This window comes from Vibrio sinaloensis (assembly GCF_000808535.1).
Classification (GTDB): Bacteria; Pseudomonadota; Gammaproteobacteria; order Enterobacterales; family Vibrionaceae; genus Vibrio; species Vibrio sinaloensis_D.
This window is the reverse complement of the sequence record NZ_JWLV01000002.1, coordinates 1-57,671: the sequence shown is the minus strand read 5'-3', so window position 1 is coordinate 57,671 and position 57,671 is coordinate 1. Positions and strand designations below refer to the sequence as shown.

At 46.7% G+C, this 57,671-nt stretch carries 55 protein-coding genes, 1 tRNA gene, 1 rRNA gene, 1 pseudogene and 1 riboswitch; of the genes and pseudogenes, 18 read left to right on the top strand and 40 right to left on the bottom strand.

The features are described from left to right. Positions 1-35 precede the first annotated feature (35 nt). On the top strand, positions 36-485 hold the full coding sequence (locus RJ47_RS04220) for an RNA recognition motif domain-containing protein (RefSeq protein ID WP_038193553.1): 450 nt from the start codon (positions 36-38) through the stop codon (positions 483-485). Here the strand turns inward: RJ47_RS04220 and murI are convergent. From murI to RJ47_RS04205, 3 genes and pseudogenes are all read right to left on the bottom strand, one after another. Continuing rightward, positions 451-1,239 carry a glutamate racemase gene (murI, locus tag RJ47_RS04215; RefSeq protein WP_039474614.1) on the bottom strand — a complete coding sequence of 263 codons (789 nt, stop codon included), beginning with the start codon at positions 1,237-1,239 and terminating at the stop codon, positions 451-453. The two genes, RJ47_RS04220 and murI, sit on opposite strands and share 35 nt — an antisense overlap. A 36-nt stretch (positions 1,240-1,275) precedes the next feature. Further along, a pseudogene (locus RJ47_RS04210) lies at positions 1,276-1,956 on the bottom strand (ATPase). 47 nt (positions 1,957-2,003) lie between these two features. Continuing rightward, positions 2,004-3,821, bottom strand: a complete 1,818-nt coding sequence (locus RJ47_RS04205; RefSeq protein ID WP_039481777.1) for a TonB-dependent receptor domain-containing protein — start codon at positions 3,819-3,821, stop codon at positions 2,004-2,006. 53 nt (positions 3,822-3,874) lie between these two features. Continuing rightward, positions 3,875-4,073: riboswitch (cobalamin riboswitch) on the bottom strand. 168 nt (positions 4,074-4,241) lie between these two features. Between RJ47_RS04205 and trmA the strand changes: the two genes are divergently transcribed. After that, on the top strand, positions 4,242-5,348 hold the full coding sequence (trmA, locus tag RJ47_RS04200) for a tRNA (uridine(54)-C5)-methyltransferase TrmA (RefSeq protein WP_038216085.1): 1,107 nt from the start codon (positions 4,242-4,244) through the stop codon (positions 5,346-5,348). A 63-nt stretch (positions 5,349-5,411) separates the two neighbouring features. Here the strand turns inward: trmA and RJ47_RS04195 are convergent, their stop codons facing one another. After that, the gene (locus RJ47_RS04195) at positions 5,412-5,798 is read right to left on the bottom strand and encodes a YijD family membrane protein (protein WP_005476634.1); all 387 of its coding nucleotides are present in this window, start codon (positions 5,796-5,798) and stop codon (positions 5,412-5,414) included. After that, complete coding sequence (gene fabR, locus RJ47_RS04190) at positions 5,798-6,439, bottom strand: HTH-type transcriptional repressor FabR (protein ID WP_005476630.1); 642 nt, start codon at positions 6,437-6,439, stop codon at positions 5,798-5,800. The genes RJ47_RS04195 and fabR overlap by 1 nt, the downstream gene beginning before the upstream one ends. Before the next feature lie 255 nt (positions 6,440-6,694). On the opposite strand from fabR, the gene sthA reads away from it, so the two are divergent. Then, positions 6,695-8,125 (top strand): Si-specific NAD(P)(+) transhydrogenase, encoded by a 1,431-nt coding sequence (gene sthA, locus RJ47_RS04185; protein WP_072016686.1) that lies wholly within the window; start codon positions 6,695-6,697, stop codon positions 8,123-8,125. A 77-nt stretch (positions 8,126-8,202) separates the two neighbouring features. Here the strand turns inward: sthA and fghA are convergent, their stop codons facing one another. The 5 genes from fghA to lexA form a co-directional block, all read right to left on the bottom strand. Next, the gene (gene fghA, locus RJ47_RS04180) at positions 8,203-9,042 is read right to left on the bottom strand and encodes an S-formylglutathione hydrolase (RefSeq protein WP_039481784.1); all 840 of its coding nucleotides are present in this window, start codon (positions 9,040-9,042) and stop codon (positions 8,203-8,205) included. A 71-nt stretch (positions 9,043-9,113) separates the two neighbouring features. Continuing rightward, positions 9,114-10,262 carry an S-(hydroxymethyl)glutathione dehydrogenase/class III alcohol dehydrogenase gene (locus RJ47_RS04175; protein ID WP_039481774.1) on the bottom strand — a complete coding sequence of 383 codons (1,149 nt, stop codon included), beginning with the start codon at positions 10,260-10,262 and terminating at the stop codon, positions 9,114-9,116. A 211-nt stretch (positions 10,263-10,473) separates the two neighbouring features. Beyond that, complete coding sequence (gene dinF / locus RJ47_RS04170; protein ID WP_039481781.1) at positions 10,474-11,811, bottom strand: MATE family efflux transporter DinF; 1,338 nt, start codon at positions 11,809-11,811, stop codon at positions 10,474-10,476. Positions 11,812-11,852: 41 nt separating this feature from the next. Beyond that, positions 11,853-12,665 (bottom strand): class I SAM-dependent methyltransferase, encoded by an 813-nt coding sequence (locus tag RJ47_RS04165; RefSeq protein ID WP_038193436.1) that lies wholly within the window; start codon positions 12,663-12,665, stop codon positions 11,853-11,855. A gap of 87 nt (positions 12,666-12,752) precedes the next feature. Next, the gene (gene lexA / locus RJ47_RS04160; protein WP_039481771.1) at positions 12,753-13,373 is read right to left on the bottom strand and encodes a transcriptional repressor LexA; all 621 of its coding nucleotides are present in this window, start codon (positions 13,371-13,373) and stop codon (positions 12,753-12,755) included. 439 nt (positions 13,374-13,812) lie between these two features. On the opposite strand from lexA, the gene plsB reads away from it, so the two are divergent. Next, positions 13,813-16,248 (top strand): glycerol-3-phosphate 1-O-acyltransferase PlsB, encoded by a 2,436-nt coding sequence (gene plsB / locus RJ47_RS04155; protein ID WP_039481768.1) that lies wholly within the window; start codon positions 13,813-13,815, stop codon positions 16,246-16,248. Between the two features lie 32 nt (positions 16,249-16,280). Here plsB and ubiA read toward each other — a convergent pair whose 3' ends face one another. Both ubiA and RJ47_RS04145 read right to left on the bottom strand, forming a co-directional pair. After that, on the bottom strand, positions 16,281-17,135 hold the full coding sequence (gene ubiA, locus RJ47_RS04150) for a 4-hydroxybenzoate octaprenyltransferase (RefSeq protein ID WP_038216093.1): 855 nt from the start codon (positions 17,133-17,135) through the stop codon (positions 16,281-16,283). Beyond that, a complete protein-coding gene (locus RJ47_RS04145; protein ID WP_039481766.1) occupies positions 17,122-17,673 on the bottom strand; it encodes a chorismate lyase in 552 nt (183 codons plus the stop codon). Before RJ47_RS04145 ends, ubiA begins: the two co-directional genes overlap by 14 nt. 165 nt (positions 17,674-17,838) lie before the next feature. Between RJ47_RS04145 and RJ47_RS04140 the strand changes: the two genes are divergently transcribed. Then, the gene (locus RJ47_RS04140; RefSeq protein ID WP_038140590.1) at positions 17,839-18,246 is read left to right on the top strand and encodes a flagellar basal body-associated protein FliL; all 408 of its coding nucleotides are present in this window, start codon (positions 17,839-17,841) and stop codon (positions 18,244-18,246) included. Positions 18,247-18,275: 29 nt separating this feature from the next. On the opposite strand, the gene glpG is transcribed toward RJ47_RS04140, so the two are convergent. The 6 genes from glpG to ftsY all read right to left on the bottom strand — a co-directional run bounded on the left by glpG (position 18,276) and on the right by ftsY (position 23,825). Further along, entirely contained in the window at positions 18,276-19,124 is an 849-nt protein-coding gene (gene glpG / locus RJ47_RS04135; RefSeq protein ID WP_039481763.1) for a rhomboid family intramembrane serine protease GlpG, read from the bottom strand. A 9-nt stretch (positions 19,125-19,133) separates the two neighbouring features. After that, on the bottom strand, positions 19,134-19,460 hold the full coding sequence (gene glpE / locus RJ47_RS04130; RefSeq protein ID WP_038140592.1) for a thiosulfate sulfurtransferase GlpE: 327 nt from the start codon (positions 19,458-19,460) through the stop codon (positions 19,134-19,136). A 413-nt stretch (positions 19,461-19,873) separates the two neighbouring features. Continuing rightward, entirely contained in the window at positions 19,874-20,731 is an 858-nt protein-coding gene (gene rpoH, locus RJ47_RS04125; protein ID WP_038140594.1) for an RNA polymerase sigma factor RpoH, read from the bottom strand. A 167-nt stretch (positions 20,732-20,898) separates the two neighbouring features. After that, positions 20,899-21,867 carry a permease-like cell division protein FtsX gene (ftsX, locus tag RJ47_RS04120; protein ID WP_005475599.1) on the bottom strand — a complete coding sequence of 323 codons (969 nt, stop codon included), beginning with the start codon at positions 21,865-21,867 and terminating at the stop codon, positions 20,899-20,901. Beyond that, positions 21,857-22,531, bottom strand: coding sequence for a cell division ATP-binding protein FtsE (gene ftsE, locus RJ47_RS04115; protein WP_005475644.1), 675 nt, complete (start codon positions 22,529-22,531; stop codon positions 21,857-21,859). The genes ftsX and ftsE overlap by 11 nt, the downstream gene beginning before the upstream one ends. A gap of 88 nt (positions 22,532-22,619) precedes the next feature. After that, entirely contained in the window at positions 22,620-23,825 is a 1,206-nt protein-coding gene (gene ftsY / locus RJ47_RS04110; RefSeq protein WP_039481760.1) for a signal recognition particle-docking protein FtsY, read from the bottom strand. A gap of 212 nt (positions 23,826-24,037) precedes the next feature. Here ftsY and rsmD point away from each other — a divergent pair, with 212 nt between their 5' ends. Next, a complete protein-coding gene (rsmD, locus tag RJ47_RS04105) occupies positions 24,038-24,640 on the top strand; it encodes a 16S rRNA (guanine(966)-N(2))-methyltransferase RsmD (protein ID WP_038140597.1) in 603 nt (200 codons plus the stop codon). A gap of 10 nt (positions 24,641-24,650) precedes the next feature. Continuing rightward, positions 24,651-24,917, top strand: a complete 267-nt coding sequence (locus RJ47_RS04100; RefSeq protein ID WP_005475595.1) for a DUF1145 domain-containing protein — start codon at positions 24,651-24,653, stop codon at positions 24,915-24,917. Between the two features lie 39 nt (positions 24,918-24,956). Here RJ47_RS04100 and RJ47_RS04095 read toward each other — a convergent pair whose 3' ends face one another. The 4 genes from RJ47_RS04095 to RJ47_RS04080 form a co-directional block, all read right to left on the bottom strand. Continuing rightward, complete coding sequence (locus tag RJ47_RS04095) at positions 24,957-25,541, bottom strand: YhgN family NAAT transporter (RefSeq protein ID WP_005475609.1); 585 nt, start codon at positions 25,539-25,541, stop codon at positions 24,957-24,959. Positions 25,542-25,675: 134 nt separating this feature from the next. Beyond that, positions 25,676-25,909, bottom strand: coding sequence for a YecH family metal-binding protein (locus RJ47_RS04090; RefSeq protein WP_039481757.1), 234 nt, complete (start codon positions 25,907-25,909; stop codon positions 25,676-25,678). A gap of 66 nt (positions 25,910-25,975) precedes the next feature. Next, a complete protein-coding gene (locus tag RJ47_RS04085; protein WP_005475639.1) occupies positions 25,976-26,599 on the bottom strand; it encodes a lysoplasmalogenase in 624 nt (207 codons plus the stop codon). A gap of 936 nt (positions 26,600-27,535) precedes the next feature. After that, positions 27,536-27,904: a hypothetical protein gene (locus tag RJ47_RS04080; RefSeq protein WP_005475608.1), complete on the bottom strand. Its 369-nt coding sequence runs from the start codon at positions 27,902-27,904 to the stop codon at positions 27,536-27,538. 327 nt (positions 27,905-28,231) lie between these two features. On the opposite strand from RJ47_RS04080, the gene RJ47_RS04075 reads away from it, so the two are divergent. Continuing rightward, positions 28,232-28,561: a DUF2500 domain-containing protein gene (locus RJ47_RS04075; RefSeq protein ID WP_039481753.1), complete on the top strand. Its 330-nt coding sequence runs from the start codon at positions 28,232-28,234 to the stop codon at positions 28,559-28,561. Here the strand turns inward: RJ47_RS04075 and RJ47_RS04070 are convergent, their stop codons facing one another. The 7 genes from RJ47_RS04070 to rhtB all read right to left on the bottom strand — a co-directional run bounded on the left by RJ47_RS04070 (position 28,562) and on the right by rhtB (position 34,855). Then, positions 28,562-29,575, bottom strand: a complete 1,014-nt coding sequence (locus RJ47_RS04070; RefSeq protein ID WP_039481751.1) for an acyltransferase — start codon at positions 29,573-29,575, stop codon at positions 28,562-28,564. Positions 29,576-29,677: 102 nt separating this feature from the next. Then, positions 29,678-30,898, bottom strand: coding sequence for an organoarsenical effux MFS transporter ArsJ (arsJ, locus tag RJ47_RS04065; RefSeq protein WP_039481748.1), 1,221 nt, complete (start codon positions 30,896-30,898; stop codon positions 29,678-29,680). A gap of 73 nt (positions 30,899-30,971) precedes the next feature. Next, positions 30,972-31,478, bottom strand: a complete 507-nt coding sequence (locus RJ47_RS04060; RefSeq protein ID WP_039481745.1) for a cyclin-dependent kinase inhibitor 3 family protein — start codon at positions 31,476-31,478, stop codon at positions 30,972-30,974. Between the two features lie 10 nt (positions 31,479-31,488). Continuing rightward, positions 31,489-32,490 carry an ArsJ-associated glyceraldehyde-3-phosphate dehydrogenase gene (locus RJ47_RS04055; RefSeq protein WP_039474656.1) on the bottom strand — a complete coding sequence of 334 codons (1,002 nt, stop codon included), beginning with the start codon at positions 32,488-32,490 and terminating at the stop codon, positions 31,489-31,491. 23 nt (positions 32,491-32,513) lie between these two features. Continuing rightward, a complete protein-coding gene (locus tag RJ47_RS04050) occupies positions 32,514-32,855 on the bottom strand; it encodes a metalloregulator ArsR/SmtB family transcription factor (protein WP_038140616.1) in 342 nt (113 codons plus the stop codon). 125 nt (positions 32,856-32,980) lie between these two features. Next, complete coding sequence (locus tag RJ47_RS04045) at positions 32,981-34,219, bottom strand: EAL and HDOD domain-containing protein (protein ID WP_038190195.1); 1,239 nt, start codon at positions 34,217-34,219, stop codon at positions 32,981-32,983. Between the two features lie 18 nt (positions 34,220-34,237). Further along, complete coding sequence (gene rhtB, locus RJ47_RS04040; RefSeq protein WP_038140619.1) at positions 34,238-34,855, bottom strand: homoserine/homoserine lactone efflux protein; 618 nt, start codon at positions 34,853-34,855, stop codon at positions 34,238-34,240. Between the two features lie 83 nt (positions 34,856-34,938). Between rhtB and RJ47_RS04035 the strand changes: the two genes are divergently transcribed. After that, positions 34,939-35,940, top strand: coding sequence for an alpha/beta fold hydrolase (locus RJ47_RS04035; RefSeq protein WP_039481741.1), 1,002 nt, complete (start codon positions 34,939-34,941; stop codon positions 35,938-35,940). 103 nt (positions 35,941-36,043) lie between these two features. After that, entirely contained in the window at positions 36,044-36,871 is an 828-nt protein-coding gene (locus tag RJ47_RS04030) for a Cof-type HAD-IIB family hydrolase (RefSeq protein ID WP_005475637.1), read from the top strand. Between the two features lie 52 nt (positions 36,872-36,923). Here the strand turns inward: RJ47_RS04030 and RJ47_RS04025 are convergent, their stop codons facing one another. Then, positions 36,924-37,403: an EVE domain-containing protein gene (locus tag RJ47_RS04025; protein ID WP_038216136.1), complete on the bottom strand. Its 480-nt coding sequence runs from the start codon at positions 37,401-37,403 to the stop codon at positions 36,924-36,926. 38 nt (positions 37,404-37,441) lie between these two features. Between RJ47_RS04025 and RJ47_RS04020 the strand changes: the two genes are divergently transcribed. Next, positions 37,442-38,974 (top strand): COG3650 family protein, encoded by a 1,533-nt coding sequence (locus RJ47_RS04020; protein ID WP_039481738.1) that lies wholly within the window; start codon positions 37,442-37,444, stop codon positions 38,972-38,974. A 1-nt stretch (position 38,975) separates the two neighbouring features. Further along, complete coding sequence (locus RJ47_RS04015; protein WP_039481736.1) at positions 38,976-39,581, top strand: tRNA-uridine aminocarboxypropyltransferase; 606 nt, start codon at positions 38,976-38,978, stop codon at positions 39,579-39,581. Here the strand turns inward: RJ47_RS04015 and RJ47_RS04010 are convergent. The 7 genes from RJ47_RS04010 to lptM all read right to left on the bottom strand — a co-directional run bounded on the left by RJ47_RS04010 (position 39,578) and on the right by lptM (position 46,752). Continuing rightward, positions 39,578-42,055 carry an EAL domain-containing protein gene (locus RJ47_RS04010; RefSeq protein ID WP_039481734.1) on the bottom strand — a complete coding sequence of 826 codons (2,478 nt, stop codon included), beginning with the start codon at positions 42,053-42,055 and terminating at the stop codon, positions 39,578-39,580. The two genes, RJ47_RS04015 and RJ47_RS04010, sit on opposite strands and share 4 nt — an antisense overlap. Positions 42,056-42,152: 97 nt before the next feature. Then, complete coding sequence (gene yigB, locus RJ47_RS04005) at positions 42,153-42,875, bottom strand: 5-amino-6-(5-phospho-D-ribitylamino)uracil phosphatase YigB (protein WP_039481732.1); 723 nt, start codon at positions 42,873-42,875, stop codon at positions 42,153-42,155. Next, a complete protein-coding gene (gene xerC, locus RJ47_RS04000) occupies positions 42,872-43,804 on the bottom strand; it encodes a tyrosine recombinase XerC (RefSeq protein WP_005475611.1) in 933 nt (310 codons plus the stop codon). The genes yigB and xerC overlap by 4 nt, the downstream gene beginning before the upstream one ends. Next, positions 43,776-44,480 (bottom strand): DUF484 family protein, encoded by a 705-nt coding sequence (locus RJ47_RS03995; protein ID WP_005475618.1) that lies wholly within the window; start codon positions 44,478-44,480, stop codon positions 43,776-43,778. The genes xerC and RJ47_RS03995 overlap by 29 nt, the downstream gene beginning before the upstream one ends. Positions 44,481-44,502: 22 nt before the next feature. Beyond that, positions 44,503-45,333 (bottom strand): diaminopimelate epimerase, encoded by an 831-nt coding sequence (dapF, locus tag RJ47_RS03990; RefSeq protein WP_038140637.1) that lies wholly within the window; start codon positions 45,331-45,333, stop codon positions 44,503-44,505. Positions 45,334-45,343: 10 nt separating this feature from the next. Beyond that, entirely contained in the window at positions 45,344-46,597 is a 1,254-nt protein-coding gene (gene lysA / locus RJ47_RS03985; protein WP_039481730.1) for a diaminopimelate decarboxylase, read from the bottom strand. A 38-nt stretch (positions 46,598-46,635) separates the two neighbouring features. Continuing rightward, the gene (lptM, locus tag RJ47_RS21625; protein ID WP_005475620.1) at positions 46,636-46,752 is read right to left on the bottom strand and encodes an LPS translocon maturation chaperone LptM; all 117 of its coding nucleotides are present in this window, start codon (positions 46,750-46,752) and stop codon (positions 46,636-46,638) included. Between the two features lie 75 nt (positions 46,753-46,827). Between lptM and cyaY the strand changes: the two genes are divergently transcribed. After that, positions 46,828-47,142, top strand: a complete 315-nt coding sequence (gene cyaY, locus RJ47_RS03975) for an iron donor protein CyaY (protein ID WP_005475593.1) — start codon at positions 46,828-46,830, stop codon at positions 47,140-47,142. Between the two features lie 44 nt (positions 47,143-47,186). On the opposite strand, the gene RJ47_RS03970 is transcribed toward cyaY, so the two are convergent. Beyond that, positions 47,187-49,715, bottom strand: coding sequence for a class I adenylate cyclase (locus RJ47_RS03970; RefSeq protein ID WP_005475629.1), 2,529 nt, complete (start codon positions 49,713-49,715; stop codon positions 47,187-47,189). A 336-nt stretch (positions 49,716-50,051) separates the two neighbouring features. Here RJ47_RS03970 and hemC point away from each other — a divergent pair, with 336 nt between their 5' ends. The 5 genes from hemC (at position 50,052) to RJ47_RS03945 (ending at position 56,878) form a co-directional block, all read left to right on the top strand. Further along, entirely contained in the window at positions 50,052-50,990 is a 939-nt protein-coding gene (gene hemC, locus RJ47_RS03965) for a hydroxymethylbilane synthase (protein WP_038140646.1), read from the top strand. A gap of 5 nt (positions 50,991-50,995) precedes the next feature. Further along, on the top strand, positions 50,996-51,739 hold the full coding sequence (locus RJ47_RS03960) for a uroporphyrinogen-III synthase (protein ID WP_039481728.1): 744 nt from the start codon (positions 50,996-50,998) through the stop codon (positions 51,737-51,739). Between the two features lie 3 nt (positions 51,740-51,742). Continuing rightward, positions 51,743-52,948 (top strand): uroporphyrinogen-III C-methyltransferase, encoded by a 1,206-nt coding sequence (locus RJ47_RS03955; RefSeq protein WP_038140649.1) that lies wholly within the window; start codon positions 51,743-51,745, stop codon positions 52,946-52,948. Further along, positions 52,948-54,126 carry a heme biosynthesis protein HemY gene (locus RJ47_RS03950; RefSeq protein WP_039481726.1) on the top strand — a complete coding sequence of 393 codons (1,179 nt, stop codon included), beginning with the start codon at positions 52,948-52,950 and terminating at the stop codon, positions 54,124-54,126. Before RJ47_RS03955 ends, RJ47_RS03950 begins: the two co-directional genes overlap by 1 nt. Positions 54,127-54,298: 172 nt before the next feature. Then, the gene (locus tag RJ47_RS03945) at positions 54,299-56,878 is read left to right on the top strand and encodes a DUF2339 domain-containing protein (protein WP_039481723.1); all 2,580 of its coding nucleotides are present in this window, start codon (positions 54,299-54,301) and stop codon (positions 56,876-56,878) included. Positions 56,879-57,327: 449 nt separating this feature from the next. Here the strand turns inward: RJ47_RS03945 and RJ47_RS03940 are convergent. Both RJ47_RS03940 and rrf read right to left on the bottom strand, forming a co-directional pair. Continuing rightward, a tRNA-Asp gene (locus RJ47_RS03940) sits at positions 57,328-57,404 on the bottom strand. A gap of 94 nt (positions 57,405-57,498) precedes the next feature. Further along, positions 57,499-57,614: ribosomal RNA gene (gene rrf / locus RJ47_RS03935) — 5S ribosomal RNA — on the bottom strand. Between the last annotated feature and the right edge of the window lie 57 nt (positions 57,615-57,671).

The following is a 57,671-nucleotide window of genomic DNA, read 5'->3' as shown; positions in this document are numbered from 1 at the left end:
CCGTTTTTTTAGTAAACCAATAGTTGTATTCCAATATGAATTCAAACAAATCGACCTTAATGATTGTCGCCGTCGCAATCATAGGTGCAATCCTCTTTTCGCAGGTCGCGTTATCACCTGCTATTAGTTTTGTGATTGGTGTTTTTGCTTGCGCTTTTGTTATCAAATTTTCGAACACCACTCCAATCGACGAGCCACATAACGACCCATCCACTAACACGCTCTACGTGGGCAACCTGCCATATAAAGCAAACGAATCTAACGTTAAGGAATTATTTTCTAAACATGGTGAGGTGTTCGCGGTCCGGTTAATGAAAGATAAACGAACAGGTAAAAGGCGAGGTTTTGGTTTCGTCGTGATGGCTGCAGCCGATGCACCGAAAGCGATTGAAGCGTTAAATGAAAATGAATACATGCAACGCACACTGAAAGTGCGCATTGCTAACGATCCTAAATCTTCAGCGGATAATGCTGAACAGAGCTAAACTGTAATTGGTTTAGTGCTCGATTCAATGCTCCCTCTTCCCAAGGGGGAGCGGTTGAAAAAATACTCCTTTCTCCACACTTCTCTTGTTTATTCACACCAAGAAGCGCTTCTACTCTTCTGGCAATAGCTTCACCTGAGTCCACCAGCAACACTGACTGCCCAAGCACACTCTGAATCTCCTCTTTAATAAGAGGGAAGTGAGTACACCCTAATACTGCCACATCAATATGATGACGAAGCGGCTCTAATATATTGGTGAGTTCATCCAAGCAGATAGCTTTGCCACGTAGTTTCTCTTCTGCCATATCAACCAGCCGTGTCGAGCCAAGCATTTCTACTGGCTTACTTTGAGAGAAACTACGGATAAGATCGTGAGTATATTCTCTTGTCACTGTCGCAGGGGTTGCGATTAAGCCGACGGCCTTATTCGCCATATTGGAAGCTGGCTTTATGGCCGGTACCACGCCAACGACAGGAATAGTTAATTGAGAGCGAAGCGTAGGAAGGACGATCGTACTTGCGGTATTACAAGCGATAACCACCAGATCAATGTCTTTTTCTTCAACGAGACGGCCAATCAGCTTTTCGACTCTCGCGATCAAAGTATCATGGGCTAGCTCACCATAAGGGTACGCTTCATTATCGAAGATATAGGTATAGTTAAGATGCGGAAGCTTATTGGCAATTTCTTGGAAAACCGACAGTCCGCCTACACCAGAGTCAAAGATAAGGATATTTGAATGATTCGACACTTGAGTAACCCACGATAAGAGATGTGGCAATCATACTCAGTTCGGCGTTTTTGGCAATCTCTTGGCCGTATAACGTTGATATGAGAAGCGTCCATCACTATCTATATGCGTAGGTGTTACCTCGATACAACCTTGATAACTTCGAGTCTGCGTCACTAAGGTATGGAATTCTCCATTTTCACCACAAGGATCGACGTTATCAGGAAGTGCTGTTAGAAACTCTGGGCTATACAACTGACCGCAAAACTGCTGACTCAGAGCGTTACCATCAGTGGTAACAACAAGGGTCTGTATTCCTCACTGAAGAATTTCTTGCGCCAGTTTTTCACTCTCCTCCCCCATTAAGGGGAACAAACACTGCCAGCCAGCAGGTTCGATATAGCTACGGCGATAATCAGCAATGCCATTGCAGAACATGTCACCAAACGCAACAGCATCTATTTCGATCCCACTCGCCTTCAAGCTTTCAACAATTCGTGCTTGGTATACTTCATTGGGAGGAAAGGTTTCGGGTAGTTCAACTTTAATCAAAGGTAATTGCAGTAATTGGGCCTGCATATCCAGCACATGAAGAGGCGTGGCTTGGAAAGGCACTTCATCTTTCACATAGGTAGTATAGAGGGCGACCACATTAAACTCTGGGTTATCTCGAAGCCTTTCTAGTACTAGGGTTGAATCTTTTCCGCTCGACCAACTGATGATGACGTTGTTTTTCATACTGTTTATCTATCGATAAAAAACCGCCCGAAGGCGGTTTTAAGTACTTAGAATTGGTAAGTTAGGTTAGCAAAGTAGCGACGCTCTGGTGCGTTGTAACTTAACGTTGTTTGATACTTCTCATTGGTTAAGTTGTCGACACGTGCTCGAACAACGAGATCTTGAGATACCCAATACCCAACAGAGGCATCCCACAAACTCACAGATGGCAGTTCATTTTTCGGGTCGCTCACTTCTTTAGGATTGCCCAACCGCTCTCCTGTATAGGTATAGGTCAGATTAAAATCGAAGTCTTCGTAAGATGCATCCAGTAACCATTTGTAGTTTTCATCCGCACGCTTAGCGAGCTTATTACCACCTGAATCTTGGTGGTCTTTGAACTCGGCAATAAGTGTATGGTGAATAAAGCCTGTATTGAACGTTCCGCTTATTTCAAGACCGCGCAATTCTGCGTCCACATTCTCTGGGTACCACCAAGGAGAACCTTCGTACCATATGATAAGGTTATCGACATCATTGTCGTAAGCGGTAACATCCAAAGTGAACAACTCAAACTCGCCCGTGTATCCGATTTCACGACTGATCGCTTCTTCTGGTTTCAAATCTGAGTTGTTGGTTAAGTCGGAGTAACTCGGCGCTTTAAAGGAAGTGCCTAGTGCAGCTCTTAAAGAGTGAGCTTGCGTTAGGTGATAGCGGGTTCCTAGCGACCAAGTAACATGGTAATCGTAAGTATCGTGCTTATCATTGCGAACACTACCCGTAAGTTGTAAGTCTCCAAACTGAACATCAGTAGAAAGATACACGCCCGTTGTATTACGAGACTCTCCCGCTAATTTATCTGGGTTTCCATAACTTAGCGCATCATCATCCAACTTTTCTCTGCGCCAATCGGCACCGGCGCCAACCGTAAAGTTTTCAGAAACCGAATATTGATTAAGAAATTGCAGGTTCGTCAGAGAAATCTTCTTCTCAGTACCTGCATTATCTTTACCTTGAGCCTGAGAGTAGTTTAGGTTTTCAATAGCTTGTTGGTTGGCTCGAAACGTCGAGCTGAGTTTGTCACCGTGATATTGAACATCCGCAGTAATACTCAAGTTTTCTGAATAACCGTAGTTTTTACCGCCTGAATCATATTCAGTTAAACTGTCATACCAACGAACCGATGCAGAGCCTGAGAACTGCTCGTTGAATGCCTGAGAATAGGAAGCAAACAAGTTTTGGCTTTCATACCCATAATCTAAGCCAGTTGCTGGATCTTTAATATCAAAACCATCGGTCTCTTCAAAACCACCAGCGAGTTTTACAATGCCGCCGTTAGCAAATGCGCGCGTCGTCGAGAAATTCGCTTCTTTTTGAGCATCGCTTCCTGCGCCCAAAGAGACGACTGTGCCTTCATTTGATTCACTTGAAGAGGTAATGACGTTAATCACACCAGCGATTGCATCAGACCCATAAAGGGCGCCACCAGGGCCTTTGATGACTTCTACACGCTCGATAATACCAACAGGGATATGGTTAAAACTAATCCCACCAGCCGCAGAATTGATACGTACGCCGTCAACCAAGAACAAAACTTGATTGCTATTAAAGCCACGAACAAATACAGAGGCAGAATGACCACGGCCGCCACTTTGGGAAACTTCAACGCCTGGTACTCGCTTTAATACATCAACCAAAGACTTAGCTTGAATCGCTTCAATTTCTTGCTTTGAAACAATCGTCGTTGAAGTGATAACTTCATTGAGAGGCTGCTCAAAACGATTCGCTGTGATCACCATTGTCTCATCAACAGAAACATCTTGGGCAATGGAATAGGTAGAGGGAAGCAGCGATGCCATAGCCATCGCTAAAATAGATCGGTTCATTATTCTGTCCTAAATCGCGTAAATCCTACCGAGCTTGAAGCGTTTGCTTCCAGTGATTGAGCTCAGCTGCTGGCAGGTATTCGGACTTAAGAGCTGTTAGCCTACTGCCTCGACTTCCCGCATATTCCTCTATGCAGTGTCTATTGAGGGGTCGTTCTCTTTTACCGCTGCGCGTCAGTTCTGGAATTCCACCAGATTCCCTTATTTCAGCCATCTATACATCCAGATAGCACCAGCTTGGGGCCGATGTTATTCAGCTATTGATATTTTGTCTAGTTAAGATTGGTATAAGCTATAGTTTTTACAGCAGGTTAGTGTCGTGATTACGAACCAACACTGGACATCAAGCGGGGATTGAATAAAATCTGCGCTCTCAAATAAAACGCACTAAGCACAGGCAATAACCCAAAGGTAATAATCATGGCTACTCTTGATGTAAACCCACAACGCTACCAAGAACAACTGGCAGAAAAAGTTGAGCGCCTTACCGAAATGTTCGCTCCTTACAACGTGCCAGAATTGGAAGTGTTTGAATCTCCAGAGCAGCACTACCGTATGCGAGCAGAGTTCCGCGTTTGGCATGAAGGTGAAGACCTTTACTACATCATGTTCAATCAAGAGACTCGAGAAAAGTACCGCGTCGATCAATTCCCTGCGGCGAGCCGTTTAATCAACGATCTCATGCCTTTACTCGTTGATGCAATGAAAGACAACGATTCACTGCGTCGTAAACTGTTCCAAGTGGACTTCCTCTCTACACTGAGCGGTGAAATCTTGGTGTCTCTTCTTTACCATCGCCAGCTCGATGATGAGTGGACTAAGAATGCTAAAGCGCTTAAGCAACGTTTAAATGACGAAGGCTTCAACCTCAATATTATCGGCCGTGCGCGTAAGATGAAGATAGTTCTCGATCGTGATTACGTGATCGAAAAACTGGATGTGAATGGCAAGCCTTACATCTACCAGCAAGTTGAAAACAGCTTTACTCAACCAAACGGTAAAGTCGCAGAGAAGATGTTGGAATGGGCCGTCGACTGTACTCAAGACAGCCAAGGTGATCTGCTGGAGCTATACTGTGGCAACGGCAACTTCTCTCTTGCGCTGGCGCAAAACTTTGAGCGCGTGTTGGCCACCGAGCTAGCTAAGCCTTCGGTTATCTCGGCGCAATACAATATTGCAGCCAACAAGATCGACAACGTGCAGATTCTGCGCCTTTCTGCTGAAGAATTTACCGAAGCGATTGAAGGCAAACGCGAATTCCGTCGCCTAAAAGATGCGGGCGTGGATCTTAAGAGTTACAACTGCAACACGATTTTTGTCGATCCACCACGTGCAGGTATGGACATTGACACGTGTAAGATGGTGCAAGGCTATGAGCGTATCTTATACATCTCATGTAACCCAGAAACCTTAAAAGAAAACTTAGACGTTTTGAGTGAAACCCACAACGTGACTCGCTTTGCTCTATTTGACCAGTTCCCATTTACCCACCACATGGAAGCGGGTGTGATGCTAGAGCGTAAATAGACGCTTTACTGAAACAAAAAACGAGCCATTTAGGCTCGTTTTTTAATATCTATTTTCGACTCTCTATGACTCAGCTTTTGCTGTTGTCGGAGTTAGAAAACCCAGTTTCTTTGCAACCCATAGCAGCAAGCCCAGCGTGATGAAGATCGCTAGCATGTTTGAACCCGCATCTGGGTACTGAGCCTTGATAAAGGCCGAGTGACCGAATGCACCCACAAAGAAACACGCTAGACCCACTAGCGGGATATCTTCTGATACAGGTTTACTTAGATACTCTTGGTACAGCGTCTGAACAGCTAGTACTAGAGCAATGAGTGGAAAAATTGAGAAAGAAACTTGGCTCATTGTTAGCCAAGACAGCATTGCGTCCCCACACATACCCGCAACAAGTGCCAGCACTAGGGTTTTCTTCTCAGAACCACGATTAACTTGGTTTGTTTCGTTCGACATTAATCTATCCCACCTTTTAATCGGTTACGTTCACGTTCTTTGCGATACCAATAAGCCCCTTTGGCCATCATTCGCAACTGCATAATTAGACGCTCGGCAAGCTCGTCGCGTTCACGTCCTTCTAAATCTAAAGCTTCTGCGCCAGAGTTAAAGACCAAGGTAACCGATGCTTCGGCTTGAGTGAAAGCTTCTTCACGGGTCATCCCTGTACCGATAAGGTACTCCGTTAACTCAGCTGAAAAATGTTGAATTTCTCTCGCGACTGCGGCACGAAACTCGGCAGAGGTGCCAGAGCGCTCACGCAGCAATAAACGAAAGACGTTGGGGCTACTCTCGATAAATTCCATAAAGGTTTCTACCGATGTGCGAATCACACTGCCCTCTTTAACAATGCGCTGGCGAGCCTGACGCATTAATTGACGAAGCAATAAACCGCCTTCGTCCACCATAGTTAACCCGAGCTCATCCATATCTTTGAAATGGCGATAGAATGAGGTGGGGGCGATTCCCGCTTCTCGTGCGACTTCTCGTAAACTGAGGTTAGAGAAACTTCGATCTGCACAGAGCTGACTAAAGGCGGCATCAATCAATGAACGACGCGTTTTCTCTTTCTGCTGTGCGCGGATTCCCATGGATTTCATAACTACGGATCTTTTTCTTATTTTGGTAGCCTTTAATATACAACGATTGACTTAGGGAGATAACCCAAAAATCTCGCTCTGTGACTACCGAGGGCAATTAAACCCAGTTCCACTCAATTTTCAATCTTTTCGAGTTCAATTAGAGATATACCGCATTCCTTTCTCAGATTTGAACGAATCTACGTGATCTCACCGACTCTCTAGTCGGCTGGTAGTGTACGCATTAACGGAATCAGTTAAAATCTCGCTACAGCAATGTTAAGACTATATAACAAGGAAAAAACTATGGCGGAGAGCAACCACTTTGATGTAATCGTGATTGGTAGTGGTCCCGGCGGTGAAGGGGCAGCGATGGGGTTAACCAAAGCGGGATTGAATGTTGCCATTGTCGAGAAAGAAAGCAGTGTGGGGGGCGGCTGTACCCACTGGGGCACCATTCCATCAAAAGCATTACGCCATGCCGTGAGCCGTATCATCGAGTTCAACAATAATCCGTTATTTTGTCATAACAACACCAGCCTACATTCGACCTTTTCAAACATTCTTGGTCACGCTAAATCAGTCATCGATAAACAGACTCGACTGCGCCAAGGGTTTTACGACCGAAACCAATGCTCTTTGATTTTTGGTACTGCGCGCTTTATTGATAAGTACACCATAGCGGTCATGCAAAGTGACGGTACTGAAGAGACTTACAGTGCCGATCGATTCGTAATTGCCACTGGCTCTCGCCCTTACCAGCCCGCTGATGTGGACTTCATGCACGAGCGCATTTATGACAGTGACTCCATCTTGAGCCTCAAGCACGACCCGCGACATATAATCATTTATGGCGCAGGCGTTATCGGTTGTGAGTATGCGTCTATTTTCCGCGGATTGGGGGTGAAAACGGATTTAATCAACACCCGCGATCGTCTCCTGGCTTTCCTAGATAACGAAGTCTCAGATGCCCTTTCTTATCACTTCTGGAACAGTGGTGTTGTCATTCGCAATGATGAAACTTACGAGAAAATCGAAGGCACCGAAGATGGCGTAATCGTCCATCTTGAATCGGGTAAAAAAATGCGTGCCGATTGCATCTTGTACGCCAACGGCCGAACCGGTAACACAGACAAACTCAATTTATCAGCGGTAGGCTTAGAAGCGGACTCTCGTGGCCAGCTAAAAGTCGATGGCAACTACCAAACTGAAGTCGAGCACGTCTATGCCGTGGGCGATGTGATTGGCTACCCTAGCTTAGCAAGTGCGGCGTATGATCAAGGTCGCTTCGTGGCACAAGCCATTACCAAAGGTAAGGCTGATGGGAATTTAATTGATGATATCCCTACAGGGATTTACACGATTCCAGAGATCAGTTCAGTGGGTAAAACCGAGCAAGAGCTCACTGCTGCTAAAGTGCCTTACGAAGTGGGCCGCTCATCGTTCAAACACCTTGCGCGCGCCCAGATCGCAGGCAAAGACATTGGCAGTTTGAAGATTCTTTTCCACCGCGAAACCAAGGAAATTTTGGGCATTCACTGCTTTGGCGAACGCGCTGCGGAAATCATTCACATCGGCCAAGCCATTATGGAGCAAAAGGGTGAAGCGAACACCATCGAGTACTTCGTCAACACGACCTTTAACTACCCAACCATGGCGGAAGCTTACCGTGTTGCGGCATTGAATGGATTAAATCGCCTGTTTTAAGGTTTTAAAGGCTCAAACCTAAACAAAGCCGCACTTCCATTGAAGTGCGGCTTTTCTATGTGTGCGACCCATGACGCTTACTGATTTAAGTAAGCCGCATGAAACTCCAAATGATCATCAATGAAGCTAGAGATAAAGTAATAGCTGTGGTCGTAGCCGGGCTGCATCCGCACTTGCACCTCAGAATCGTGCGCCTTTGCAGCCGCAATCAATGCTTCCGGCTTTAATTGCTCAACCAGAAAGCCGTCTGCCTCACCTTGATCGACCAAAATCGGTAGCCTCGCTTGAGCCTGTTTCAAAAGCTCGCTTGCGTCGTACTCCTTCCACGCCTCAAAATCACTCCCTAGGTAAGCGTTGAATGCTTTTTGTCCCCAAGGGCATTGCATTGGATTACTGATCGGACTGAACGCAGAGATAGAACGGTAAGCATTAGGATTTTTAAGCCCAATGGTAAGCGCTCCATGCCCCCCCATGCTGTGACCCGAGATAGATTTGACGGTCGATACGGGGAAATTTGATTCAATCAACGCGGGGAGCTCTTCGGTGACATAGTCGTACATATGATAATGACGAGACCAAGGCTCCTGTGTGGCATTCAAATAAAAGCCTGCACCTTGCCCCAAATCGTAGCCGTCATCATCCGCGACATCGCTACCACGCGGGCTAGTATCTGGGGCAACAATCGCAATCCCCAACTCCGCCGCCTTACGAAATGCGCCTGCTTTCTGCATGAAGTTTTCATCCGTGCAGGTCAATCCCGATAACCAGTATAGAACTGGAACAGGCTGTGCCTTAGATGCATTAGGCGGTAGAAAAATCGCAAAGCGCATATCGCAATTGAGACGAATTGATGTATGTGTGTATTGTTTATGCCAACCACCGAAGACTTTGGCTTGGCTAATGTTTTCTATGGTCATGTCCACCTCAAGGGTTCATTCGACAATAAAAAGAAACGCCCGTATTTAAGGGCGTTACCTTTAAAAAGTGATTACTTATCCATGTGAAGAACAGTACGGATAGATTCACCTTTGTGCATCAATTCGAATGCTTCATTTACGTCTTGTAGACCCATGGTGTGCGTGATGAATTCTTGCAGACCAAACTCACCCGCCATGTAACGGTTTACGATTTCAGGAAGCTCTGAACGGCCTTTAACACCACCGAAAGCAGAGCCACGCCATACGCGTCCTGTCACAAGCTGGAATGGACGAGTCGAGATCTCTTGACCTGCCCCGGCAACACCAATGATGACTGACTCACCCCAACCTTTATGGCAGCACTCCAACGCTTGACGCATCACGTTGACGTTACCGATACACTCAAACGAGTAATCAACGCCGCCGTCAGTCATCTCTACGATGACTTCTTGAATTGGCTTATCAAATTGCTGTGGATTAATCACATCAGTTGCGCCAAGTTGCTTCGCAAGATCGAACTTGCTCTCATTGATATCGATACCGATGATGCGGCTCGCTCCAGCCATACGTGCACCGATGATCGCCGACAAGCCAATACCGCCTAAGCCGAAAATGGCTACGGTATCACCTTGCTCAACTTTTGCCGTGTTAAGCACCGCCCCCATACCCGTCGTCACACCGCAACCTAGAAGACAAACTTCTTCCAGTGGCGCTTCTTTGTTTACTTTCGCTAGTGAGATTTCTGGTAGTACCGTGTACTCAGAGAAAGTAGAACACCCCATGTAGTGGAATATGGTCTCACCGTTGACAGAGAAACGGCTTGTGCCATCTGGCATCAGACCTTTACCTTGAGTTTCGCGCACGGCCTGGCAAAGATTCGTCTTACCCGACTTACAGAATTTACACTCGCCACATTCTGCGGTGTAAAGAGGAATAACATGATCACCGACTTCAACGCTTGTCACACCCTCACCCACCATTTCAACGATACCGCCACCTTCGTGACCAAGAATCGATGGGAAGATTCCTTCAGGATCCTCACCCGATAAGGTAAATGCGTCAGTATGACAAACGCCTGTCGCAACAATACGAACAAGCACTTCGCCAGCTTTCGGAAGTTGTACATCGACCTCTTCCATTTTTAGCGGCTCGCCAGCAGCCCATGCAACCATTGCTTTGGATTTGATATGAGTTTGACCCGGTTTAAGTTCAAGTGCCATTGGAGTTTCCTTCAAATAGGGAGTTAGGATGACGTAATAAGCGTAGTCGAGCTTTCGTCTTACTTCTGCGTCGTTGTATGGCGCTTATTTTAGGCACTTATTCAACAATGATAATCCGTGCAACCTGCAAATCATTATTACCTATTTGTAATAATCGTTACGATGGACAAAAAACCGAGTCCTAAGACTCGGCCATTGCGACGCCATAACGCTATACGAGGAACTGCTCTCTTCGCCACTGGCTAAATAATACCCCCCCTAAAGTGATGCCTCTCATCGCCATAAAACTCAGCATTGCCATCCATAAAGCGTGATTACCTAAGTCGCTCGCAAAATAAAAGATAGCGAAGAAACTGCAGGTCGATACAAACATACTATTGCGCATCTCTTTCCCTTTAGTGGCACCAATAAAAATGCCATCCAGCAAAAAGCACCACATCGCAACAAGCGGCATCGCCACCAGCCACGGTAGATACTCCAGCGCCATTGCATGCACTTGTTGAATATCCGTGATCACACTGATCAAGCGCGATCCAAACATAGCAAACACCACGGTGAGTAAGGTGCAAATCACCAAACTCCAAAAGAAGGTCCCGATCAATGAGTCACTCAGTTGCTGCCTGTCTTTAGCACCAATGGCTTTACCAACCATCGCCTCCATCGCATAGGCAAAACCGTCCATGCCATAAGAAATCATCATCAGAAAGCTCATCAATACCGCATTGGCAGCAACAATCTCATCGCCAAAACTTGCACCTTGAAAGGTCATAAAGGTGAACGTGGCTTGTAAGCATAAAGAGCGCAAAAAGATATCGCGATTGAGTTTAACAAAACGGGTTAAGCCGTTGGCACTGTCTTTCACCAACAGCAACAAGTTCGGTAATTGCTCGCGCTGCCACTTGTGCCAAACGCAGTAGAGTCCAAATGTCATCCCAGTATAATCTGCGATCACAGACGCCAGAGCTGCGCCCTCGACTTTCCAACCAAAGCCAATCACGAACAGCACATCTAGCGCTATGTTAGTCACGTTAGCAATGATCACCATCCACATTGGCGCTTTGGCATTTTGTGTTCCAAGCAGCCAACCAAGCAGAACAAAGTTAGCCAATGCCGCAGGAGCACTCCAAGCACGAATAGAAAAGTATTGCTGACCATAGTGCTTGACTTGGTCACTGGCGCTGCTGAAAGAAAACACCCAATCAGCAATCAATTGATGAAACAAGAGGAAAACAGTCGCAAAGCCGAGCGCCATCAACATGCCTTGGCTAAACACTAAACCAAGCTGATGCTTGCTACCCGCTCCGTATGATTGCGCCGCAAGCCCCGTAGTCGACATACGTAAAAAGCCGAGTAACCAAAAGGTCACACTGATCATAGTGCTTCCCAGTGCCACACCACCGAGATACCAAGCGTGGTCAAGGTGACCGATCACCGCAGCATCGACCAAGCCCAACAGCGGAACGGTAATGTTAGAGAGAACCATAGGAATCGCGAGCAGTAACACTTGCTTGTGTACATCGCGATTAGAGAGAGTCTGAAATAATTGCACGTTGCCACTCGAATAAAGATTGAATGGCAAGTGTAACGGGATCACCAGCGAAGCTGAACTAATACCGGTGTTAGGCGCTGCTTGAGTGGATGTAATTTTGTGAGCCATCGTTGCCATAACTTCCAACGGCCACAGTCTCGCTCTAGAGGAGAATAAGTTTTTACCCAGCGAGACCAAGGTAAGTAGTTAAGCATCGCTTGATTCGGGTTACTGTAGCCATGAGCATAGTGACCTGCCCCCATTTTTTGACCCAATTTTGATGCGCTTAAATCTCCCGCAAGCACCACGCAAGCTCTAGCACTATCAAAGTGACAGCCAAGCGCTTGGACGAACTTAGCCACTTCTCGCTCAGTGCAATCAAGTAACGCGTGTTCACAAACAATCATAACCGGGGTTTTATCTGGGATAGGTAAAGATTCGAGCCAAGTGAGATCGCTGACACTGCCACAGACATGATGGTAGCGCTCACTTTTATGAAACAGCTTTTGACGCCAGAGCAAGTTTTCTGTCACATCGAGTTCTAACCAATGGCAGCGACCGTTATCAACGCGGTAAAAACGAGTATCTAAACCCGCACCGACGTTAATAATCCAGCCATCTGGATTGCGCTTAATGAAGGCTGAGACTTGTTGGTCACACAGTTGCGTTAGGGTAACGTGGAGGAGCTGCTTTTGGTCAATATCACCAGAAAAGCATTCGGGAGCAAGATGACAGCGTTGGCAAGCACGTGCTGCAATAGGATCGTAAACCAATCCATTATCGACCAAACTTTCACGGCTGCGAAGCCACAAAGGCTGCAATAAATTTGCCGGGATTTGATAGCGATGCTGAGCTAAATTTTGATTCGCCGCCATTATCATCTTCCTTCCATAGCAAGAGAGAAGATGATAATGAATATCAATTACAAAATCAACAAGTGAGAATTAATCTCATCTTTTGAGTTACATCCAATCGGTATTTCGGATGATGCCTACAGCTAAACCTTCAATCGACAGGTGCTGAGAAGTTAAATCCACCTTGATCGGTTCAAACTCTTCGTTCTCAGCATGAAGCAAGACTGTAGAACCTTTGCGCTCAAGGCGCTTAACCGTCACATCTTCATCAACGCGAGCTACAACCACTTGACCATCACGCACATCTTGCGTTTTGTGCACGGCTAATAAGTCACCATCCATAATGCCGATATCTTTCATACTCTCGCCATTTACACGCAGCAGAAAGTCAGCTTGAGGCTTAAACATGCCTGGATCGACTTGATAGTGTGTTTCTACATGTTCTTGAGCCAAGATGGGTTCACCTGCAGCGACTTGACCGATTAGCGGCAAGCCTTGCTCATCATTGGCGGCATCTTCAAGTAGGATACGGATCCCGCGCGAAGCGCCAGGAATAATTTCTATCGCTTCTTTACGAGCAAGCGCTTTTAAATGTTCTTCAGCGGCATTTGCTGAGCGGAAACCAAGCTCACGTGCAATCTCAGCGCGTGTCGGTGGCATACCGGTGTCATCAATTTTACTTTTGATTAGATCAAATACTTGTTGCTGGCGTGGCGTTAACGGCTTCATAAGTCACCTGTCTTTTTATACAGTTAACTGTGAGTATATCCAGTAACCTTTGAAATGAAAAGCAAATTGATTGTTTTTTGAATAGCTTAACCATCACGGCGATTTTTCCACAGACCGAGACTCGCCTTCCCGCACACCAGTGCAACATGACTGAGTCTATCTCACGTTTAAACTCATTGACTCAACTCATATCGGATAAGAGGCTTAGCCAAGCAGGCTGTTTCACTTTTTACTTTACCGACATCAAAGTGAACAAATTCGTCGGATGAATGGATTTGGCGAAAATTGACGTTTTACTGGTCAATTTTAAGTAAAAGGTTCGACCAGTTTCTGATATCCTTGCTGGCTAAAAATATCCGCTTGGGCGCATCCCCACTTCTATACTTGAGAATTGGAAATGCGCTTATGCTATTTATCTATTTTGAGGCTCAGAAGCTTTATGTCTTCCGGACAATCATTTTCTCGTTCTTTACTGAAACTGCCACTGTCAGTTTTGGTAAAGGGGACAGCTATTCCTGCCAACCCGATTGATGATCTCAATATCGACATCAATAAACCGATCATCTATGCACTGCCGTACCGTTCAAACGTTGACTTAATCACACTGCAAAAAAAGGTGGTGGAGTTAGGACTCCCTGACCCGTTTGAATCCGTGGAAATCAACGGTAAATCATTCAAGCGCTTTGTGTTTACTTCATCTCGTGAAACCGTGATGAACAGTGACCAAGACGTACCTAACGAGTCGATCGCACAGTTTTCGGACTTACTCGAACAGCACAAACTCGATTCAGAGCTCGATGTGCAAGTGATTCCGACAACCGTTTTATGGGGTCGTAAACCAGGTAAAGAGTCGCAGCAGAAACCTTACTTGCAGTCACTCAACGGCCCTCAAAAAGCCAAAGCCGTTATTTTGTCAGGTCGCGACTGCCTAGTGCGTATCAGCCCTGTTGTATCACTTCGATATATGGCGGACTCTCACGGCACCGATACGTCTATCGCACACAAACTCGCACGCGTTGCACGCATACACTTTTCCCGTCAAAAGCTGGCGGCATCAGGGCCAAACCTGCCGAGTCGTCAGGCTCTGTTCAAACGCCTGATGAAATCAGAAGCGATCGAACAAGCCATTCTCGACGAAGCTAACTCGAAAGACATCCCGATCGAGAAAGCGCGTAGAGAAGCCCATGCCATCATGGATGAGATCGCCGCAGACTTCTCATACTCGCTGATTAAAAACGGTGAGCGCATCTTAGGTTGGTTATGGAATCGTATCTACCAAGGCTTGAACATCACCAATGCCGCTACGGTGCGTAAGCTCGCCCAAGATGGCCATGAGATTGTTTATGTTCCGTGTCATCGTAGCCACATGGATTACCTTCTTCTGTCCTACGTACTCTACCGTGAAGGGATGGTTCCTCCGCACATTGCTGCGGGCATCAACTTGAACTTCTTCCCAGCGGGGCCGATTTTCCGCCGTGGTGGTGCGTTCTTTATTCGTCGTAGCTTCAAAGGCAATAAACTTTACTCAACGATTTTCCGCGAATACCTTGCTGAGCTGTTTGCCAAAGGCTACTCGGTTGAGTACTTCAGTGAAGGAGGCCGCTCACGAACTGGTCGCCTACTGCAAGCCAAAACGGGCATGCTCGCGATGACCATTCAAGCCATGCTGCGCGGTTTAAACCGTCCTGTCACCTTGGTTCCTGTCTATATTGGCTACGAGCACGTGATGGAAGTGGGCACTTACGCTAAAGAGCTTCGCGGCAAACGCAAAGAGAAAGAGAATGCGGGGTTAGTCCTGCGCACAATTCGCAAGCTGCGCAATTTTGGCCAAGGTTACGTGAACTTTGGTGAGCCTATTCCGCTTAACCAATACCTTAATGAGAAAGCGCCAGAGTGGAGCAAAAACATCGACCCTATGGGTAGCACTAAGCCTCAGTGGCTTAACCCTGTGGTGAATGACTTAGCGACCAAGATGATGACTCATATTAACGATGCGGCGGCAGCCAACGCGCTGACCTTATGTGCAACAGCCTTGCTTGCCTCTCGTCAACGCGCATTGTCCCGCGACAGCTTGGTCAATCAAATTGATTGTTACTTATCGCTGCTGAAAAATGTGCCTTACTCGTCGACTTACACGCTACCGAGTGAAGATGCAGAAGCGCTGGTGAAACACGCAGAGTCACTGGATAAATTCCTGATTGAGTCAGACTCGATGGGCGATATTATTTCTCTCGATCGTAACCAATCGATCTTGATGACTTACTACCGCAACAACATCATCCACTTGTTAGCGTTACCATCGCTGATTGCTCAAATGCTCGTGCGCCAGCAACAACTGTCTCTTGAGCAGATCAAAACTAACGTGGCATTGGTTTACCCATTCCTCAAACAGGAGCTCTTCCTAAGTATTGAGGAAGAAAAACTGGGCGAGATGACAGAAGCCTACATCGAAGAATTGGCTCGCCAAGGCGTAGTGACAGTAGACGCAGAGCAAAATGTCGCGATTCGCCAAGCCAATACGCAAGTGCTGGTTCTGCTAGGTCGTACCATTACTGAAACTCTTCAGCGCTACTCTATTGCTCTGAACTTGTTGGTTGCCAACCCAGAATTGGGTAAATCGGATCTAGAGCAAAAGAGCCAAGATATCGCTCAGCGCTTGGGTCGCTTACACGGTATCAACGCACCTGAGTTCTTTGATAAAGGGGTGTTCTCATCAATGTTCAGCACCTTGAAGCAGCAAGCTTACCTCGATATCGATGGCAACTGTGACAAACAGCGATGCCAGACATTGGCCAAGCTGCTTTACTCTATGCTTTACCCAGAAGTGAAGTTGACCATCAAAGAGAGTATCTGTCAGACGACAGAACAGAAATAAACAAAAAGGGCATCTCGATGATGCCCTTTCTTTTAAATAAACGCGATTAGCAATCCAATCGCGATAACCATACCGACATAATTATTGTTGAGGAAAGCCCGAAAACACAGCTCTCTTTCGCGATGACGAATCAGGTGCTGTTGGAAAACAAACAAGGCACCCGCAATCAACAAGCTCCAATAGAAACTAGCCCCCAATTGATACCAAACGCCGAGGTAAATCAGCATGGCTAAGGTGATCAATTGCAAAACACCAATCACCATCTTGTCGAAACGACCAAATAGAATCGCAGTGGATTTAATCCCAATTTTCAAGTCGTCGTCGCGATCCACCATGGCATACTGCGTGTCGTAAGCGATGGTCCATAGCGCATTAATGGCAAAGACAAACCAAACCACCATTGGCAGCTCATTTGCTTGCGCCGCCCAAGCCATCGGAATCGACCAACTGAAAGCCAAACCCAAAAATAGCTGAGGCAGATGAGTAAAGCGCTTCATGAACGGATAGATAAATGCCAGCACTATCCCCGCAAAAGAGAGCGCAATGGTGAGCGGATTCATGGTTAGCACTAACAAGAATGAAGCAACACCCAAGATGATAAACAGCGTGATCGCTTCTTTGGAAGTAACCCGCCCTGAAGGTAATGGTCTTTGGCTAGTACGCTTAACATGACCATCTACTTTTCTGTCAGCAAAGTCATTAATTACGCACCCAGCGGCACGCATAAACACAACACCTAAAATAAACACCACCAGCACTTTAGGATCGGGCACCCCTTGCGCGGCGATGATCAATGCCCACAAAGTCGGCCAAAGCAGAAGCAAGGTGCCAATTGGCTTATCCATCCGCATCAATTGCCAATACGCCTGAGCCTTACTCGCCGTCATGCCATGTCTCCTTGGTGTACATTGGCGCTGTGGGTAAAAAGAGTTCCGCAACCAACATAGGTTTATGATTCATCCATAATCTTGAGCGACGCGCGAGCATGTCACCTTGTGGTGTGTTTGCCCACCCGACTTGTAACGCATCTCGTTTAACGTTATCTGCGCTGAACACCGTCAAACCCAAAGGGATTTCCCCTTGCTGTGTGAGGTCATGTTGTTGATCTTCCATTGAGGAAAGCGGAATTAAGGTCCGACCCAGCACCCAAGCCTCTCCGTCACCATTTAATACTACCTTACGTAGCAGACAGGGCTCTTGGTTCAACAAGTCAACTTCTTGATGATTCAGCTTCTCCGCTTTCACAATTTTGTTGTGGACAAGGTCAACCGTCAGACCGTCGCAATAGGAGCTGAGTAAACGTGACAATGAGCCCTGTTCCAGCAGCCACTGCTTGGAAATCGCGTCGGGAAAGTTAAACTCAGCCGGTTCTTGCCAGCTTACTTGGCGCAATGCAGATAAATAGAGCGCAATCAATTGATTCATACTAGTATTCAATAAGTAGCCTTATCGGCGTACAATAAAGCTTCGATCTGAAGTGTTAACCACCACATCGAGTACTTAACGCATTTTTATTACAAACAGATGCTCCATTGTAACAAGACTCTGGCGATTCGAGTATCGTGATTGGAAGAAAGAAAAGTTATAAATATGATTAAACGTTACCTAGCCCAAATATTTGTCGCATGGACACTGTTGATAAGTCTTCCTACATTCGCTGAGGAAGAAGGGGTTCCAAAGCTCGCGTACTTTACACTTGAACCGGATCTAACGACCAACTTTTACACCAAGGGCAAAAAGCTCGGCTACATTCAAGTGCGCATCGATATTATGGTTGCAGCGGAAACCGACTTGGCCATTATTGAGCTGCACCAGCCACTGATTCGAGATGCCGTCATTGAGCTATTGGGTCAACAGTCAGAAGACACCATCACTTCGCTCGCCGGTCGTGAGGACTTACGTAAATCGTTAGTCGAGCAGCTAAACTCCATCCTACTGCCTGAAACGGGGAAAACGGTCATCGCAGACCTTCTCTTTACCAAGTATCTCTATCAGTAGCGAGCGAGTCAAAAGACGATAAAAAGCGGCTAACTGCCGCTTTTTTGATGTTTGTTGTAACGCTCCGCATCCAGTAATCCGATTGCTACCCCCGCCAGTAATCCTGCCAGGTGTGCGGTATTGGCGATGGCCATAAATGGCTGAACAAAACCGAGTACGAGCCAGACCAACATAAACCCAATCACAGGCTTTGGCATGCTTAAACCCAATTGAGGGGCTTTGTACCCTATCATCCAAAGATAACCAACCAAGGCATAAACCACACCTGACAAGCCACCAAAGTTAGCGCCTTCTACCCAGTATTGACCCGCGCCAGATAATGCTGCTGACACCACAAACAATTGAAGAAGCTTGCCAGAACCTAAGCGCTGCTCAATATCGCCCCCCAACTGCCACCACCATAGTAAGTTGAAGGCGATGTGTATTACCGAAAAATGGAGTACTGCGTGACTCATCCAGCGCCACAGTTGCCACTCTTGTCCCGCAAACGCAGGAAAATGGAGCGCAGTAAAAACCGCATCCCCGGCCCCCAACTGCTGCATGGTAAAGATAACCACACAAATCAGCATGATGGCTAAAGTCATTGGCCCCGCTTTGGCTTTGATCATCGCCAGCATGCTCGGCGAGCGATAGGTAAACTGGTTGGTTCGTGATTCGGCCATATCCCATGACGCCGCTTGATATTTGGCATCATTAGGATTAGCCAAGAAGTGATTGAGCTCGGATTCTGCTTCAATTTGGTGCTCAGGATTACTCAACCATAAAGCAAACTGACCTCCTCCCTCGGGCATCATCTTAATATCGATCTGGCGAGAAGCCATATAATCGATAAAGGCTTGTGCCATTCTTGGGTTTGTTAATGAGATCAGTCTGACCATAACATCTTCCTAGTTCATGTTGGATTCAATCGGCAAGTTGGCACGCTGCCAAGCTTCAAAGCCGCCATCCACACTATACACCTGCTCAAAGCCTTGGTTAACCAAATACTGTGCTGCGCCTTGGCTACTGATACCGTGATAGCACATCACCAATACAGGCTGTTCGAACTCCACTTCATTCATAAACTGGACAATGCTGTCGTTGGTAAGGTGATAAGCAGACTGTGGATGCGCGACAGCAAAGGATTGCGGATCTCGAATATCCACCAAGCGCGCTTCTCCTTGCTCTAGTAGGGCTTGCGCGCCCGCCACATCGATATGTTTAAACTGGTCCATTGACTTTCTCTTTAGGGAATTATTATTTGCTGCCATTGTAACCTATCCAGTGCTCAACAAGTACACGAGGTTACTAAGGTTATCCACTGGCGTTTGTTTATTAACCATCTGTGGATAATTTTGTGGATTACGTTGATAAAGTATGATTCTTGAAATGGATCCACTATATGTAGTGATGATCCTTATTTAAATGTGTGTAAAAGTAAAAGTATCCCCACCAGGCAATTGCTCTCTGTGCCTTTATTCACCCTGCTTTCTGACATCTAGCAAAGAAATTTACCACAGAGTTACCCACAGGAAGGTCTGGCTATTTTCGATCCAAATCTTCCCTCAGTCGGTGCAATTTTCGATCGGCAATAAAAAAGCCGAGATCATTTGATCTCGGCTTTTTTTGAATATCGCGCTATGTGGGATTAAAAATCACCGACCGCCACTTTCAGCTTCTTCATCGCATTCTTTTCTAGTTGACGAATGCGCTCTGCAGATACGCTGTAGGTCTCAGCTAATTCTTGCAGCGTTGCTTTGTTGTCGTCCAACCAACGAGAACGGACAATGTGTTGGCTACGCTCATCCAAACTCGCCAAAGCTAAGCTCAAACGATTGTTAGTGTGCGCTTCCCAGTTTGCCGCTTCAACGTTGTCAGCCACATCTGACGCTTTATCTTCCAAATAAAGTACTGGAGCTGTGTACGACGTGCCAGTATCGTCATCGTCCGCTTGCATTTCAAATGTCGAGTCTTGCGCGGCTAAGCGAGACTCCATTTCGCGAACCTCTGAAGGCTCAACGCCAAGCTCTTTCGCAACAGTTTCAACTTCACCGTTGTTAAACCAACCTAGACGCTTTTTCGACTTACGCAGGTTGAAGAACAGTTTACGCTGAGCTTTTGTCGTGGCAATTTTCACGATACGCCAGTTACGCAAAACGTACTCATGAATTTCGGCTTTGATCCAATGAACAGCAAATGACACAAGACGAACACCTACCTCTGGATTAAAGCGTTTTACGGCTTTCATCAGGCCGATGTTACCCTCTTGTACTAAGTCTGCCATTGGCAAACCGTAACCAGAATAACCACGAGCAACGTGCACAACGAAACGCAAGTGCGAAAGGATAAGTCCTTTAGCCGCCTCGATTTCACCGTCGTAATGCAGTTTCTCTGCGAGTTCACGTTCCTCGTCAGCAGTCAGCATTGGGTAGCTGTTTACTTTGCGGATGTAGCTGTCCAAGCTATCTTGTGTAACTACAGCCATTGGGTACGCTTGGTTAGTCATTCAATTCCTCATCAATCTCTGATCTGGAGTCATTTTTAACCCGATAATCTTGAACCTAAAATGAACAGGTTTCAAGCAAGGGAAAGTAATTATGCATAAACAAATTGTTTACACAAGTAAAAGTACACGGTAGCGTCTACTTTTTCAAATAGTAGGACACGCTGAAATTAAACTGGTTCAATTTCTTTTAGATGACGTTGCGCAGACACTTTCGCAGCTAGGCATCCAATGAAAGTTCCCAGCATTAAAAGCAGTAAGCTCTCATCCCAGCTCAGCCCAATGAGTCTGAAGCGGCTATCATAAAGTAAAGCCAATTGCTCGACACTGCTGTTCAGTAAAACTGTGATAATCGCCGTTAAAATCCACGCAGACAGCGCACCTAACAAGCCAAACCACATACCTGAATATAAGTAAGGGCGCAAAATAAAGCCATTGGTTGCGCCAATCAGTTTCATGGTTTGAATCTCTTCTTTATTCGCTAATACGTTGAACCTTAGCGTATTGCCCACAATGAGAAATACCGAACCCAACATCAATAACGACAGCGTAATCACAATGCCACTGACTAAGTTTTTGATTGCGTCAAGGCGCGTTAGCCAATCTTCATCCATCCGAACATCAGTAATATCTTCTTCCGCGCGGATTAGGCTAGCGAGCTCTTTCACCTTGGCTTTCTCTTCCATGCTCGGAGTGATCACTAACACCCCTGGCAACGCGTAATCATCCAACAACGAGATTGCTTGCTCAAAGCCCGAATACTCACTCAAATCATTGAGACCTTGCTGCGGCGAAATATATTGCACGGCCGCGACTTCTTTCATGCTCTCAAGATTATCTTTCAAGATCATGATACGAGCTTCTGGTGTACTTTCCGCAATATAACCACTGATTTGAGAAGGGCTGGTGACATGTGACGAAGCCACTGACAGGTTTTTACCAAGCAAATAGAGCGCCGATGGCAACGCCAAAGCCATAGAGATCACAGCAAGCGTAAGAAGATTGCCCAATGGTCGCTCGGTGAACTCCAATAAAGAGGCTTTTGCTTGCTTGAAATGAATGGTCAGAAAACCATCGCGCTTGACTCGATTCACCGTTCGCGCTTTGGTTGCTTTGCGGTTACGGGTGTTACTGGCCATAATCTTCAACCTCGCTCAAAAAGCCTTGGTTCAGTTCAAGGTGACGATATTGTGGGCGAGTGTTCACTAACCCAATATCATGCGTGGCCAGGAGGATCGTCACACCGGCGCGGTTAAACTCTTCAAGTAATTTCAATACGCGACTCGACAGCTCGGGGTCTAAGTTACCCGTGGGCTCATCAGCCAATAGCAAGGTGGGGCGATTGACCACCGCACGAGCAATACCCACACGCTGCTGCTCACCACCAGATAACTGGCTAGGAAGACACTTAGCTTTGTCCAGCAGACCCGTCTTATCCAGAGCGGCATTCACTCTGCGCTTTATTTCGTGCTCGGAGATCGACTCAATGCGCATTGGCAGCGCGACGTTGTCATATACAGGGCGATCCATCAGCAAGCGGTGGTCTTGGAAAACAATACCGATGTTACGACGTAAAAAAGGAATATCTTTATTGGGGATACGTGTAATGTCGTGATCGTTGAAGTAAATCTTCCCATCCGTTGGGCGCTCAATCGCACAGATCAATTTAAGCAAGGTGCTTTTGCCCGCACCAGAATGACCACCTAAAAAGGCCATTTCTCCACGACGCAGATGAAAGTCGACTTTTTGCAGCGCTTGACGACCACCACGATACGCTTTACTGACTTGCTGAAACTTTATCACCCGTAATTCCTCTTACGAACTTTTCTACTTTCGTGATTCCCAATCCATAAAAGTGACCGTTCATTGGTCACTTTTATGGAGCAGACAGTTAGTCTTCGCGGCTAAACAAAGCGTCGATAAACTCTTGGGTTTCAAATGGGCGTAAATCGTCGATACCTTCACCGACCCCAATGTAGCGGATTGGGATCTGGAATTGGTCTGCCAACGCAAAAATAACGCCACCTTTCGCCGTACCGTCTAGCTTAGTCAGAGTGATACCGGTAAGCGGCGCAACGTCGCTAAACAGCTTCGCTTGGCTAATCGCGTTTTGCCCAGTACCCGCATCCAAGGTCAACATGATTTCATGTGGCGCTGAGCCGTCCACTTTCTGCATAACTCGAACAATCTTACGCAGCTCTTCCATCAAGTTCGATTTGTTTTGTAGGCGACCCGCGGTATCCGCAATCACCACATCCACGCCTTTTGCTTTTGCCGACTCAATCGCATCGTAAATTACCGACGCGCTATCCGCTCCAGTGTGCTGAGCAACAACCGGTACATTATTGCGTTCACCCCAAACTTGAAGCTGTTCAACAGCCGCAGCTCGGAAAGTATCACCTGCCGCAAGCATCACTTTCTTACCTTCAGCTTGGAACTGTTTTGCTAGCTTACCAATTGTCGTGGTCTTACCTACACCGTTCACACCGACCATCAAGATCACGTATGGCGTTTTTGACGTATCCACTTCAAGCGGCTTTTCTACTGTCGATAAGATTTCCGCCATCTCTTCTTTCAGTAGACCATACAAAGCTTCACCATCTTTCAATTCTTGGCGCGACGCTTTTTCTGTCAGGCTATCGATGATCTTAGTCGTGGTATCCATGCCAACATCAGCAATCAGTAGTTGCTCTTCCAACTCTTCAAATAAGTCATCATCAATCTGTTTACCTTTAAACAGACCAAAGAAACCCGCGCCAATATTCGCTTTGGTGCGCGCAAGACTGCGTTTTAGTCGTGCGAAGAAACTCTCAGTCGGCTTTTCCTGCTCTACGACACGAGGCTCTTGAGGCTCAACCACTACTGGCTGCTCCTCGGTCGGCTCTGCTTCTGCTTCTGCTTCTGCTTCTGCTTCTGCTTCTGCTTCTGCTTCTGCTAGTTTAGTGTTCTCTTCCTGAGGCGCGTCTTCAACAGGTTGCGTCTCTTCGGCAACAACGTCACTTTCTACTTGTTGTTTCTCATCAACCGGTTGTTTTGCCTGGTCATCATCACCAAAGCCAAGCCAAGAAAGTAATCCGCGCTTCTTTTTTTCCGTCATCTGGGGCTATCCTAGATTGTCTTATATTTACTCTGTGACTCTTTTCTCTTGGGATTATCCCAAACAAGAAAAGAAAAATGACAACAGAGTGAAAAGTTTCCAGCGTATTGGCGATGGGGTACACTCTGTCATCAATGAATTTTGGGCTGTACTCAGGGCTTAATTGCTGAGCGACTGGGTATAGTATCACTTTATTAGCGGTCAAAAAATCTATGGTAAGACGTCGCCAGCAAAACACATCACAAAAAAAGCCATCCACAGGCTTCGTTCGTATCATTAGTGGCTTATGGAGAGGTCGAAAGCTGCCTGTCCACGATGCAGAAGGGTTACGCCCAACGACCGATCGCGTTAAAGAAACCCTCTTTAACTGGATCGCGCAAGATGTACCCAGAGCCAAATGTTTGGATTTGTTTGCAGGTTCCGGTGGCCTGAGTTTTGAATCAGCGTCTCGTCAAGCTGAGCATGTGACCATGGTAGAGCTCAATACCGCGGCATTTAAACAGCTCAAGCAAAACATCGCCGCATTAAAAGCCACCAATATTAGCGCGCACAACACCGATGCCTTGAGCTTTCTAAAACAGCCAGGAACGCCGCATCACGTGGTTTTTATTGATCCTCCGTTTCGTAAAGGATTACTCGACGAAACCGTGACCTTGCTGGAGCAGAATAATTGGCTGGCGGAAGGCGCGATGATTTATATTGAAACAGAAAAAGAGTTGGCATTGGAGTCAATTCCGGCACACTGGCAACTGTATCGAGAAAAGACGGCTGGCCAAGTGTGCTACCGACTATTTGAGCGACAACAAGACTCGTAAGGACGTCGTCATGAAAGCATTACTATTACTCGCCAAAGCGGCTATTGGCTTTGTTTGGTTTATTTTGGTTCTCAACATTTTTATGCCCTTTCCAGGCAATGCCGCTATCGCGCTTTATATTATGGCGGCGTTCCTGTTGTTCATGCACGGACTGCAAATGCTGATATTCATCGGCGCGTTTGGAGATAAGATCGCCATGAGCAAATGGGAAAAATGGTCGATTCTTATTTTTGGTATCTTTGCCTTGCTCGATATCCGACGTAAATACATGTCCTAAAAACCAAAAATGCCGCGAAGTCGCGGCATTTTTTATCTCTTAACCTAAATAGCTTTTTACGCCATCGAGGAACATTTGAGTTGAAATCATAATCAGCAAAAGTCCCATCAAACGCTCAATGGCTTTGAGTCCGCGCTCACCCAAAATCCTATGGAAGAAGCCATAGAACATCAACACCACAAACGTCACCCCCCAAGCTAACAGTACGGCAGCCGACAACTCCAAAAGCTTGTCGGGGTGCTGACTAGAAAGCAGCAGTAGCGCAGCGATTACCGATGGCCCTGCAATCATTGGAATCGCCATCGGAACAAAGAAAGGCTCTTCACCTGCCGCTAAGCCAACAATACTGCCGCCCGTAGGGAAAATCATCTTGATTGCGATGATAAAGAGAATAATCCCGCCCGAGATACTCAGCGTTTCTGGTGCAACGTGAAGGAAGTTGAGGATGCTCTTTCCTGCAAAGAGGAACAACATCAAAATACCCAGCGCAAATAGAAGCTCTCGGATTAACACTTTGCGGCGACGTTTCGGATCTAAGTGCTTCAGTATAGACAGCACAATCGGCAAGTTGCCTAGCGGGTCCATGATGAGAAACAACATGGTCGCGGCAGAAATTATATCCATGGATTAGCCCCCAAAGCAGCACGGTTTGAATAGATGAACAAAAAGACGGCGAAGTATAGCAACGTCGCACGTTAATTTGGAGGCAAAACAGATTGATTCAGTGAATAGAGATTAAATAAGCGTACTTACAGTGATCAATGACCACACACACGATCCATATTGACAGACCATTTACCATCATGCTGGACGATTTTCTGTTTTTGAATAAAGAACGTCAGCAACGCGTCTAGGTCAAAGCCATTCAATTTACAGGTTCGAAACATCGCGTGTTCACCGAAGTCTTGATTCACTGCGTGACGCAGCTCCGCCTCACTCATTGGCTTTTCTCTAAGTAAGTTTAGAACGTTATGTGCATGAATTTCCGTCATGACTGCTTTCTCCGACAATGGCATTGCGGCAAAGCATAATCGTAACCAGAGAAAAGAACTTTGATTTTAGATAATCAAAGAAGCGGTAATCAAAGCGTGCGCCAGTAAGTAACTACCAGAGATGAGATAACGGCCAAAGGCTATCGGATGTCGATAATCATGAACCGCAAGCAAGCCTGCAGAAAGTGTCAGGATGATGGTACCAAGAAAACCAAGTGAGCCAGACACGGTGCCTGAAAACAACCAAACCTCTCCCGCAGCCCAATTCAACTGCAGCAACATCATCCCCATGATCACAACGGGGAAAATCAGTTTATCGATCTTAGGTAGCATTAGGAAAAACACCACAATACCGATGGCAAGCAGCATGGCTGGTAACCACCATACAATTTCCCCTGACAACTGCTGCCAAAAAGAAGTGCTGTAGCACAGCTGAGCGCCGATATACGCCGAAAAGCAGAGTCGCTTGTGCTTATTAAAGAGATAGAGACTGTCCGCGAGCGCAGAAATGATAAGCCCGAGCGTCACCCACCATGCAGCAAGCCCAACCAGGCTTTCTTGGCTCCATAGCATGACCACCAGCATGAACATTGTCAGCGTTTTAAACACCGCTGCTTGCATCTTCTGATTGCTTTCACTGGCAGAAATACTAATAAAACCTGATAGTGCGACTGAAAGCCAACTCCACATGCGACCACCTCTTTTAAACTGAGTCGCTAGTGTAGGGAGGGCGCTTCATATGTCCAGAGTGGGAAAGTAAAACTTGGATCTCGATTATGCTTCTACACGTTTGCATTTCTATCTGCAATGTCAGGTCAGGGCCAGCACCAACCGTTTAAAAACCCAAAAAAATCATCTTATACACCTAAAGGGATGAAAACATAGCGTAGTAACAAAATCTTCTTTGACCAACGAAAAAATAAACAAACAAAAAAGACAAATTAGCCTTAAAAACAAAATCTTAAACCAAAAACACAAAAGACATTAGCACCATTCCCTCTCGTTTTACTTCCAGTTTTATCACTCATACTCTAATGGAACAAACCAAATAATGACATCAATTCTCACCTAACAAGAAAAAACCAACAAAACCTACAACAAACTCTAAAATATCAACACCAAAAGACCCCTAAGCCCCAAAAGAACAAAAAACCTTTTATTAACACAAATAAATATAGATTATATTTGAATTAAAACAACAATTTAAACGCAAAACGACGGCATAAGAACAAATAAAAACCAGCTCAAAAGTAACGATTTAAAATTGAAAAAACGGCTAAATAAACCCATAAGTACAAGTTTAAAATTGATTTTTTAAGCGGTAAGCAAAGAAAAACTTGATCAAACCATAAAAACATTGCTATTCTAAAAAGCATAGAGTTAAACATCACTATTAAGGAGCAGTGTTATGATTACTTCTTCACAAAAACAAGGACTTGTAATGATCGCGGTTGTTGTTGGCCTAATGACGCTGCCGATGATGTACTAGTCAGATTACAGAAAACAAAAAGGGACGCTTTCGCGTCCCTTTTTGTTATAAAGCAGATAAAACGATCAGATTCAGTTCAATAACTAGACACACGTCTAATTACTCTCCAACTCTAAAATATCCCACTTTTCTGGCGTTTATTGTAAATGCTTCGATAAAACATCCCAATGTGCATAATAGAAAAATAATGCCGCGACAGTGATGAGTGTCATCAGGGTGATGGCCGCCCGCCATACAAAACGACTGCTACGCGGAGTCAGCTCTTTTTCACACTCATCGCACGTGGTCAAAAAATCTCTCTGGCTATCGAGTTTGTAGTCTTCTTCATGCACAACTTTATTGCGAATGGTCGCAATATAGCGCAGCTTGCTTATGACATCGTGAGGCAATCGCTCTTCACAACTGGTGATAAGTTGATGAAGTCCTTTGCCTTCCGCGTGATACTGGGTACGAAGCAGCTTTTCCAACTTACGTGTGCGGATAACAACTTTCTCTATATCAGACATGGCTTCCCTCCATCGCTAGTAAAGTTTAGGGGCAAAACAAAGCCTTTTACAACTTCGAGTCTCCACTCTTGGTTAGCCTTTGTTCTTACAGTCACTGCGAATTATTATCTCCCTTTTCATTGCTGGACAAAATTGTTCCCCTAGTAAATTAATGTAAAGGAATCAATTACTAGCTATATCAGGATACTGACAATTTTCCCAATCCCTTGTGATATGCGTCTAATAAATCATTCAAGATACGCACCAACTTATCACTCAATTGCGCCAAGCCTCATCTCTAATACAAATAACCGCTAGAATAGCCAACATTAGAAGGGAGATCTCATCATGCCAATCACACTGATTGTTGCGGTTCTTGTGTTCATTTTAGTGAGTGCTTGGGCATTCCAGCGTTTTTTTAGTAAGCATATTCAAGGGCAAGGAGCTCCAGAGCAAACGGCTGAAGTGACCGTTTTGGATAAGCAAGCGATTGAAATTGAGGACCCAGCGCCAGGGCAAGATGACCAAGAATATTGGATATACGTTCAGAAAGGGCGTTTGGGGCCAAAGCGTGAATTCCAAATTGGTATCCATTATTACCATGCTCTTAACCCCGGAGACAAAGGCACACTCACCTACCAAGGTGACAAGTTCCTGCACTTTGCGCTGAAGCGTTAACTAAGGAAGCAACCATCTTGTTTTAGCGGAGCGAGACAACAACCAACTGGTAAACAGTGCTCCTCCGCCACTCAACACAATCCACACCGGAATCACCCAACCTGGGTGCCCCTGATACCAAGCATACTCTTTCATTGGCCATAAAAAGATAGGATGAAGAATATAAATCCCGAGACTGTGCTGGCTAATAAAACTAATCACTTGCTGAGTTCGCTCAGATAGCCCTTCACCAAAGTATCGACAAAGCATAAAGACCATGCTCGCCGCCGCAACTACATTGAGCGTTTTATAGGACAACCAGCGACCAACCGTGTATTTATCCGCTGCCAGACTATTGGTCACCACCATATAAACCGTAATGACTAACGCCGCGCAGCCAAGCAAGCTTACTAGCGCTACGCTGCGTTTGGTTAATGGTATTCTCTTCCATAGAATATAGCCAAGTGGTAAGTAGCCACTATAGAGCCAGAGTTCATGACTCCAAAACCCATCAATCCCCATCAAGTAAAGCAGCGTTGTAATTAACCAAAGGATGGTGAAGATATATAGTGGCGTATCATCTTCGCGCTTCACCACCCATTGGAAGATTGGGATCACAAAGTAGAGCGGGATAAAGTAGTAAAAGAAACCAAGGTGATAGTAGGTCGCATGCTGAGGACTATTGAGCAGAACCTCTTGGGAAACTTTGGCGTCAAAACCGTTGGCTGTCCAACCTGAGAGATAACCATAAAATAGCGACCAAACAAGAAATGGCACCAAAACCTTCCCTAAACGCCGCTTAACATAGTAGTGAAGATCAAAAGGTCGCTTATCGCTCAACATCAAGGCGCCGGAGATCAAAATAAACACAGGAACAGCCCAACGTGTCACTCCGTTTGTTGCAACAGCCGTAAACCACTCGTCAAAAGGAATGATTCCCAGTTCATGGCGATACGGCGCTAGCACATGGATGGCAATCACAGCCACAGCCGCCACACAGCGCAGCAAGTCAAAAAACTGGACACGTTCTCTCATTGTTTAACCTCAGTGTTGTAACCCTCTGAATATAGCAATAAAAAAGCTGACCAAGGTATAAGCTTGGTCAGCTTTTAGTCATGAGAAGGTCGGAGGTTGCGTTTACGCCGTCGCGACTTGATTCACTTTCGGTAGCTTAAGTGAAATAAGCGTGGTCAGCGCTAAGAAGGCAAACGAGACCCACAAACACGCTGCGAGTCCAGCCATTTGGAACACCCAACCAGACAAAATCGTGCCAATCAGACGCCCCATAGCATTGGCCATGTAGTAAAAACCGACATCCAAAGAGACACCATCACCTTTTGCATAGCTGACGATCAGATAAGAGTGAAGTGACGAATTGACGGCGAAAATCGCCCCAAAAATCAACAATCCCCCGACAATCACGAACTCAGGTTGCCAGCCAATCTGAACAGCGTAGGCAATCGATGCGGTGACGATGGCTAATCCACCAGCCCAAAGCATTGCGGCGTGACCATCGGGCACTTTGCCTTGTGCTTTGCCGGTAATCTTGGGCGCAACGCCCTGAACAACGCCGTAAGCAATTGTCCAAGCCGCAAGAAATCCTCCAACCCACGAATGATCCCAACCAAAAACGCTGCCGAGATAAATGGGCAGTGCCACGACAAACCACACATCACGAGCACCAAATAGGAACATACGTGCCGCCGAAAGAATATTGATCGACTCAGACTTAGAGAAAATTTGCTTAAACTTCGGCTTGGTCTTCGCTTTGCCCAGATTCGCTTCTAAGCTGAGAACACTACCAATAAACACCAGAGTCAGCACCGCCGCCATCGTCAACACCGCATAGGTGAAACCAATGGTAGAGAGAAGCAAGCCGCCAACAAAGAACCCCGCCCCTTTCAGTGCATTCTTCGAGCCAGTGAGGATTGCAATCCACTTATACAGCGCGCCTTGCTGTTCGTCTGGCACCAAAGTTTTAATCGAACTTTTGGCGCTCATTTTATTGAGGTCTTTGGCGATCCCAGACAATGCCTGAGCGGCCATTACCCAAGGAATCGTCAGCCAACCACTAGGCACCGCTAACATGGCCAGCGCGACAATTTGCATCCCTAGCCCGAGGTTCATGGTCTTGTTTAAGCCCAATCTAGCCCCCAACCAGCCACCAACGAGGTTTGTCACCACACCAAAAAATTCGTAGAACAGGAACAACGAGGCGATTTCTAGCGAGCTGTAACCCAAATCGTAGAAATAGAGCACCACTAGCATACGCAGTGCGCCATCAGTAATGGTGAAATTCCAGTAGTTGAACGTCACCAACATATATTGACGCACGCTCTTGCTGAGAGTAGAGAACATAAGGTGAAATCCTCAAATGTGCTGTTCACAGAGCTTTCGGACACCCATGTTCCAAAAGCTCTGATCCAATGCCTTACAACGTAGAAACCGCGGTAATGTATTCAACCTGAACAGGCTTAGTGAACGCGCCTGGGCGAAGGGCTTGAACTTGAGTGATGATGCTTTCTAGCGGCCAACCCTTTTCTAGCAATAGATGAGCGGCAAACAACCCAGTACGACCCGAGCCACCCATACAGTGCATCGCAACCTTACCGCCGTTATCGACGATCTTATGAAGTTCAGGGCTTGCAGCTTGCCACTTGGCAGCGAATCCTTCTTCAGGGGCACAATCATCTTCGATTTCTATTTGAAACCACTGCATTCCCAACTGCTTGGTCAAAGCCCCAAGCTCAGAGACCTCTTTGCTAGCAAGTTCGGCGTCATCTAGCGCAGTCACAATCGCGGCAACGCCTTGCTCTTTAAGCTGCTGCAGCGACGCCTCGAGCTCAACACCTTTCGTACCAGGACAAGGAGTCAGTACTAACGCACCAGCATCAACATCCAGTTGCCATGTCGGGTGAATCTGAACAGAATCTGTCATGTTATCCCCCTTACGCCATGCCCACGTTACGGACCAACTCAGCCGTACGTGTCGCGTAACCCATTTCGTTGTCATACCATGCGTAGATCTTCACCATGCGTTTGCCAACGAGCATCGTTGATAACGCATCCACGATGGTTGAGCGCTGATCGCCTTTGTAGTCAATCGAGACAAGTGGACGCTCTTCATAGCCAAGAATGCCAGCCAGTTCATTTTCTGACGCCTGCTTAAGCAGCGCGTTGACTTCTTCAGCCGTCGTATCTCGTTTGACTTCAAAGATGATGTCAGTCAGGGAAGCATTCGCTAACGGTACACGGACTGCATGACCGTTAATGCGGTTTTCGAGCTCAGGGAAAATCTCGACAATCGCTTTTGCAGATCCCGTCGTTGTTGGAATCAGGCTCATACCACAAGCACGAGCACGACGCAGGTCTTTGTGCGGCGCATCTAGAATGGTTTGGGTGTTAGTCAGATCGTGAATGGTAGTAAAAGAGGCGTTTTCAATACCAAGCTTCTCATTGATTACTTTCACAACTGGTGCGATACAGTTGGTAGTACAAGATGCCGCGGTGACAATTTTGTGTACGGCTGGGTCAAAGATTTCATCATTAACACCCACCACGATGTTAGCCACACCTTCTTCTTTAACCGGCGCAGAAACAACTACACGCTTCACACCTTGCTCTAAATACTTATTGAGGAAAACACCTTCGCGATGAACCCCTGTCGCTTCAATCACTACGTCACAGCCAGACCAATCGATCGCATCTATATCGCGCTGCTGCGACGTTTGAATGCGCTTTCCATCGATGATCATCTCATCGCCTTCTGCGGTCACAGTGTGGTGCCAACGCCCCTGTACAGAATCGAACTCTAGCAGGTGTGCTAATGTTGCGGTGTCTCCTGCAACGTCGTTGATTTGAACAAATTCTAGCTCTGGCCAGTCAAACGCGGCGCGCAATGCCAAACGTCCAATACGACCGAAACCGTTAATGCCTACTTTAATCGTCATAATGCTATCTCTTCCATTGTCTATTATTGGCAGCAAACAGGACGAGCCTGAATCGCGTGTAATCGTTCTAGATCCTGTTGGTACTCCGCCTTTAGGCAGTTTGAAGCAACAAGATCATCAATCAGTTTATTCATCCACCCCGGCAGATCCGAGGCCAAGCGATAGAACACCCACTGTCCTTGTCTCACATCGACTAAAATGCCGTTTGAACGCAGCTGGGCAAGGTGGCGAGAAATTTTAGGTTGGCTTTCTTGCAGCGCTTCGGTGAGTTCTCCGACACATAAGCACTCTTCGCGTACAATCAACATTAAGCTGCGAACACGTGTTTCATCGGACAATAGTTTGAAAAACTGATGCGGTAACATATAAAACATACTCATATATGGATATGCGTATATCTTTATTTATTTGCGCGTAGAGATCAACACACGCGAGGCGGTGTCATAAAAACTTCATACTGACTGAAATGGGAAAGGCGAAGCGGTTCTGATTACACCACGCGATTGATGTCTTGACTCCAGCGCTGTGCGGCAGAAATTTTCGGCATAATATCGTCAACCGAGACGTTAAGCTGGTGACACGCTTCTTTAATGCCATACCAATCGGCGCGTTCATAGCACTCCTCAACCTTGAGCAGTAAACCATAAGGCCCTTGTCGCTCAAGGAGTGCAAGCTTGATAGATGAACACAAAGGGAGTTGTTCCACCAGCTCATCCAACGAGACATCGATGAGCGCATCAAGCATCGAGAACAGACCAATAAGAAACGCCTGATCACGATATTCATTGAATGGGTTGTCGTTCGCCATCAACTGACAAAACTGAGCGCGCTGCAGTGACAGGTTATAGAGTTCTTTGGGTTTCCTTGTCGAAACAAACGAGGCCACCGCTAAAGAGACAAAAATTTTGAGTTTATCTTGGCCAAGGTAAATCAGCGCTTGGCGAAAGGAAGAGATGGACACTTCCAAACGATCAGACATGGTATTAACAAAACGGAGCAGTTGATAAGACAGCGACACATCTTTAGCGACAATTTTCTCTATCTTGACGAAGTCCACTTCCGGTTGGCAGACCTCTTTAAACAGCTCCATAGCAATCAGCTGTTCTGGGCTTAAATAGCCTTTACGAGTGATTTCAGGTTTACCAAAAAAGTAGCCCTGAAAAAAACTAAAACCTGCTGAACGCGTGGTCAGAAACTCCGCCTCGGTCTCAACACGCTCGGCAAGAAAACGGCGTTTTACCCCTTTGCCGATGCGCTCTTTTACAAAGTCACAGGCGGACTCGAGCCCCATCGCCATGATGTCGAGTTTAACGATTTGCACAAAGGGCAAAAAGCGCTCCCACTCAGCGCTGTAAACAAAATCATCAAGTGCAATTAAGTAACCGGCTTGGCTGAGCTTTTTGACCGCAAGGTAGAGCTCATCATTGGGCGTGCAAGTTTCCAGCACTTCGATAACGACCTTGTCCTTAGGCAATACCATAGGTAAGCCACGTATCAAGCTCTCTTGAGGGAAGTTAATAAAGCAACGAGAAGTGTCAATCGCTGGGTTGGTGCCCAGCGATAAAAAATTTTCGACAATCAACCTGTAGGTCGCACGATTCGATTCGATGTGGCTGGGGTAAGCATTCTTTTCGCCGTCACGAAACAGCAACTCATACCCTAAAGTTTGTCGCTTCGCGTTAAAAATCGGCTGACGAGCCACATAGGTATCGCGCGTTATACGTTGCATTCAAGTCCTTGCTGTCGTCTATGCTTTAGCAGTCGCCAAAAGCGCTCCACAGCCCACAAACATGGAGCCAAAGAGCTTATTGATTCTCGCCATCATACGATCCGAGCGAATAAAGCGCCCCATCTGAGAAGCTAATGTGGTGTAACCTAGCATAACGATAGAGTCAATCAATACCGTAGTAATACCCAATACCAATAGTTGCGAGACCTGATCTTGAGCCGGATCGATAAACTGCGGAAAAAGGGCAACCAGAAAGACGATGGATTTAGGGTTGGTAAGGTTAATGAATACCGCCTTTTTCATCAAGGTAAAAGCCGATAATTCTTGCGCAACCGATGACGTATTGAGCCCCGTTGAATCTCGCCACTTTTGAATGCCGAGCCAAACAAGATAAACCACGCCTACCCACTTGATCACCGAGAACGCAAAAGCCGACTGCGCCACCAAGGCACCGATTCCGGCGCCAACGAGCATAATATGGATAGCCAAGCCAATCTGTAAGCCTGCGATAGCCGCTACGGACTTACGCGTACCGTAACTCAAGCCGTTACTGATAGAGTTAACGGTTCCAGAACCCGGCGCCAAGCTAAAAACGATCGCTGTGACCACATAAGCTAACCAAACATGTATATCCATTGTGTTTTCCTCTCGACTAAACGCACCTAGCCACACATAATCTAGCTGTGTTCTACCAAAACCCCTTCAGGCTAACAAAATCCATGAATAACTCGAGCTCTAGCATTACTGCTTCTTATACTCAAGAGTCGAATTTTGAGCAAGCAATCAATGGTCGAATTGCTGAGCTATGGCACTCTAGAGAAGAAGGCATGGTGAGATCTTTTGATAAAACCCAACTTTTCTGGGTGAAGTTGACCAAGCCTGAGCATCGCAAAGCAATTGTTGTCGTTAATGGTCGAATCGAGTGTACTTGGAAGTATCAAGAGCTGTTTTACGACCTGTTCCAGCAAGGGTACGACATCTATTCGTATGATCATCGTGGTCAGGGCTACTCTGACCGACTGATTGACGATAAGCAAATGGGTTACGTGCATGAGTTCGACGACTACGTAAAAGACCTCAATCGCATGGTCACTCACTTTGACTTAACCGGTTATCAGTCATGCTATCTGCTGGGTCACTCCATGGGAGGCAACATCGTCACCCGCTACGTGCAAAGCTACCCTCAGCACCCTTTTGACGCCGTGGCGTTGAGTGCGCCAATGTTTGGTGTAAATCTCCCTAGTCATATCAAACCAATCGCCACCCTATTGGGTCAAATACTCACCGCTATTTACCCCAAGCCGACCTTTGCTCCAGGTCAAGTGGCTTACTTCCCGAAACCTTTTGAAGGTAACCTACTTAGCCAAAGCCATGTGCGTTACCACTGGTTTCGTGCCCTTTATGATCAAAAGCCAGAGATTCAAATTGGTGGCGCCAGTACTCGCTGGGTATGGCAAGGCTTAATGGCTTCTAAACAATGTCTCTTGATGACCCGTCACATCAAAGTACCCCTGCTCTTGCTGCAAGCGAGTGAAGACCAAATCGTCTGCAATCAAGATCAAATCCGCTTTATGAAGAAGCTCGCCAAGACCAACACTCAATGCGCGATGAAGATTTTATATGGATCTCGACATGAGGTGCTGTTTGAACAAGATGAGTATCGCAATGATGCATTAGACACCGTGATGATGTTCTTCGAGCAGCATCAGCGGCAAAAATAGGAAAAGCCAAGAAGTGATCTTTACCCTCTTTTTCCCCTTTCGCTTCAAGTAAACTGGTTGCTTAACCCATTTCGGGTCGCCAATAGTTGTTAATGAGGGTGATATGACCGACACACGCAAAGAAACGCCTTTTCACATCGTCGCATCAGATTTAGATGGGACTCTTCTAGCTCCAAACCACCAGCTGAGTGACTTCTCGAAACAAACGCTGAAGGAGCTTCATCAGAAGGGCTTGACGTTCATCTTTGCTACTGGTCGTCATCACGTCGACGTTGCTGGGATTCGCGAAATTGCGGGGATTCCGGCTTATATGATCACCTCCAACGGTGCTCGCGTCCACGACCAAAATGATCAGCTGATGTACAGCAAAAACGTACCAGAAGGCTTAGTACAAGACGTGATCGATGTGATCAGACAGGATCAAGACATCTTTATCCACATGTACCAAAATGAAGATTGGTTGTTGGATCGTGACGATGAAATGTTGGCAAAATTCCACAGCGAATCTGGTTTTTCCTACAAACGCTTTAACGCGGAACGTGCCCCAACCGATGGCATCGCTAAGATCTTCTTTACCCATCCAGAGCAGGATCACGACCATTTAGTTGTCTTTGAAAATAAACTGCGCGAAACCTTCGGTGATCAACTCAACATCGCTTTCTCTACCCCTTGGTGTCTAGAAGTCATGGCTGCGGATGTCTCTAAAGGCGAAGCTTTAAAGGCGGTCGCAGAGTCTCGCGGGCTTACCCTCGATAACTGCATTGCTTTTGGTGATGGCATGAATGATGTCGAAATGCTCTCAATGGCAGGAAAAGGGCTTGTGATGGGGACTTCTCACCACAAAGTGATGGATGCGCTACCAAACAATGAAGTTATCGGTAGCAACGCCGATGACGCCGTCGCTCACTACCTGAAAGCGCATCTTATCTAATAACAAAGTCAAAGGTTGCCACTGGCAGCCTTTTTCACGTTCGGCGCTTTACTTACCCTGCATCCCTCTGGCTTGGCAATTTCTCTTTTCCCAAAATGGCCTGCCACTCTTGCTCTGTTACCGGCATGATCGATAAGCGATTACCTCGCTTAACTAAAGGCATATTCTCGAGCTCTGGCATCGCTTTCAACACACTCAACGGAATGACGCGTTCGGTTTTACGGACAAACTCAATATCAACCATCACCCAACGAGGGTTTTCTGGCGTAGACTTCGGATCGTAATAATCACTATCAGCGTCAAAGGCAAAATGATCTGGGTACGCTTCTCGAATCACTTTCGCGATACCCGCAACTCCCACCTTTTTACACGAGGAGTGATAAATCAGCACTAAGTCTCCCTCTTTGACATCATCACGCATCATATTTCTTGCTTGATAGTTGCGTACCCCTTCCCAACAAGAGGTCTCTTGTGTGCGAAGAGTGTCAATAGAGAAGGTGTCCGGTTCAGTTTTAAATAACCAATATGCCATAATAGCTTCCGATGAATTTCGTATGAGGAAGATATAGCATGAAGGCGTTGCAAAACCCAGTCGCACTGGCGACTTTACTGACACTCCAAGCCTGCTCGATGAGTGCAACGACGCCAGAGACGCCACCGCAGCCGACGGCAACGCTGAGCACCCCAACGTCAATCAAGCCGCAAACCTTCGTGATGCGCGGCCAGGTGGTACTGGGGCATGAAGTCAGCTCAATCACGCCCTGTGGCAGTCAGCAGCAATATTGGCTCGACCTTCCTCGTGACCGATTTAATCAAGGACTCACTCTGGTCCGTGCTCCCTACGAGCCCCTTTATGGAGAAGTGATCGGCCACCTTGCCCCAGCAGGCAAAGATGGCTTCGCCTCCGATTACCCCGCGCGCTTTGTCGTGGACCAAGTCAACCTGCTGAGTGCGGAAAACCCAAACCGCTGCGATCGACCATGGAAGTCCACGCACGCGTTTGGCACTGAGCCATCATGGTCAGTTAAGTTTAACCAAGGCGAATTGACGTTCAGCCAGATCGGCAAGCCCGATCAATCGTTGGCCATCACTTCCAGTCGCATCGAGATGGAAAACCGCCGCTATACCTTTAAACGTGGCAACTTGGAGTTGCAGCAACAGAGTTGTGTCGATGGCATGAGTGACAGTCTTTACGGTTGGACATCGACCTTCACGCTCGACAACAAAACCTATCATGGCTGCGCAACCCTCGCCAACCAAGATGCTACGCAGGACTGGGTCGCCACCTACCAAGCACAAGCGGTAAAAAGTAACCCATTCAGCGTCACCTTAACTCTGAACCCCGACCACACTGCCGCCACCGTCTATAGTTACCCAAGCGGTGATGCCGATACCGTCGAAAAAGGTTACTGGCAGCAGCTTTCTCCCCAGCAAGTACAAGTTGTAGGCACCCACTTACAGGGACAGCCTTTGCTGTCGGAGCGTTTGTATCTGCGTGATGGCTACCAGCTATCAACCCAACAAGAAAAGGTCGGTGACGTGGTCTATGACATTGCCAATGGCGGCTTAACCTTATTTAAAACCAAAGCCACCTCCAGCAGTGAGACGATTACCAACCAGCGTTCGCTTTCTGCAGATAAAGTTCCCTCCAGCGACCAGTACAATCCTGCCGTAGACAAGGCGCTGCGCGAATATTTCAAACAGCATAAAACTGACCCTACAGGGACTCGCTACCGTTGGCTCACCTACGATCTCAATGGAGATGGCAACCAAGAGCTATTAGCGCAACTCGATTGGTGCGGATCTGGCGGTTGTACCCTGCTAGTGTTTGAGAGCCATCAACAAAAATGGCGCTTCAATAGCCGTATTACGCTAGTGCAAACACCGATTAACTTAGGTAAGAAAACGCATCACCAATGGCAAGACTTAGTGCTGTTTGTGAGCGGCGGCGGCGCGGTGCCTAACCAGCATGTGATGCAATACGATGGCATCAGCTACCCACTCAACCCAAGCACGGCTCCTACTGCAAACTATGACGAAATTAGCCAAGTTCAGCTATTTTCTGATGGATTAACCCCATTCCAAGGAGGAGTGACGCTATAACATGGTAGCCTCAACCCCTTGCCCCGAGTGCGGACTGCTGCATAACTGCGTCTGCGCTCAATTGCCTCAAGTGTCGGTCGATGCCCATATCGCGCTATTGATGCATGAAAATGAACTCACGCGTGATACCAATACCGGCCAGTGGTTGCTCAAATCTTTGCCCAGCAGTAGCCAACATGTTTGGCAACGCATCTCACCATGCCCGAACTTGCTGGCGTTACTGAAAGATGAACGCTATTTACCCGTACTGCTGTTTCCCAATGACCTAAGCCATCCAGTCAGTAGCGCGCAAGATCAAGCCACGCAAGAAGGGAAAGTACCGCTGTTTATTATTCTTGATGGAACGTGGCAGGAAGCAAAGAAGATGCTGAGAAAAAGCGCGTGGCTTGCGGATATCCCCTTAGTTCACATCACGCCTTCTCACGCTTCTGTCTATCAACTAAGACGAAATCAATCGCAAGGCAATCTATGCACTTTAGAAGTCGCGGCGGAGGTGATAAGAGAGTTAGGCGAGAAGAGCCAAGCTGATAGTCTCATCCACTTCCTCGCCCATTATATGCGGGTGTTCAAAGCGGATAAGAGCGGTCATCCCTACCGCTCCAATTAGAATAAGCGTGTCGGCTCAGCCAAGTGGAAGCCTTGGAGGTAGTCGACACCTAAGTCTTCGGCGATTTGGCACACTTTCGGGTTATGAACAAATTCCGCCACTGTTTTGGCATTCAGTACTTGGCATAACTGCACCAACTGCCCCGTGATTTGGCGCTGCTTGTTGTCGACATCAATGGTCTTAATCAAGCTGCCATCGAGCTTAATCACATCGGGCTCTAGACGAATGATTTCATCGATATTGGAGTAGCCCGAGCCAAAATCATCGACCAAGATACGCACGCCCATTTTCTTGAAGTGACCACACACTTCAGCCATCCGCGCAAAGTCTTTGATTTGCTCTGACTCAAGCACTTCTATCCCTAGTCGGCTTGGATCATTGAGCTTTCTCACCGCTTGTTCCAATATCGAGAGCGTTCGATCGCTCAACATATCTTGTGGCGATAAGTTGATGGAAAATGACTCCTGTTTATCCGCCATAAAATCTAACGTTGAAGTCATCATGTATCGGCTCAAGCGCGTGTACAGATGCGTCCCTTCGATGATCGGTAAAAAACGTCCTGGGGAAATGATCTCTCCATCGTCTTCAATGCGCACCAAACATTCTTGGGAAATTTGCTCGCGACTGTAAGCAGCAAAGATTGGTTGGCTATAAGTAATAATCCGCTGATTGAGAATCGCTCGACTGACACTGCCCATTAAGCCTAATCGGTCTTGGTGCTCTTCCATCGTCGTGCCGCAATCGCGCGCGTTCATAAAGTGGGTGTTGCGCTCTTTGCCACGGCGCCTAGCATCAATCGCTTTGAGTAGAAGCTCATCCCCCGTTACATCAGGAAAATCCGCCACACTCGCAATCCCACCGATAATCGAAACAGATAAGTAGTCAACATCAGGTAAACCATATGGCTCAAAGTTGATGTGCTCTATCTGATCAGCAAACTGAGAGAACTCCTGTTTGATCAAATCGCTCGGTTGCTGAGAGTGAAAGACGATCGCCCATTCCGCAGTGCCAATGTAGTAAAGACTCTTCACCATCTCAGAGCCGTGACGGCTCGACAAACGGTCAACAAAGTGGTCACTCAAATCACTGATGAGTTCATCGGCAACTTGATAGCCATACTTCTCGTTCACTTGGTGAAAATTTGACAGCTTAAGCGTGATCACATGCTCATCAGGCGCCACCACTTTCAGCGCTTCTTGCAAGGCCACTCGGTTTTTCAATCCGGTTCGTTTGTCCAAGCGATAACTGTTGATGAGTTTTTCGGTTTGCGCGGCGAGCTTGCGTTCCATCTCAAGACGCACCTCATCCAACTCCTCAATGGAGTAACGAATTAAGTGGAAAAGCGGAGAGATAGGGTACGATTCGGTTTGTTCTGAAAGGTCTAGAGGCGGTCGGCGAGAGTCTTCACTAAGGGCAAGATAAGTCATGCTATGGTGCAACACATCTTGATGTTTCTCTCTGAAAAGCTCGCCCATACAATAAGAGCCGTTACAAGATTCAAACTTATCGAAGGGTTTGATTTCACTCATCCCTTCGATGAATTCGAGCCGAGATTCGCAGTTATAGATAAAAATGGCTTGCGGATTAAACTGAGCTAAGTTGCGAACATCGTGCCCAACTTGCTCCAATGTCAGTGAGGGGTGGTTGTAACACAATTGCAGCTCATCGCCGAGTTCAATCGGCTTATCGAACTCAATGCTGCCGTCTGGGTAAATGGCCGTAGGAATACAGATTTGTTGATTCGTCAGTTGCAGAGGAAAGCTCAGCATCTGCTCCAAACTCAACTCTCGACCGTCCGCTAAGCGATCACGATAAACCTCATGCGCTGGTTTGTGATTGATCGTGTGTAAGATTGAGCCTGAAACACTGGTCGCGCATAAAGGGCTACCAATGGTATTCCACTCCGAAAACGCATTGCGCCAAATTTGCAGAACCTCACTGTGTAGGGCAACAAACACCGCCCCTTTATGATACGTTTTCACACCATGCAGCAGCCACTCTTTGCGTCCATTCACCGATGCGGCCAATCCACCACAGATTGGTACATCGCATCGCTTACCTAACGCTTGGTACAGGTTGTAGTCCCAACTGTTGGTAACGTGAGAGAAGCTAATGATCGCTTTGGACTTCTGATTAATCGCCAACTGCTCAATGACCGTGCAGGCATCTTGCTCTGGGTCATCATTCAGATCTAGAGAAAAAGAAGAGAATTGCGTGTGTTCAAATTGGGCGACACAAATCAACGTCCCACCATGATGAATTTGACTCTCATACACCACATGCCGAGTGCTATGCCCAATCACTTCGCTGTCAGGGAGAACTTGCTTGATATAAGCCGCATATCGAGACGCGATCGTCGCTGGTTGAGTCGACAATATTTGTACTAAATTCGAACTACCTAATCCTTTGGGCAGTTGATTGATAAACGTCATCAATTGCTGGTTGTCAAAAACCAGCGCGGAGTAAGTGCGCATTCTATAAGCCTAAGACGTTGATATAATGAGATCTCTTCTGAATATAACCTAATCTATGTCTCGGCAGATGAAAAGCGATTATTTTGTAAGAATGTGCCTAAATCTCACTCAAAAGTAGTAAGTCTTGCAATCGTTTCACCTCGACATCGGGCAAAGTTGTTGCTCTAGGCTGGTCGTAGATGGATTGAAACTGGTCATTGAACCAACAAGCGGATAATCCACTGTTTTTAGCGCCCAAAACATCCGTAACAACATGGTCGCCAACATGCAATATCGAAACGCGAGGCAAATCTAAAAATTGCACCGCTTTGTCAAAAAGTTGCGGGTGCGGTTTCGCATAGCCATCGGGACCCGCCTTTAGAATTAACGAAAAGTACCCCGCTAAGCCAATCTTATCGACATCCACATTGCCATTCGTGATAGCCACCAGCGGCATCACTGACGCGAGCTGAGCCAGCACCTGATGTGATTCATCTGGAACGGTAAAATCACTGCGAAATTCCAGCACTCGCTCAATCAGTTCACTGGCAGCTAAATCTGCTTGCGCTTGGCTGTAACCCAGTTCCATCAGTCCGGTCAGGATCTGTTGATATCGCCAAGCCGTTACATCATTTTTGAGCCAAGCATCGTCGCTGAGCACCTGACGCTTTATCGCTCGCCACCAATCAGAAGAACGTGTCGCAGAGATAGGATGATGCTGATGCAGCCACGCCATCGCTTTGGCTTCCACCTGACGAATGACCGGACGGTTGTCGTACAAGGTATCATCCAAATCAAACGTCATTGCCTGAATCGGGCCAAGTTGGCGATAAAAAATCATTCCTTGTTGCTCCGTTTTTTCGCTCGTGGATGGGCTTGATCGTACACTTCTGCTAGATGTTGAAAGTCTAGGTGGGTATAGATTTGCGTAGTCGAGATATTCTCATGTCCTAAAAGCTCTTGGACGGCCCTCAGGTTGTTGCTCGACTCCAAAACATGGGTTGCGAAAGAGTGGCGCAGTTTATGTGGACTGATGTGACTGGCGACTGCCTGCTTTTGTCCCCACTCTGCCATCCGCTTTTGCACATTACGATGAGAAATACGCACACCGAGTTTAGACACAAAAAGCGCGGGCTCATCGGATTTGGCCAAGGTTCCACGCACTTTCATCCACTTGCCGACCCACTCAGACGCCATGCCAGAAAAAGGCACTTTACGTTCTTTGTCGCCCTTACCAACGACACGAATTTCACCGGAGAAAAAACTGACGTCTTTCACATTGATGCTCACGAGCTCCGCCAGACGAAGGCCTGCTCCATACATCATTTCCATCATGGCGCGATCGCGAATCGACAACGGATCGTCTTCGTTTACTTCGAGAAGTTGCCCAACCTCATCGACATCGAGGTTTTTCGGCAATGGGCGCTTCTTGCGCGGAGCAGACACGCCTTTGGCGGGATTCGCGCTCATCTCTCCACGCAAAATAAGAAAATCGAAAAAACTGCGTAAAGAAGAGAGTCGAGTCGCTAAGCTGCTCGCCTTCATGCCATCACGCATGCCTTTACTCGCCAACTGTCTTACCCACGCAGAGTCAACTTGAGACCAATCTTTCAGACCAAGTTGGACGAGGTGCTGCGCCATGGTTTCAAGTTGCTGCTTGTAGTTGCGTTGAGTGTGGAGACTTAACCCCTTCTCACTTCGTAGATATTCGTAGAAGCGTTCAAGGGGTTTTTGTAGACCATTAGGAAGAGGTGTTGCTGATTCGCTCATCTTGTTCACATTGCCATGGAAGAGACTCAATTAAATGAGAAAGCACCAACGCTAAATGGCGTAAGAAAAGAGTATCCATATGCGGTTGGAAGTGCCCACCATCGGTACTGGAAAACGCCAATACGCCCTGTAACGACTTTCTCTTTAATGGTAGCACGACATAAGAGCCCATCTCTGGTGCGCGATGGTTGTCACCAAATAGGAGCTCTCGATCCGCTTTGCGCATGCGCCCCAAGTAAGCCTCTTTGCCATTCAAATGGTTGGTAGCAAAACGCAGGTAGGACTCTTTCGCCAATGAGTAATAGCTTGATTCAGACTCCAGTAGACGCACATACGCGACCAAACCTAAAGACTTTGCCATCTCTTCAATCGCTTTAACGACTGACAACAACGAATCGCATTTTAGGATTTGCTCCTGCAGAGCCATAAACTCGTGGAAGGTTTGATCGTTACTTTTAGCAAGCGACATCAGCGAAGTGATGTCCTCTTCGAGCTCTTCAATACGTTGACGCTGACGGTTCAATTGTACATGCACAAGCGACACCGTTCCTTGCTCTTGATGGGGTAGCGCAAGGCGGTCCACTAGCTCACGACGACTCAGAAAAAAATCGGGGTTGTCACGTAAGTATTCTGCAATGACTTCTTCCGTCAGAGCATCCGCTTCAATTTGAGACACGTTGATTCCTTGATTGTGTGAATTAGCAGCTCAACTGCCCATCAAAAACATGAGTTGCAGGTCCTGTCATAAACAGAGGTTTACCCGGCCCTTTCCAACTGATCTTTAAGTCGCCACCTGGTAAATGCACGGTGACATGTTCATCCAGCAAACCTTGAACAACACCGACTGCGACGGCGCCACACGCACCACTGCCGCACGCTTGTGTTTCACCCGCACCGCGTTCGTAAACACGCAGGTTCACTTCGTTGCGGCTAATCACCTGCATAAAGCCAGCATTGACCCGCTCAGGAAAACGCTCGTGAGACTCAAGCAGTGGTCCTAAGGTTTCCACATCGGCGGTGGCAACATCATCCACCACGGTCACCACATGCGGATTACCCATACTCACTGCGCCACAGAAAAGCGTTTTGTCTTCGGCACGTAAAATGTAGGTTTTTTCCGTTTGTTTGGCTTTGAATGGGATCTTGTTTGGTTCAAACTCAGGCACACCCATATTGACGGTGACTTGGTCATCCTCTTCAATATTGAGCACCATTTTGCCTTTCTTTGTGCTCACGCTAATGCTGTATTTGTTCGTCAATCCTTTCATTCGGACAAAACGGGCAAAGCAGCGGGCGCCGTTACCACACTGTTCTACTTCACTGCCATCGGCATTAAAAATCCGGTAGTGGAAGTCGGTTTCAGGATCATAAGGCGCTTCAACCACCAGCAGTTGGTCAAAGCCAACCCCTGTATGACGATCCGCCAAACGGCGGATCAGATCAGGCGAGAAAAAAATGTTTTGGGTAATGCAATCCACGACCATAAAGTCGTTACCCAAACCATGCATTTTAGAAAAATGGAAATGCATACAGGTCCAATTACTCCGGAAGAATGTTTTCTAGTGCCCATAGACTGGACAGCTGTTCACGTTGACGCACAAGATGAGATTGATCGCCATCAACCATCACTTCAGCAGCACGCACGCGAGTGTTGTAGTTTGAAGACATCACGAAGCCATAAGCGCCAGCAGAGCGCACAGCCAGTAAGTCATTTTCCTCTAAAACTAAGCGACGGTCTTTACCTAAGAAGTCACCAGTTTCACAAATTGGCCCGACCAAGTCGTATTCTTTTGCTTCCCCTTCTCGAGGAGCGACAGGGACGATATCTTGCCACGCTTGGTATAACGCAGGGCGCATCAAGTCGTTCATTGCAGCATCAATGATGGCAAAGTTTTTGTGTTCTGTGTGCTTTAAGAATTCAACTTTGGTCAACAAGATACCGGCATTCGCGGCAATCGCTCGACCCGGTTCAAAGATAAGCTCAAGGTGCTTGTGGTTATCAAGACGGCTTAATAATGCTTTCGCGTAGTCGGATGGCTCTGGCGGCATTTCATCGCGATACACCACACCAAGCCCACCACCAACATCAAGGTGTTTAATGTCAATGCCTTGCTCTTTCAAGTCATCGATAAGGGCAAGCAGGCGATCTGTTGCATCGATAAAAGGTTCGATGTCTGTCAATTGAGAACCGATATGGCAATCAATGCCTTTCACATCCAGGTTCTCTAAGCTCGCAGCAAATTGGTATACAGCGGGAGCGCGATCAAACGCGATACCAAACTTGTTGTCACGTAAACCAGTAGAAATATAAGGGTGCGTGTTGGCATCGACATCAGGGTTGATGCGCAAAGAGATAGGCGCTTTGACACCGAGCTGTCCCGCCACTTTATTCAAGCGTTCAAGTTCAGGTTCAGATTCAACGTTGAAGCACTTAATCCCCAGCTCAAGCGCGCGCTGCATCTCTTGCTCGGTTTTACCCACCCCAGAGAAGACCACCTTGCTTGCATCACCGCCTGCGGCAATCACACGCTCTAGCTCACCACCAGAGACGATATCGAAGCCCGACCCAATGCGCGCCAACGCATTCAAAACACCTAGGTTTGAGTTCGCCTTCACCGCGTAACAGACAAGGTGAGGATGGTCACCAACCGATTTATCGAAAGCGTTCCAATGGCGCTCCAGCGTTGCTCGAGAGTATACGTATAGTGGGGTTCCGTACTGCTGAGCCAAATCAGACAATGCGACGTTCTCGGCCCAGAGTTGGCCATCATCCTGATAGTTGAAGTAATCCAAAGTGCTTTCCCTTATATTCTGATATTACTTAGTCATTATTATGAAGATTGTTCATTTTGAGGCGCTTCATCTGGCATGTACAACGAACCTGTTTGGCCACAACCAGCCAAACCCAGTACGGAGACGACAAACAGCGCTAAGATTGATTTTTTCATCGGTTCTATCGTGATTATTTCATCAATGCCCCCTATAATCGCACCACACTCAGGAAAAGCAATAGGATAGATAGGATGAACGAGACTGAATTTCATCAGTTGGTGGATGTAAAAATGCAAATCATCGAAGAAATGATTGATGATTCAGGTGCGGACATCGACTATGAAACGTCTGGCAACGTGATGACACTCGAGTTTGAAGACCGCAGTCAGATTATCATTAACCGCCAAGAGCCAATGAAAGAGGTTTGGTTGGCGTCTAAGTCTGGCGGCTTCCACTTTTCTCTGCAAAATGATCAATGGATCTGTTCTAAAACAGGCTTAGAGCTGATTGCGATGGTAAAGCAAGAATGTGAAAAGCACTGTGCGGAAGAGATCGAGTGGGAATAAACCCACCAGCACATCAAAAAAGGCCATCACGATGATGGCCTTTTTTACGCATTTACAATTCTATTTGGCTTGGGACAACCTGCACTATCGCTACGATATGGCACGATATAGGCTTCACCCTCTTCTGGGCGAACGATTTGATAATACTGCGGCAAGTTAAAATTAATAAACTTAGATGCAACCTGGCTATCATCCTGAGACGACGTGTAAAAGCCGTTTACACTCGCAATCATCTCATCTTTTTCGCCACTAAACTGGTGATAAACTTCGACCCGATTCGACTCATCTAACACATAGATATTGAAACCTTGCTCGTTATCTTCAAAGAAGAACTGAACGAGACCTTCACTGGCGAATCCATCAACGATTTCTGGCAACGGATGATCTTGCTCTTTATCGAGCATCAGCAGCGGTGAGCCCTTCAGTTTATTCGTTGAGATACTGCGGTAGAAGTCGACTGAATTTTCAAGCATTTGTACCGACACGCCACGACGTTCAAAGAACAAGCCATAGGTTTGCTGCCCAATCCGCAACGCTTTGAAACGGCGACGCTTCTCTTGCTCGACCGGTTTCAAACGTAAATCGATGCACTCGGCAAGCAGTTGGTAAACCATGTTTCGCATCACGCCGCGCAAGTTCTTGCTGTAGCAGAACACATCTACCGATTCAGGCGGTAACGCATCTTGGTGCATTTTGCCTAATACGGTTTTCAGCGCGTCTAGCATCGCTGTTTCACCCTTGAAGTGAAGCGTGCGCACTTCTTGCCATGAGTTTCGGTACACCAAGTCGACACTGCCTACTAGACACTTTTGCTCAGGTCCAAAGCTGAAAATATCCATGCTCTTTGGATCAAGCTTTAGAGATTTGCCACCGAGCTGAGCCGTTGGATCCTCTTCAAAGTTGATGAACATCGCGAGCTGACTGATTTCACAAGGGCTAGCTAGGGCTTGCATCGTTGGGCGACGTTTACGCAGCGAAAACGTGTTACGTAAATCACTCACCATCTGATAGAACTTGTCGATGTCTAAATGCGCATCACGGACGACAGAATGCAAACGTGTCGACTCCGTAATCATGCCATTAAAGAACGACCAAGCGACTAACTTACTGAGGTATTCGTTATGCTCTAGCGGAGATTGACCAATAATGCGGTGCGGGGTAAGCGGCTGCTTGTACAGGTACCAGCCCTGTTTATTGGTGCGTCCAGGACGAACTTCAATAAAGGTCAGATCGGGCTCGTGCAAATCCGGAGAGATTTGCGGATTCAACAAGGTAATTTTACCCGGTAGAACTTCAAATGCCGCATACAGCTTACGCGCCAGAATACTGATGTCTTGAGGACTAATCGCGGACGTGATGTCATTGCGTCGAGCAAATTGAATCAGATTACGGTAGCTTTGCATCAACGCATCAAGTAATGCGTGATGCACCACTTTGACTTGCTCAACTTTCCAATTACGGCGATCGTCTAACTCACGAATGACGCTGTCATCCCATCCCCAGTTGTTGACCATGTCACGCAGCGCTTCACGACGCCAAGCCACCGAGCCAACGCTTGGTTCACGAGACAATTTCTCATGCGTTTTCAGATAGAAACAGCGGCGAACCAAATCAAGACGAGTATCATCACCAATACGTTCTAGGTATCGGGTCACCTTCTCAAGCATTAAGTAATACGCGTCCATGCCATAGAGATCGGGCTCATGAGCAAAAAAACGACGTTTAGTATCAAGGCTTAATAGCTGAGTGTTCGGGTATTCCCAAGAGTATGCTTCAAGCAAAATGGCTTTCAGCACCGACTTATAAGGCGAGTCGATACTTTTGTACAACTGCCACAAGTTAGAGCCGAAATACTCTTCCGCGGGAATACGATTCAATTTACCAAAATCGATCCACTGTGAGCAGTCAATGTAGCCTTTGTTGCAAAGATCGTGAACGTAATCGTCATAACACTCTTCCATTTCTGGAGGAACGATTTGCCATAGTAGGCGCATACCAGCAAGGCGCACCGCACTACGATAAAACTCATCAAGTAACAACAGGTGTTGAGATGAACCACAGTTGTCGCCCGTCATCTCTTCCGAATGATTGGAACGAAAACGCTCCTCATCCATTAAAAAGAAATTCGCTTCGACACCCTGAGTTTGTGCCCAATCGGTAATCAATAGGCATTTGTTGGTCAGAGACTCTCGTGCATCTTTATCCATGTCCGGCGACACACAAACCCAAATATCCAAATCACTTGAAGTGCTTTGGCCAATCGAGGATGTGCTGCCCATGGTGTATAGACCAAGTATGGCCGGCGTTTCGCTAGTAGCTAATGATTGACCTATCGTCAGCTCTGTGTCATCAACAAACTGACGCTGAACATCATTAAACTCAAATTGGCGAATGCCGTAAGGAACGTGATCATCGTAGTAACCGGGAATAACCGGATGATTGAAATGCAGTAAGGTAGGAATAAGGTGGAATACACGCTGACTTTGCAAATCCATAAGAGCCAGCGCACGTTCAGTACGTTGCTGGTTTAGGTTATCAAGTCTTTGAATTAACGTTTTCGTGTAAGCCTGCAAGGGAGAGTCCTTGGTTATTTACCTATCGTGTACCCTGAACAAAAAGCGTTCTAAAGCACCGCTGAAATGTGATCAATCTAACACTTTTATTTGTATTGGTAAAGAATTGTACGATCGAATCGACATTATAATCCGTCATTAACCACTGTGGCATTAGTGTGGTACGGAACCTAAGTTAATTATAATAGCGAATCATACAAACGAGACATTAATCACACTCTTTTGATGATTTTATGCTAGCTCGCTTACCATCCTCCCTCCTCGCGAGATTGCAGTAATACTTTTCAACGTACAGTGGTAGGATTAAGCATTATTTAAAACCACTAGCAGAACATCATGACTCAATCTTCTCCAATTCGTATCGCTACACGAAAAAGTCCTCTCGCACTATGGCAAGCATACTTTGTAAAAGACGCTCTACAAGCCGCTCATCCAGGCCTTGAAGTAGAGTTAGTAACGATGGTAACGAAAGGTGACATCATTCTTGATACACCGTTAGCGAAAGTGGGGGGCAAAGGTCTATTTGTCAAAGAGCTTGAAGTCGCCATGCTAGAAGGTCGTGCTGATTTAGCAGTCCATTCGATGAAAGATGTTCCAGTAGACTTCCCAGAAGGTCTTGGGCTAGTCACGATTTGTGAACGAGAAGACCCACGCGACGCTTTTGTCTCCAACACCTACAACAACATTGACGAACTGCCACAGGGAGCGGTTGTTGGCACCTGTAGCTTACGTCGTCAATGTCAGATTAAAGAGTATCGACCAGACTTGGTTATCAAAGAGCTACGAGGCAATGTAGGCACTCGCTTAGGAAAACTAGATGCCGGAGAGTACGACGCGATCATTCTCGCCGCAGCGGGATTGAAACGCCTAGAACTTGAAGAACGCATTCGTAGCTTTATTGAACCAGAGCAATCCCTACCCGCGGTAGGACAAGGTGCGGTTGGCATCGAGTGTCGCCTCGACGACGAGCGCTTAATCAAACTCCTAGAGCCATTAAATCACCAAGACACAGCCGATCGCGTGTTATGCGAACGCGCAATGAACCTAACACTGGAAGGCGGGTGTCAAGTTCCGATTGGCAGCTACGCACTGCTGGACGGTGATGAGATTTGGCTGCGAGCCCTGGTTGGTGAGCCTGATGGTTCAGAGATTGTCCGCGGTGAAATCAAAGGCGCGCGAGCTGATGCAGAAAGCTTAGGCGTCACCTTGGCAAATCAGTTGCTTGACAACGGTGCCCGCGAAATTCTGACCAAGCTCTACGCTGATCACGAGTAATCGACATGGCAGTTTTGGTCACCCGACCTGGTGAGCAGGGCCACGCCTTATGCCAACAGCTCCATGATGCAGGGATAACAGCCCTGCATCATCCAATTATCTCTATCCAGCCCGGAAGTGAACTTCCGACTCTCCCTGACCACTTGGCAGAGTGTGAAATCGTGATTGCGGTCAGTCAACATGCGGTGACCTTTAGCCATCAAACCCTTCAATATCAGAACCAAGTATGGCCAGATCGCGTCACTTACCTTGCCGTTGGTCAAAAAACTGCACATGTTTTAAGCAAAGTTACGCAACAAAAAGTACACTATCCGCAGATTGGAGACAGTGAGCATCTATTGCTGCTGGATATGCTTTCCCGAGTGAAAGGTAAAAAGGTTGTCATTCTACGAGGCAATGGTGGGCGAGAACTCATTTATGACACACTCATAGAGCGCGGTGCCACGGTAGACTATGTCGAAACCTATAAGCGAGAAAACATTACTTTCCGCTCAGATTTACTGGTTCCAATCTGGCAAGATAAGCAAATTACACAGTTAGTCATCACCAGTTCAGGTCAGCTATGCCATTTTGTTGATCAGCTATCCGCCTCACAACGGGTATGGCTCTGTGGGTTGCAACTCTTTGTACCCAGTGAACGCATTGTACAAGAGGCACTGAAGTTAGGGTTCGAAAAGGTTATCAATACCCATAGTGCTTCAAATAAAGATTTGTTGGCTGCTCTAAGGTCAACGACAACAGGACAATAAACAATGACAAGTAAAAATAAAAACGATCACATTGAACCTGAGAAAGAAAACAACTCTGTGAAAGACGAAGCCGCTCAAAAGGAAAACATTGAAGCGACGGAATCTACACAGACGCCAAATGAAAGCAGCGCAGCGCCAGCCGAGCCAAAGCAAGAAGAAGCGCCTGTTTTTGAAGAAAAGCAAGGCAAACGCGGAGTAAAACTCGGTACGGTTGCGATCATTTTGTCACTTATTTTCGGTGGCGGTTTAACCTTTTATATGCAGCAGAAAAATGCGCAATATCAAGCGCAAATTGATGCCTTGCAAAAACAGCTCAGCCAAACTCAAACCTCTATTGAGCAAGACCTCAGCGCCACCAAGCAAGCTGCAATTGCACAAGCAACTGAGATTACTCACCGCGCAGAAACAGTGCTTGAGCAACAGCAAAAGAGTATCGAGAGCTTACAACTAGCCATCGCTGATGTGAAAGGACGCCGTCCAAATGACTGGCTATTGGCTGAAGCCGACTACCTCGTAAAACTGGCAGGACGCAAATTGTTCCTCGAGCATGATGCCGTTAGCGCTACCAAACTGATGGAAAGTGCGGATCAACGTATCGCAGCACTGAACGACCCAAGTTTAGTGCCACTGCGTAAAGCGATGGCCAATGACATCACGAAACTCAAGTCGATTCCATTGATCGACCGCGAAGGTTTGGTCCTACGTTTAACCTCGCTTCAACAACAAGTCGATCAACTGCCGTTAGCGAATGCCCTGCTACCTGAAGCGCAGCAAGTCGAGCAACGTAAAGTATCTGAAGATATCTACGATTGGCAGGACAACTTAATGACCTCGCTAAAGGATTTTTCCGAGAACTTCATCACTTTCCGAACTCGAGATGGTAACGTAATCCCACTACTTTCACCTCAACAGCACTTCTACTTGAAAGAGAACATCAAGGCGAAGCTCGAAACCGCAATTAAGGCTGTCTACGTTGAACAGCAAGAAATCTACTCAACGGCACTGACCACTGCAGACAAATGGTCGAGCACATTCTTTAATCAAGATGCAAACAGCGTCATTGAGTTTAATAAGACGCTCGAAAGCTTGAGCAAGCAAAATATCCATGTCGATTACCCAGTCAAGCTAGAGACACAGCAACAGTTGTCTGATGTCATTCGCGATCGCTTGCGTCGTGAAGTCACTACCCTGATCACGGAGGAGAAATAATGTTTCGTATCATTTTCCTCTTTGTCATATTGGGAGCGGGCTTGTTTGCCGGCACACAATATGCGGGTCAGCAGGGCTACGTGCTGATCTCAATTGCAAACAAAACCATTGAAATGAGTGTCACCACACTTGTTATCTTTATCATTGCCGCCCTTGCCGCTCTGTTTGCCTTAGAGTTCTTTATCAAAAAAGCGCTTTCCGCAAGCTCCGCGACCTGGAACTGGTTTAGCGTTCGTAAGATGCGTCGTTCTCGTCGCTACACTAACGAAGGTATCATCAAGCTACTCGAAGGCGACTTTAAGTTAGCGGAGAAGAAAGTCACCCGTTGGGCAAACCACCACGATATGCCTTTGCTCTGTTATCTCGTCGCGTCTGAAGCTGCGCAAGGTATGGGAGAGAGTGACAAGCGCGATCGCTACCTAGAACTCGCCGCCCAGCAAGAAAACTCGCTCTTAGCGGTCGAACTCACACGAGCCAAGCAACAAGTTCGCGAATCAGATTTCACTGCGGCACTCGAAACCTTAACCGCACTGAAAGCAAGCTACCCTACCAACACCATCGTGCTCAACTTGCTTAAGTCGGTCTACATCGAACTTAAACTGTGGCAACCGTTACTGGATGCGCTACCAAACTTAGTCAAAGCGAAGATCATCAGCAAAGATGAGCAGGCTCAACTAACACAACGAGCTCAATGTGGTTTGTTGGCAGAAGTTGCGGAACAAAAAGGCAGCGAGGGTCTTGTCAGCCATTGGAATGGCTTACCGCGTAAGCTGAAAAGTGATAGCCATCTGGTCGAATGTTTTGCAAAGCAGTTGATCTCAAGAAAAGCGGATAACGAAGCCTTCACTCTAATCAAAGAGAACATCAAGAAGCATCCAAATTCCTCGCTTTACGCGCTGCTACCAGAAATGAATCTAGCAGATAGCCATCCAGCCATTGTCTTCTTAGAAACGGTCCTAAACAAAGATGGTAACAACGCAGAAGCACACAGCGCACTGGCTCAATTCCACCTTAGAAATGAAAAGTGGAGCGAAGCTCAGCAGCACTTAGAAAAAGCATTATCACTGCGCCCAAATGTCTCTGACTATGCCTACCTTGCTGATGCGTTAGAGAAACAAAATCTCACAAAAGCAGCACACGAAGTCTCGCGAAAAGCGCTGACACTCGTCCAAGCGTAGAGTAATCAGACAAACAAAACCGGCCGCTGAGCCGGTTTTTTTGTACCTGCTAGCTTGGCTAGTCGATATGCTAATGCTCAGTAAACAAAGCAAGTTTTCTGTCTTGGGTTGCAAAATAAAGACCTACGATTCAGTACTATAGATAGGCATTGCTTATTGAAAGGACTCATCAATGGAACTTGTGGGATTGCTACTAGGTCTTCTTCTCATTATCGTCATTTTGGTTTCACCACTAATGAGTCTATGGGCTTGTAGAAAAATCATAAAACTAGAAAGCCGAGTTCACGAGCTCGAACAATTAGCCAGTGTTCGTCAACCTCAAAAGCAAGAGCAAAGCACTCAACAAGACACCCCATCTTATCAATCTCCAAAAGTACCTCTCCCTAGAACAAAAGTAGAGCCTGCCATAAGAGCAGTAAAACCTGTAGCAACAGTGGATACCACGACAACCGAATGGTTTGATAACACCCTGACTCACTTGAAAAAGAACTGGCTTATTTGGATTGGCGGTATCGCCATGGTGATAGGTGCTGGCTACTTAGTACAAGCCATTGGCAGCAACTTCATTCTTACGCCGTTTGCACACACAGCACTCGCAGTAACTATCTCTCTGATCTTTTTTGCCGTAGCAGAATGGCTACATCATAAAATCGGTAGGAGTGAGCGCCATCTATTCCATGCAAAATTAGATGCCTACATTCCAGCAGTTTTGTATGCGACGGGCATGAGCGGCCTCTACGCGACCATCTGCTTCAGTGCAATTGTTTATCAACTGATATCCCCGCCTATCGCGCTCACCGCAATAGGCATTCTAGCAGTAGCTGCGATTGCACTCAGTCTGCGTATGGGGCCACTAATGATAGCCCTAGGGTTATTTGGGGGCTACAGTGCACCACTTTGGATTGGAGGAGAAGATCCCAGCTACCTTTTACTAAGTGCTTACATTACAACGATTACCGCCGCAGGATTAATGATACGACGCTTTATACAACCACATTGGTTAATTTGCTCTGTCACCACAGGTCAAGTCCTATGGCTGCTTCTCATCAGCATCGATATCACGCAAGAGCAATCGTTAATCTGGTTTGTCTTATTTATTCCTGTATCCGTCTATCTGCTTATTTTTATTCCTCATCTAGGCTGGAGGTTGGAAAAGCCAATCCGAATCAAAGAGGTCTACAGCCACCCACTCATCGCCGCTACTTTGCTGGCACTCGTGACCTCATTAACACTAACTCGGATTGATATAAACCAGCCTCAAGCCGTTCTTCTTTTCCTTTTCCCTGTGGCATTGCTCATTTTTCCGATGATGAAAAGCCGCGCCGCGCCGCGAGTGCTTAGTCTAGTCACCTTAGTTGCGATGGCAATCACAGAACACATTAGCGTGACACTCACCAATGGAATCGATGAATCGTACGGAAAGCTGGTCTGGATAGCTACGGGAGGGGTCATTGTCTTAGTTGGCGCTCGAACCATAGGGCAGTACTTTCTGGGAGATCGGAAACCGATGAGCTATTGCTTAGCCCTCTTATCACTTCCGTGCATGCTGATTGGCTCTCAGCTTTACATTAACCTTCATTACTCGAACTTGTTGGAAACATGGAGTTCATTTAGCTTAATTCTGGGGCTAGGGTTTGTGGCTAGCTCCCATAAGTTCAAGCAGTTGCAACAAGAATCTTCTACCGTGTTGCATCTCATCATAGCGTCAACATGCTACTGTTTACTTTCTGCTGATTGGTTTACGCTAGCAGTGTCCATTCAGGTGCTTCTTGCATCGTCTCAGTACCGATTCGATCACCTCGAACCTAATCTATGGCTGATAAAAGGGCTTGTTGGACTGCTCACTATACGCCTTACATTGTTACCCTTTGTCCCAGCATGGCAGGCGACAAGCATTCCTGAATCAATCACGCTCGTAACAAGCTTTTTGCCAGCACTTATCTTGCTCCAATTGTCAGGTAGGATACTAAAACCACTTGCCCCCAACTTAAAGCAGTGGCTAGAAGTCACCTGTCTCAATTTGGGCGCTTTACTTATTTTTAGCCAATCGAACTTTTTGCTACTAGCTAGTTATAATTTCATAGCCGATTTTGACTTTCGTTCCGTTAGTTTATTCACTCTCCAAAGTTTGGCTATGTTTACCATCTATAGCCTAAAAGCTCGAAGTGCGCGCTTTACTGCAAACTTGTATCTTTATGCATCATACATAATGCTGGCGATAGCCATCACTTTAAGCGTCGCACTCAACACCGTCTATCAGCCTTTGCTAGGTTTGAACATCTCTGGGGAGGCAACACCGATTGTTAACTGGTTATCGGTAGGTTGGCTCCTGCCCGGACTACTCTCGATTACTATAGGTAAAAGACTAAGGACTCCTTTGGAGCCCGCTTATTTCTACTGCGCGTCCTCTATTCAAATTGGGCTTTGGGCCATTTATTCCATACGCCAGTTCTGGCAAAAGGGAAGTATGAGCATTAATGCATCAACCAGCATGGCAGAGCTATTTAGCTACACCGCACTCTTTATTTTTGTCGGCGCAACAGTCACTTATAATGGCGCCCAACGTTCAGATACAAGGCTACAAAAAGTGGGGCTGCTCGTACTAGGTGTCGCGGTGTGCAAAGTATTCTTGATTGATACATCCAACTTGGAAGGGTTGTGGCGAGCCATTAGTATGTTGGGGCTAGGAGCAAGCTTGGTTGGGCTTGGATGGTTGTTCCAGAGGTTGCGCAGTAAAAATATTGTGCTGTAATCGGATGTTTATCGTGAGTGGTTTTCCATACTTCCAATACCAAACAAAGACTCTGTATATGTTGGGAAGAAGATGGATAAAGCCCTCGGACAGTGAAGATCTTTCTTACAGCAAGACTTCCCAACTTAACAGCAAGCCACGAGGCTAAAGAAAGAAGTAAGCTACGTAGTTTCAAGTGACACTTATCCATAAATGGTAGGCTCGTTAAGCCCCAAATGACTAAGATCTGTTTGTCATTCACTCAAGTTTTCTTTACCCAGAAACGACGAAAGCCTAGTCGCAAGACTAGGCTTTCAAATAAGTAGCAAAGTGATTGAATTGATACTCGATTCAATGGTGAACGCACGGGCTCGATGGTTCGATATTCCGGTCCGTGAAAAAGTACGCAGTATTTTCCGAAATCTGAAACGTAAAAAAGCCCTAGTCTTTCGACTAGGGCTTAGTATAAGTGGCGGAGTGGACGGGACTCGAACCCGCGACCCCCGGCGTGACAGGCCGGTATTCTAACCAACTGAACTACCACTCCGCAGTGGTATTTTCTACTAAATAAAGTCTTATGGTTAGATTGCTTTATCTAGTTTTGCCTTTAGATTTTTCAAAATCTAAAAACAAGGAAACAAGCCTGGCGATGTCCTACTCTCACATGGGGAAGCCCCACACTACCATCGGCGCTAATTCGTTTCACTTCTGAGTTCGGCATGGAATCAGGTGGGTCCAAATCGCTATGGTCGCCAAGCAAATTCTTTAATCTGGAAAGCTGTTATTGTGTTCTCTACACATTCAATGTTCTAGT

Coding starts and splice junctions, on each gene's coding strand:
- lexA (WP_039481771.1), bottom strand. CDS start 13,373: ATGAAGCCGTTAACGCCACGCCAGCAACAAGTATTTGATCTAATCAAA.
- RJ47_RS04195 (WP_005476634.1), bottom strand. CDS start 5,798: ATGTCGAACGAAACAAACCAAGTTAATCGTGGTTCTGAGAAGAAAACC.
- RJ47_RS04060 (WP_039481745.1), bottom strand. CDS start 31,478: ATGACAGATTCTGTTCAGATTCACCCGACATGGCAACTGGATGTTGAT.
- rsmD (WP_038140597.1), top strand. CDS start 24,038: ATGGTAAGACGTCGCCAGCAAAACACATCACAAAAAAAGCCATCCACA.
- RJ47_RS04220 (WP_038193553.1), top strand. CDS start 36: ATGAATTCAAACAAATCGACCTTAATGATTGTCGCCGTCGCAATCATA.
- RJ47_RS04025 (WP_038216136.1), bottom strand. CDS start 37,403: ATGGCATATTGGTTATTTAAAACTGAACCGGACACCTTCTCTATTGAC.
- RJ47_RS04165 (WP_038193436.1), bottom strand. CDS start 12,665: ATGGCGGCGAATCAAAATTTAGCTCAGCATCGCTATCAAATCCCGGCA.
- plsB (WP_039481768.1), top strand. CDS start 13,813: ATGTCTTCCGGACAATCATTTTCTCGTTCTTTACTGAAACTGCCACTG.
- RJ47_RS04030 (WP_005475637.1), top strand. CDS start 36,044: ATGACCGACACACGCAAAGAAACGCCTTTTCACATCGTCGCATCAGAT.
- RJ47_RS04020 (WP_039481738.1), top strand. CDS start 37,442: ATGAAGGCGTTGCAAAACCCAGTCGCACTGGCGACTTTACTGACACTC.
- rpoH (WP_038140594.1), bottom strand. CDS start 20,731: ATGACTAACCAAGCGTACCCAATGGCTGTAGTTACACAAGATAGCTTG.
- fabR (WP_005476630.1), bottom strand. CDS start 6,439: ATGAAATCCATGGGAATCCGCGCACAGCAGAAAGAGAAAACGCGTCGT.
- RJ47_RS04035 (WP_039481741.1), top strand. CDS start 34,939: ATGAATAACTCGAGCTCTAGCATTACTGCTTCTTATACTCAAGAGTCG.
- RJ47_RS04075 (WP_039481753.1), top strand. CDS start 28,232: ATGCCAATCACACTGATTGTTGCGGTTCTTGTGTTCATTTTAGTGAGT.
- sthA (WP_072016686.1), top strand. CDS start 6,695: ATGTTAAGACTATATAACAAGGAAAAAACTATGGCGGAGAGCAACCAC.
- ftsY (WP_039481760.1), bottom strand. CDS start 23,825: ATGACGGAAAAAAAGAAGCGCGGATTACTTTCTTGGCTTGGCTTTGGT.
- glpE (WP_038140592.1), bottom strand. CDS start 19,460: ATGGACCAGTTTAAACATATCGATGTGGCGGGCGCGCAAGCCCTACTA.
- RJ47_RS04085 (WP_005475639.1), bottom strand. CDS start 26,599: ATGTGGAGTTGGCTTTCAGTCGCACTATCAGGTTTTATTAGTATTTCT.
- xerC (WP_005475611.1), bottom strand. CDS start 43,804: ATGAGCGAATCAGCAACACCTCTTCCTAATGGTCTACAAAAACCCCTT.
- ftsX (WP_005475599.1), bottom strand. CDS start 21,867: ATGGCCAGTAACACCCGTAACCGCAAAGCAACCAAAGCGCGAACGGTG.
- RJ47_RS04175 (WP_039481774.1), bottom strand. CDS start 10,262: ATGGCACTTGAACTTAAACCGGGTCAAACTCATATCAAATCCAAAGCA.
- RJ47_RS04205 (WP_039481777.1), bottom strand. CDS start 3,821: ATGAACCGATCTATTTTAGCGATGGCTATGGCATCGCTGCTTCCCTCT.
- RJ47_RS04055 (WP_039474656.1), bottom strand. CDS start 32,490: ATGACGATTAAAGTAGGCATTAACGGTTTCGGTCGTATTGGACGTTTG.
- dapF (WP_038140637.1), bottom strand. CDS start 45,333: ATGCATTTCCATTTTTCTAAAATGCATGGTTTGGGTAACGACTTTATG.
- RJ47_RS04145 (WP_039481766.1), bottom strand. CDS start 17,673: ATGAATCAATTGATTGCGCTCTATTTATCTGCATTGCGCCAAGTAAGC.
- arsJ (WP_039481748.1), bottom strand. CDS start 30,898: ATGTTCTCTACTCTCAGCAAGAGCGTGCGTCAATATATGTTGGTGACG.
- RJ47_RS04050 (WP_038140616.1), bottom strand. CDS start 32,855: ATGTTACCGCATCAGTTTTTCAAACTATTGTCCGATGAAACACGTGTT.
- RJ47_RS04080 (WP_005475608.1), bottom strand. CDS start 27,904: ATGTCTGATATAGAGAAAGTTGTTATCCGCACACGTAAGTTGGAAAAG.
- cyaY (WP_005475593.1), top strand. CDS start 46,828: ATGAACGAGACTGAATTTCATCAGTTGGTGGATGTAAAAATGCAAATC.
- trmA (WP_038216085.1), top strand. CDS start 4,242: ATGGCTACTCTTGATGTAAACCCACAACGCTACCAAGAACAACTGGCA.
- RJ47_RS04140 (WP_038140590.1), top strand. CDS start 17,839: ATGATTAAACGTTACCTAGCCCAAATATTTGTCGCATGGACACTGTTG.
- ubiA (WP_038216093.1), bottom strand. CDS start 17,135: ATGACGGCGAGTAAGGCTCAGGCGTATTGGCAATTGATGCGGATGGAT.
- fghA (WP_039481784.1), bottom strand. CDS start 9,042: ATGACCATAGAAAACATTAGCCAAGCCAAAGTCTTCGGTGGTTGGCAT.
- RJ47_RS04090 (WP_039481757.1), bottom strand. CDS start 25,909: ATGACGGAAATTCATGCACATAACGTTCTAAACTTACTTAGAGAAAAG.
- hemC (WP_038140646.1), top strand. CDS start 50,052: ATGACTCAATCTTCTCCAATTCGTATCGCTACACGAAAAAGTCCTCTC.
- RJ47_RS03950 (WP_039481726.1), top strand. CDS start 52,948: ATGTTTCGTATCATTTTCCTCTTTGTCATATTGGGAGCGGGCTTGTTT.
- RJ47_RS03955 (WP_038140649.1), top strand. CDS start 51,743: ATGACAAGTAAAAATAAAAACGATCACATTGAACCTGAGAAAGAAAAC.
- lptM (WP_005475620.1), bottom strand. CDS start 46,752: ATGAAAAAATCAATCTTAGCGCTGTTTGTCGTCTCCGTACTGGGTTTG.
- RJ47_RS04100 (WP_005475595.1), top strand. CDS start 24,651: ATGAAAGCATTACTATTACTCGCCAAAGCGGCTATTGGCTTTGTTTGG.
- RJ47_RS04095 (WP_005475609.1), bottom strand. CDS start 25,541: ATGGATATAATTTCTGCCGCGACCATGTTGTTTCTCATCATGGACCCG.
- yigB (WP_039481732.1), bottom strand. CDS start 42,875: ATGATTTTTTATCGCCAACTTGGCCCGATTCAGGCAATGACGTTTGAT.
- RJ47_RS04015 (WP_039481736.1), top strand. CDS start 38,976: ATGGTAGCCTCAACCCCTTGCCCCGAGTGCGGACTGCTGCATAACTGC.
- RJ47_RS04010 (WP_039481734.1), bottom strand. CDS start 42,055: ATGCGCACTTACTCCGCGCTGGTTTTTGACAACCAGCAATTGATGACG.
- glpG (WP_039481763.1), bottom strand. CDS start 19,124: ATGGTCAGACTGATCTCATTAACAAACCCAAGAATGGCACAAGCCTTT.
- RJ47_RS03945 (WP_039481723.1), top strand. CDS start 54,299: ATGGAACTTGTGGGATTGCTACTAGGTCTTCTTCTCATTATCGTCATT.
- RJ47_RS04070 (WP_039481751.1), bottom strand. CDS start 29,575: ATGAGAGAACGTGTCCAGTTTTTTGACTTGCTGCGCTGTGTGGCGGCT.
- RJ47_RS03960 (WP_039481728.1), top strand. CDS start 50,996: ATGGCAGTTTTGGTCACCCGACCTGGTGAGCAGGGCCACGCCTTATGC.
- rhtB (WP_038140619.1), bottom strand. CDS start 34,855: ATGGATATACATGTTTGGTTAGCTTATGTGGTCACAGCGATCGTTTTT.
- RJ47_RS04045 (WP_038190195.1), bottom strand. CDS start 34,219: ATGCAACGTATAACGCGCGATACCTATGTGGCTCGTCAGCCGATTTTT.